The sequence below is a fragment of the Jeotgalibacillus aurantiacus genome (assembly GCF_020595125.1).
Classification (GTDB): Bacteria; Bacillota; Bacilli; order Bacillales; family Jeotgalibacillaceae; genus Jeotgalibacillus; species Jeotgalibacillus aurantiacus.
In genome coordinates this window covers 57,336-115,006 of sequence record NZ_JACNMS010000007.1, presented here as the reverse complement: position 1 = coordinate 115,006, position 57,671 = coordinate 57,336, and the positions used below count along the sequence as shown (strand labels likewise).

General features: G+C 44.9%; 53 protein-coding genes, 1 other RNA gene and 2 riboswitches (3 of these 56 running past the window's edge). Of the genes, 43 read left to right on the top strand and 11 right to left on the bottom strand.

Going from position 1 to position 57,671, the window contains the following annotated elements; genetic code table 11:
• On the top strand, position 1 holds a 1-nt sliver of the coding sequence (tpiA, locus tag H7968_RS16685) for a triose-phosphate isomerase (protein ID WP_227397201.1). It extends 761 nt beyond the left edge of the window; a 1-nt sliver of its 762-nt coding sequence is all that appears in the window; the start codon falls outside the window, past its left edge; the stop codon is cut by the window's left edge — 1 of its three bases falls inside, at position 1.
• Positions 1 to 1,526, top strand: partial view of a 2,3-bisphosphoglycerate-independent phosphoglycerate mutase gene (gene gpmI / locus H7968_RS16680; RefSeq protein WP_227397200.1) — the 3' portion only. The gene continues 7 nt to the left of window position 1, outside the view; only the last 1,526 of its 1,533 coding nucleotides appear in the window; its start codon lies beyond the left edge, outside the window; it ends in the stop codon at positions 1,524 to 1,526. Before tpiA ends, gpmI begins: the two co-directional genes overlap by 8 nt.
• Positions 1,527 to 1,671: 145 nt before the next feature.
• Positions 1,672 to 2,964 carry a phosphopyruvate hydratase gene (eno, locus tag H7968_RS16675; RefSeq protein WP_134375857.1) on the top strand — a complete coding sequence of 431 codons (1,293 nt, stop codon included), beginning with the start codon at positions 1,672 to 1,674 and terminating at the stop codon, positions 2,962 to 2,964.
• Between the two features lie 485 nt (positions 2,965 to 3,449).
• A complete protein-coding gene (locus tag H7968_RS16670) occupies positions 3,450 to 3,599 on the top strand; it encodes a DUF1540 domain-containing protein (RefSeq protein WP_134375858.1) in 150 nt (49 codons plus the stop codon).
• 243 nt (positions 3,600 to 3,842) lie between these two features.
• Here the strand turns inward: H7968_RS16670 and H7968_RS16665 are convergent, their stop codons facing one another.
• Together H7968_RS16665 and H7968_RS16660 are read right to left on the bottom strand one after the other, a co-directional pair.
• Positions 3,843 to 4,634, bottom strand: coding sequence for an ABC transporter permease (locus H7968_RS16665; protein WP_227397199.1), 792 nt, complete (start codon positions 4,632 to 4,634; stop codon positions 3,843 to 3,845).
• Positions 4,627 to 5,580, bottom strand: coding sequence for an ATP-binding cassette domain-containing protein (locus H7968_RS16660; RefSeq protein WP_227397198.1), 954 nt, complete (start codon positions 5,578 to 5,580; stop codon positions 4,627 to 4,629). The genes H7968_RS16665 and H7968_RS16660 overlap by 8 nt, the downstream gene beginning before the upstream one ends.
• 174 nt (positions 5,581 to 5,754) lie before the next feature.
• Between H7968_RS16660 and secG the strand changes: the two genes are divergently transcribed.
• From secG to ssrA, 5 genes are all read left to right on the top strand, one after another.
• Positions 5,755 to 5,988, top strand: a complete 234-nt coding sequence (gene secG / locus H7968_RS16655; protein ID WP_227397197.1) for a preprotein translocase subunit SecG — start codon at positions 5,755 to 5,757, stop codon at positions 5,986 to 5,988.
• A 314-nt stretch (positions 5,989 to 6,302) separates the two neighbouring features.
• Entirely contained in the window at positions 6,303 to 7,055 is a 753-nt protein-coding gene (locus tag H7968_RS16650; RefSeq protein WP_227397196.1) for an alpha/beta hydrolase, read from the top strand.
• 24 nt (positions 7,056 to 7,079) lie between these two features.
• On the top strand, positions 7,080 to 9,398 hold the full coding sequence (rnr, locus tag H7968_RS16645) for a ribonuclease R (protein ID WP_227397195.1): 2,319 nt from the start codon (positions 7,080 to 7,082) through the stop codon (positions 9,396 to 9,398).
• Positions 9,399 to 9,442: 44 nt separating this feature from the next.
• A complete protein-coding gene (smpB, locus tag H7968_RS16640) occupies positions 9,443 to 9,907 on the top strand; it encodes an SsrA-binding protein SmpB (protein WP_134375863.1) in 465 nt (154 codons plus the stop codon).
• 120 nt (positions 9,908 to 10,027) lie between these two features.
• Positions 10,028 to 10,385: a transfer-messenger RNA gene (gene ssrA / locus H7968_RS16635) on the top strand.
• A 318-nt stretch (positions 10,386 to 10,703) separates the two neighbouring features.
• On the opposite strand, the gene H7968_RS16630 is transcribed toward ssrA, so the two are convergent.
• From H7968_RS16630 to H7968_RS16620, 3 genes are all read right to left on the bottom strand, one after another.
• Positions 10,704 to 11,072 (bottom strand): PilZ domain-containing protein, encoded by a 369-nt coding sequence (locus tag H7968_RS16630; RefSeq protein ID WP_227397194.1) that lies wholly within the window; start codon positions 11,070 to 11,072, stop codon positions 10,704 to 10,706.
• A gap of 503 nt (positions 11,073 to 11,575) precedes the next feature.
• Positions 11,576 to 12,469, bottom strand: coding sequence for a DMT family transporter (locus H7968_RS16625; protein WP_227397193.1), 894 nt, complete (start codon positions 12,467 to 12,469; stop codon positions 11,576 to 11,578).
• A gap of 10 nt (positions 12,470 to 12,479) precedes the next feature.
• Positions 12,480 to 12,884, bottom strand: a complete 405-nt coding sequence (locus tag H7968_RS16620; RefSeq protein ID WP_227397192.1) for a secondary thiamine-phosphate synthase enzyme YjbQ — start codon at positions 12,882 to 12,884, stop codon at positions 12,480 to 12,482.
• A 243-nt stretch (positions 12,885 to 13,127) separates the two neighbouring features.
• Between H7968_RS16620 and ilvD the strand changes: the two genes are divergently transcribed.
• The 3 genes from ilvD to H7968_RS16605 all read left to right on the top strand — a co-directional run bounded on the left by ilvD (position 13,128) and on the right by H7968_RS16605 (position 17,033).
• Positions 13,128 to 14,822, top strand: coding sequence for a dihydroxy-acid dehydratase (ilvD, locus tag H7968_RS16615; RefSeq protein WP_227397191.1), 1,695 nt, complete (start codon positions 13,128 to 13,130; stop codon positions 14,820 to 14,822).
• A 339-nt stretch (positions 14,823 to 15,161) separates the two neighbouring features.
• The gene (locus tag H7968_RS16610) at positions 15,162 to 16,127 is read left to right on the top strand and encodes a S66 family peptidase (RefSeq protein ID WP_227397190.1); all 966 of its coding nucleotides are present in this window, start codon (positions 15,162 to 15,164) and stop codon (positions 16,125 to 16,127) included.
• A gap of 204 nt (positions 16,128 to 16,331) precedes the next feature.
• Positions 16,332 to 17,033, top strand: coding sequence for a DsbA family oxidoreductase (locus H7968_RS16605; protein WP_227397189.1), 702 nt, complete (start codon positions 16,332 to 16,334; stop codon positions 17,031 to 17,033).
• 214 nt (positions 17,034 to 17,247) lie between these two features.
• On the opposite strand, the gene H7968_RS16600 is transcribed toward H7968_RS16605, so the two are convergent.
• Complete coding sequence (locus tag H7968_RS16600) at positions 17,248 to 18,663, bottom strand: alanine/glycine:cation symporter family protein (RefSeq protein ID WP_227397188.1); 1,416 nt, start codon at positions 18,661 to 18,663, stop codon at positions 17,248 to 17,250.
• Positions 18,664 to 19,040: 377 nt separating this feature from the next.
• Here H7968_RS16600 and H7968_RS16595 point away from each other — a divergent pair, with 377 nt between their 5' ends.
• Positions 19,041 to 20,006, top strand: coding sequence for a class F sortase (locus tag H7968_RS16595; protein ID WP_227397187.1), 966 nt, complete (start codon positions 19,041 to 19,043; stop codon positions 20,004 to 20,006).
• A 330-nt stretch (positions 20,007 to 20,336) separates the two neighbouring features.
• Here H7968_RS16595 and H7968_RS16590 read toward each other — a convergent pair whose 3' ends face one another.
• From H7968_RS16590 to H7968_RS16580, 3 genes are all read right to left on the bottom strand, one after another.
• Positions 20,337 to 23,414, bottom strand: a complete 3,078-nt coding sequence (locus tag H7968_RS16590; protein WP_227397186.1) for an efflux RND transporter permease subunit — start codon at positions 23,412 to 23,414, stop codon at positions 20,337 to 20,339.
• Between the two features lie 282 nt (positions 23,415 to 23,696).
• Complete coding sequence (locus H7968_RS16585; RefSeq protein WP_227397185.1) at positions 23,697 to 24,461, bottom strand: HAD family hydrolase; 765 nt, start codon at positions 24,459 to 24,461, stop codon at positions 23,697 to 23,699.
• A 21-nt stretch (positions 24,462 to 24,482) separates the two neighbouring features.
• Positions 24,483 to 24,800, bottom strand: a complete 318-nt coding sequence (locus H7968_RS16580) for a thioredoxin family protein (RefSeq protein ID WP_227397184.1) — start codon at positions 24,798 to 24,800, stop codon at positions 24,483 to 24,485.
• Between the two features lie 189 nt (positions 24,801 to 24,989).
• Between H7968_RS16580 and H7968_RS16575 the strand changes: the two genes are divergently transcribed.
• Together H7968_RS16575 and H7968_RS16570 are read left to right on the top strand one after the other, a co-directional pair.
• Positions 24,990 to 25,808 (top strand): ABC transporter ATP-binding protein, encoded by an 819-nt coding sequence (locus tag H7968_RS16575; protein WP_227397183.1) that lies wholly within the window; start codon positions 24,990 to 24,992, stop codon positions 25,806 to 25,808.
• 116 nt (positions 25,809 to 25,924) lie between these two features.
• Entirely contained in the window at positions 25,925 to 26,170 is a 246-nt protein-coding gene (locus H7968_RS16570; RefSeq protein ID WP_227397182.1) for a DUF2573 family protein, read from the top strand.
• A gap of 404 nt (positions 26,171 to 26,574) precedes the next feature.
• Here H7968_RS16570 and H7968_RS16565 read toward each other — a convergent pair whose 3' ends face one another.
• The gene (locus H7968_RS16565; RefSeq protein WP_227397181.1) at positions 26,575 to 26,868 is read right to left on the bottom strand and encodes a spore coat protein; all 294 of its coding nucleotides are present in this window, start codon (positions 26,866 to 26,868) and stop codon (positions 26,575 to 26,577) included.
• A 12-nt stretch (positions 26,869 to 26,880) separates the two neighbouring features.
• The gene (locus H7968_RS16560; protein ID WP_227397180.1) at positions 26,881 to 27,108 is read right to left on the bottom strand and encodes a hypothetical protein; all 228 of its coding nucleotides are present in this window, start codon (positions 27,106 to 27,108) and stop codon (positions 26,881 to 26,883) included.
• Positions 27,109 to 27,287: 179 nt separating this feature from the next.
• Between H7968_RS16560 and H7968_RS16555 the strand changes: the two genes are divergently transcribed.
• From H7968_RS16555 to lipA, 28 genes are all read left to right on the top strand, one after another.
• The gene (locus H7968_RS16555) at positions 27,288 to 28,205 is read left to right on the top strand and encodes a proline dehydrogenase family protein (protein ID WP_227397179.1); all 918 of its coding nucleotides are present in this window, start codon (positions 27,288 to 27,290) and stop codon (positions 28,203 to 28,205) included.
• Between the two features lie 566 nt (positions 28,206 to 28,771).
• Positions 28,772 to 31,153, top strand: a complete 2,382-nt coding sequence (locus H7968_RS16550; RefSeq protein WP_227397178.1) for a 3-hydroxyacyl-CoA dehydrogenase/enoyl-CoA hydratase family protein — start codon at positions 28,772 to 28,774, stop codon at positions 31,151 to 31,153.
• 81 nt (positions 31,154 to 31,234) lie between these two features.
• Positions 31,235 to 32,413 (top strand): acetyl-CoA C-acetyltransferase, encoded by a 1,179-nt coding sequence (locus H7968_RS16545; RefSeq protein WP_227397177.1) that lies wholly within the window; start codon positions 31,235 to 31,237, stop codon positions 32,411 to 32,413.
• A 160-nt stretch (positions 32,414 to 32,573) separates the two neighbouring features.
• Positions 32,574 to 34,358 (top strand): acyl-CoA dehydrogenase family protein, encoded by a 1,785-nt coding sequence (locus H7968_RS16540; protein WP_227397176.1) that lies wholly within the window; start codon positions 32,574 to 32,576, stop codon positions 34,356 to 34,358.
• A gap of 153 nt (positions 34,359 to 34,511) precedes the next feature.
• Positions 34,512 to 35,282: an SDR family NAD(P)-dependent oxidoreductase gene (locus H7968_RS16535; protein WP_227397175.1), complete on the top strand. Its 771-nt coding sequence runs from the start codon at positions 34,512 to 34,514 to the stop codon at positions 35,280 to 35,282.
• A 25-nt stretch (positions 35,283 to 35,307) separates the two neighbouring features.
• On the top strand, positions 35,308 to 35,610 hold the full coding sequence (locus tag H7968_RS16530) for an ArsR/SmtB family transcription factor (protein ID WP_134375887.1): 303 nt from the start codon (positions 35,308 to 35,310) through the stop codon (positions 35,608 to 35,610).
• Between the two features lie 16 nt (positions 35,611 to 35,626).
• Positions 35,627 to 35,986 carry an arsenate reductase family protein gene (locus H7968_RS16525; RefSeq protein ID WP_227397174.1) on the top strand — a complete coding sequence of 120 codons (360 nt, stop codon included), beginning with the start codon at positions 35,627 to 35,629 and terminating at the stop codon, positions 35,984 to 35,986.
• Between the two features lie 84 nt (positions 35,987 to 36,070).
• Entirely contained in the window at positions 36,071 to 36,454 is a 384-nt protein-coding gene (gene gcvH, locus H7968_RS16520) for a glycine cleavage system protein GcvH (protein ID WP_134375889.1), read from the top strand.
• Between the two features lie 576 nt (positions 36,455 to 37,030).
• Positions 37,031 to 37,393 carry a toprim domain-containing protein gene (locus H7968_RS16515; RefSeq protein WP_134375890.1) on the top strand — a complete coding sequence of 121 codons (363 nt, stop codon included), beginning with the start codon at positions 37,031 to 37,033 and terminating at the stop codon, positions 37,391 to 37,393.
• Positions 37,394 to 37,717: a thioredoxin family protein gene (locus H7968_RS16510; protein WP_227397173.1), complete on the top strand. Its 324-nt coding sequence runs from the start codon at positions 37,394 to 37,396 to the stop codon at positions 37,715 to 37,717.
• A gap of 93 nt (positions 37,718 to 37,810) precedes the next feature.
• A riboswitch (SAM riboswitch) is annotated at positions 37,811 to 37,915 on the top strand.
• A gap of 142 nt (positions 37,916 to 38,057) precedes the next feature.
• Positions 38,058 to 39,083: a methionine ABC transporter ATP-binding protein gene (locus H7968_RS16505; RefSeq protein ID WP_227397172.1), complete on the top strand. Its 1,026-nt coding sequence runs from the start codon at positions 38,058 to 38,060 to the stop codon at positions 39,081 to 39,083.
• Complete coding sequence (locus H7968_RS16500) at positions 39,076 to 39,744, top strand: methionine ABC transporter permease (RefSeq protein ID WP_227397171.1); 669 nt, start codon at positions 39,076 to 39,078, stop codon at positions 39,742 to 39,744. The genes H7968_RS16505 and H7968_RS16500 overlap by 8 nt, the downstream gene beginning before the upstream one ends.
• Before the next feature lie 26 nt (positions 39,745 to 39,770).
• A complete protein-coding gene (locus tag H7968_RS16495) occupies positions 39,771 to 40,616 on the top strand; it encodes a MetQ/NlpA family ABC transporter substrate-binding protein (RefSeq protein WP_227397170.1) in 846 nt (281 codons plus the stop codon).
• A 942-nt stretch (positions 40,617 to 41,558) separates the two neighbouring features.
• Positions 41,559 to 41,717, top strand: coding sequence for a hypothetical protein (locus tag H7968_RS16490; protein WP_227397169.1), 159 nt, complete (start codon positions 41,559 to 41,561; stop codon positions 41,715 to 41,717).
• Positions 41,718 to 41,918: 201 nt separating this feature from the next.
• On the top strand, positions 41,919 to 42,701 hold the full coding sequence (sufC, locus tag H7968_RS16485) for a Fe-S cluster assembly ATPase SufC (protein WP_134375894.1): 783 nt from the start codon (positions 41,919 to 41,921) through the stop codon (positions 42,699 to 42,701).
• Positions 42,702 to 42,718: 17 nt separating this feature from the next.
• Complete coding sequence (gene sufD / locus H7968_RS16480; protein WP_227397168.1) at positions 42,719 to 44,026, top strand: Fe-S cluster assembly protein SufD; 1,308 nt, start codon at positions 42,719 to 42,721, stop codon at positions 44,024 to 44,026.
• Positions 44,026 to 45,255, top strand: coding sequence for a cysteine desulfurase (locus H7968_RS16475; protein WP_227397167.1), 1,230 nt, complete (start codon positions 44,026 to 44,028; stop codon positions 45,253 to 45,255). The genes sufD and H7968_RS16475 overlap by 1 nt, the downstream gene beginning before the upstream one ends.
• The gene (gene sufU / locus H7968_RS16470; protein WP_227397166.1) at positions 45,245 to 45,679 is read left to right on the top strand and encodes a Fe-S cluster assembly sulfur transfer protein SufU; all 435 of its coding nucleotides are present in this window, start codon (positions 45,245 to 45,247) and stop codon (positions 45,677 to 45,679) included. Before H7968_RS16475 ends, sufU begins: the two co-directional genes overlap by 11 nt.
• 33 nt (positions 45,680 to 45,712) lie before the next feature.
• Positions 45,713 to 47,110 (top strand): Fe-S cluster assembly protein SufB, encoded by a 1,398-nt coding sequence (sufB, locus tag H7968_RS16465; RefSeq protein WP_227397165.1) that lies wholly within the window; start codon positions 45,713 to 45,715, stop codon positions 47,108 to 47,110.
• Between the two features lie 485 nt (positions 47,111 to 47,595).
• Positions 47,596 to 48,444, top strand: a complete 849-nt coding sequence (locus tag H7968_RS16460) for a DUF72 domain-containing protein (RefSeq protein WP_227397214.1) — start codon at positions 47,596 to 47,598, stop codon at positions 48,442 to 48,444.
• Positions 48,445 to 48,466: 22 nt separating this feature from the next.
• Positions 48,467 to 49,294, top strand: a complete 828-nt coding sequence (locus H7968_RS16455; RefSeq protein ID WP_227397164.1) for a sulfite exporter TauE/SafE family protein — start codon at positions 48,467 to 48,469, stop codon at positions 49,292 to 49,294.
• Positions 49,295 to 49,312: 18 nt separating this feature from the next.
• Entirely contained in the window at positions 49,313 to 50,680 is a 1,368-nt protein-coding gene (locus tag H7968_RS16450) for a bifunctional metallophosphatase/5'-nucleotidase (RefSeq protein WP_227397163.1), read from the top strand.
• A gap of 57 nt (positions 50,681 to 50,737) precedes the next feature.
• Positions 50,738 to 51,844 carry an HD-GYP domain-containing protein gene (locus tag H7968_RS16445; RefSeq protein WP_227397162.1) on the top strand — a complete coding sequence of 369 codons (1,107 nt, stop codon included), beginning with the start codon at positions 50,738 to 50,740 and terminating at the stop codon, positions 51,842 to 51,844.
• A 49-nt stretch (positions 51,845 to 51,893) separates the two neighbouring features.
• Positions 51,894 to 52,634, top strand: coding sequence for a sporulation protein YunB (gene yunB / locus H7968_RS16440; protein ID WP_227397161.1), 741 nt, complete (start codon positions 51,894 to 51,896; stop codon positions 52,632 to 52,634).
• Positions 52,635 to 52,701: 67 nt separating this feature from the next.
• A riboswitch (Lysine riboswitch) is annotated at positions 52,702 to 52,894 on the top strand.
• A gap of 125 nt (positions 52,895 to 53,019) precedes the next feature.
• A complete protein-coding gene (locus tag H7968_RS16435; RefSeq protein WP_227397160.1) occupies positions 53,020 to 54,642 on the top strand; it encodes a Na+/H+ antiporter NhaC family protein in 1,623 nt (540 codons plus the stop codon).
• A 342-nt stretch (positions 54,643 to 54,984) separates the two neighbouring features.
• On the top strand, positions 54,985 to 56,508 hold the full coding sequence (locus tag H7968_RS16430; protein WP_227397159.1) for a sodium-dependent transporter: 1,524 nt from the start codon (positions 54,985 to 54,987) through the stop codon (positions 56,506 to 56,508).
• A 15-nt stretch (positions 56,509 to 56,523) separates the two neighbouring features.
• The gene (locus H7968_RS16425; RefSeq protein ID WP_134375905.1) at positions 56,524 to 56,631 is read left to right on the top strand and encodes a methionine/alanine import family NSS transporter small subunit; all 108 of its coding nucleotides are present in this window, start codon (positions 56,524 to 56,526) and stop codon (positions 56,629 to 56,631) included.
• Between the two features lie 210 nt (positions 56,632 to 56,841).
• On the top strand, positions 56,842 to 57,671 hold the 5' portion of the coding sequence (lipA, locus tag H7968_RS16420) for a lipoyl synthase (RefSeq protein ID WP_227397158.1). The gene runs 91 nt beyond the window's last position; the window shows 830 of its 921 coding nt (coding positions 1-830); it begins with the start codon at positions 56,842 to 56,844; the stop codon falls past the right edge of the window.

Genomic DNA, 57,671 nt, shown 5'->3' with positions numbered 1-57,671 from the left:
AAGCACCTGTTGCCCTCATTATCCTGGACGGTTTTGCCCTTCGTGATGAAACAAAGGGAAACGCTGTTGCACAGGCAAATAAGCCGAATTTTGACCGTTACTGGGAAACCTATCCTCATAACACGCTGACAGCAAGCGGTGAAGCTGTCGGACTTCCGGGAGGACAAATGGGTAACTCAGAGGTTGGTCATTTAAATATCGGTGCCGGCCGTACGGTTTATCAGAACCTGACGCGCATCAACATCTCCATTCGTGAAAAGGAATTTTTCTCTATCCCGGAATTCCTTCGCGCAGTAGATAATGCCAAGCGTCATAACAAGGCTCTTCACATTATGGGTCTGTTATCTGATGGCGGCGTGCACAGCCATTACAGCCACCTGTTTGCACTGCTTGAGCTTGCAAAACAGGAAGGGCTGACAAATGTTTATGTTCACGGCTTCCTTGACGGCCGCGACGTAGGACCTTCAACAGCGCTTCAGTATATTGCGGATACGGAAGCAAAAATGAAGGAAATCGGCGTCGGCGAATTTGCGTCAATCTCGGGACGCTATTATGCCATGGACCGTGACAATCGCTGGGAACGCGTTGAGAAATCCTACCGTGTGATGGTTGACGGTGTGGGTCCTTCCTACAGTTCTGCTGAAGAAGGTGTTCAGGCTTCCTACGATGAAAAAGTGTATGATGAATTCGTGATTCCATTTGTCATTGAAAAAGATGGAGCGCTTGTTGGGAGAATCGAGGACCAGGATTCTGTTGTCTTCTTCAACTTCCGGCCTGACCGTGCAATCCAGATTTCATCGGCTTTAACGAATCCGGACTTCGAAGGATTTGACCTTGGAGAAAACAAACCTGAAAAGCTGCAGTTCGTATCCTTTACGCACTACAGTGACAAAGTTCAGGCAGATGTTGCCTTCAAGAGTGAAGATTTGAAAAACACAATCGGAGAAGTGCTGTCCTCAAATGGATTAACGCAGCTCCGTATTGCTGAAACAGAAAAGTATCCTCACGTGACGTTCTTTATGAGCGGTGGACGTGAAAAAGTGTTCCCGGGTGAGGAACGTATTCTCATCGATTCGCCAAAGGTGGCAACGTACGATTTACAGCCTGAAATGAGCGCTTACGAAGTGACGGACGCGTTACTTGAAGCAATCAATCAGGACAAATTCGATGCCATCCTTTTAAACTTTGCCAACCCGGATATGGTTGGACACAGTGGTATGCTTGAGCCTACCATCAAAGCGATTGAAGCCGTTGACGAATGTCTTGGCAAAATCGTGGATCTGATCCATGAAAAAGGCGGCCATGCCATTATCACAGCAGATCATGGTAACTCAGACGAAGTCATTACGACAGATGACAAGCCAATGACTGCACACACAACAAACCCTGTCCCTGTGATCGTCACAAAAGAGGGTGTGGAGCTTCGCGACGGAGGAATCCTTGGCGACCTGGCCCCAACGATGCTTGATCTTCTGAAGGTTGAAAAGCCGGAGGAAATGACAGGTGATTCTTTAATTAAAAAGTAAAACAAAACGCGTCCGGCAGTGATTCCGGCCTGCCGAACGAATGGTTGACCCGGCAACATCAGGACGTGAATTTGCGGTGATCGTCCGACTGATTGTAAGTAAGCTGAATGAACAAAAATTATTCAAAACGAGGAGAGATTTAACAATGCCATTTATTGTAGATGTGTATGCACGCGAAGTATTAGACTCACGCGGCAACCCAACAGTAGAAGTGGAAGTTATTACAGAAAGCGGCGCATTTGGCCGTGCATTAGTACCATCTGGTGCATCAACTGGTGAATACGAAGCAGTTGAACTTCGTGACGGCGACAAAGGCCGTTACCTTGGAAAAGGCGTTCTGAAAGCAGTTGAGAACGTAAACAACATCATCGCACCTGAACTGATCGACAGCTACTCAGTACTTGATCAGGTTTCAATCGACAAAGCGATGATCGAGCTTGATGGAACTGAAAACAAGAGCAAGCTTGGCGCTAACGCAATCCTGGGTGTATCTATGGCCGTTGCACACGCTGCAGCTGACTACCTTGATATCCCACTTTATCAGTACCTTGGCGGCGTAAACGCGAAGCAGCTTCCGGTACCAATGATGAACATCGTAAACGGTGGAGAGCACGCTGACAACAACGTGGACATCCAGGAATTCATGGTTATGCCTGTAGGTGCTGAAACATTCCGTGAAGCACTTCGCATGGGCGCAGAAATCTTCCACGCACTTAAAGCAGTACTTCAGGCAAAAGGCTTGAACACAGCTGTAGGTGACGAAGGTGGATTTGCTCCAAACCTAAGCTCTAACGAAGAAGCACTTTCAACAATCATCGAAGCAATCGAAAAAGCTGGCTACAAGCCAGGCGAAGAAGTTGTTCTTGCGATGGACGTAGCAGCTTCTGAAATCTTCAACAAAGAAGACGGCAAATACCACCTGTCAGGCGAAGGCGTTGTGAAAACATCTGCTGAAATGGTTGACTGGTATGCTGAGCTTGCTGACAAGTACCCAATCGTATCAATCGAAGACGGTCTTGACGAAAATGACTGGGATGGCTTCAAGCTTCTAACTGAAAAAATCGGTGACCGCGTACAGCTTGTTGGTGACGATCTATTCGTTACAAACACAACGAAGCTTTCACAGGGAATCGAGCAGGGTATTGGTAACTCTATCCTGATCAAAGTGAACCAGATCGGTACACTGACTGAAACATTTGACGCAATCGAAATGGCAAAGCGCGCTGGTTACACAGCTGTTATCTCTCACCGTTCTGGTGAAACAGAAGATGCAACGATCGCTGACATCGCTGTTGCGACAAACGCTGGTCAAATCAAGACTGGTGCTCCATCACGTACAGACCGCGTTGCGAAGTACAATCAGCTTCTTCGTATCGAAGATCAGCTGGCTGCAACGGCTCAGTACCTTGGTGCAAAAACGTTTTATAACCTTCGCTAATTAGTGAATGGTATATGCAGGACTATCCTTTTGGGTAGTCCTGTTTTTTGTTTTTTAAAACCGGGCCGAGGGGCATCTTGTTTTCTGAACATAAAGAGGTGTAGGATAAGGAAACCGTGCCGGGTAATTCCTTCGCTTTCCACGGCCGCGCGGTGAGCCAGCTAGTGCTACGCACTACGCTGTCTCACCTGTCGCTCCTCTGCCGTAGGAGTCTACGGAATGACCCGGCACTCAGTAATTTTAATTACCAGCTGACTTTGTTGTTTGAAATTATTAGATCCATTAAGTTCTACGGCTCCTAAGACTAAATAACATATTTAAGTCAGGGCTGGAGAATAATAAGTGAGAACTGGCCAGTTCGAATTAATGTCAGAAAATACAGAAAATAATTCACGCTTTGTCTTTCATTGGCTATAATGAAGGTAGCAGAGATTTAATCCAGACGTATTCTGATTCAAAAGATCTTGAAAGAGGAGGCGTTTTTAATGGAGCAAATCATTATGTGCGAAGTGGATAGCTGTAAATTTAACCGGGAAGGCAGCAGGTGTGGGGCGGAAAAGATTTTTGTCGGTGCCCACAAAGGCCATGCCGACTCCAGTGACGAAACGGATTGCAAGACGTTTGAGCATGTATAAGAAAAGGCCGGCTCTTTGAGAGTCGGCCTTTTCATTGACTTTTTTTGAATTTTAACTTTCTTGAACTAAATAATGCTTACATTGATATCACTTAGATTGTATTTAATAAAAGTGCCGGGACATTCCGCAGACTCCTGCGGCAGAGGAGCGACAGGTGAGACAGCGTAATGCGAAGCATTAGCTGGCTCACCGCGCGGCCGCGGAAAGCGGAGGAATGTCCCGGCACGGCTTCAATATTCGATGTCAATCCGTACTAACAGCCTTTTTAGCAGAAACGGCTGAAAACGTAATGGTAATCGCACATAACCCGATGATGACTAAGAACCCAAGCACAATCGGCCATGTATCAGTAAAGCCGTCAATCAAAACAGCACGCATTGCTTCGAACAGATACGTGACAGGGTTAATTGATGCAGCCACCTTCAGCCACGCAGCATCAATCAGCTCATACGGCACAAACGTCGTGCTCAGGAAAATGAGCGGGAAGAAGATAAATGTTCCTGCCTGGGCAGACTGTGCATTTTTAGCGCGCAAGGCGACTCCGACGGAATAACCTGCAAAGGCAAGCCCCCAACCCAACGTGAGCAACAGCACAACGACGACACCTAGGGCGCCTCCAGCCACTTCAAGGCCGAGGAAAAAACCAACGCAGATAATAAGTCCGGCTTGGATCACGAGCTGCAGCATCCCGGCAATAATCGGTCCGAGCACGATCGCAAGTCGTGAGCTTGGTGTCAGCAGAAGCCGCGAGAAAAATCCGTTATCGAGGTCCTTTACAAGCGCCTGTCCCGCTCCACCGGCACCGCCAATCGCAGCAGAAACAATGGATACGGGTAAAATAAAGGCTAAATAATTCGCTCCTTCAAAGGCGGGAAGATTAGCAATCCCGCTTAAGCCCGCTTCGTAAACAAACAGGAAAAACATACTGATCGCAAGGTTTGGAATGAAGATCAGCGGATTCCGCAAAATCGTTATGATACTTCGTTTCGTAATCACCATCGTATCGCTGAAAAAGCTGCCCTGCTGATTATTCATGGACGGCACCTTCTTTCTTATCATTCGTCACCTGAATGAATACATCATCCAGAGAAGGCGGCTTCACATTCAGCTGAGCAGGGTGGAGGTTTTGTTCATCAAGCTTTCTGATGACATCCGCTAAAATGGATGTCCCGTTTTCCGCAAGGATTGTGACATCGTTTTTCAACCGTTCTGTCTGGTAATCAGGTGAGGAGACAGCTTCATATGCTTTAATCGCATCTGCTTCTTCTTCAAACTGAAGCACAACAGCATCGAGGCCAAGCGTCCGCTTCAGCTCCTCGGGTGTACCTGTCGCAACAATCTGTCCTTTATTGATGATTGAAATGCGGTCAGCCAGCTGATCGGCTTCTTCAAGGTACTGGGTGGTGAGAAAGATTGTTGTTCCTTCTTCTTTATTCAGACGCTTAATTTCCTTCCAGATCGCTTTGCGGTTTGTTGGATCGAGACCTGTTGTCGGCTCATCCAGAAATAAAATTTTCGGCTTATGCACGAGCGTCATCGCAAGGTCCAGACGTCTTCTCATCCCGCCAGAATATTTCCCGCTCATCCGGTCAGCATCCTCAGTAAGTCCAACAAGCTCAAGCAATTCAGCTGCCCGTTCTTTTGCCTGCTTTTTGCTGAAGCCGAACAGTCTTGCCTGGAACTCCAGTAATTCCCGACCTTTTAAGTCAGGATCTATTCCTGTTTCCTGGAGGGCGACGCCAATAGACAGCCGTACTTTTTCAGGGTCTTTATTGACATTATAGCCAGCGACCTCCATTGTTCCCGAGGTAGGCTTCAAAAGGGTGGTTAACAGCTGAACGGTTGTCGATTTACCGGCTCCGTTAGGTCCTAAAAACGCAAAAAATTCCCCTTCTGCCACATCAAAGGAAATCCCTCTGACTGCTTTTACATCACCTTTAAAGGTCTTTACAACATCTTTAACATGTATGGCACCATTCATCTATATAACCTCCCGACATTTGTGTCAGTTTTCATAGCTTTATTTTATGCTGTTCAAATGATTTTGACAATTTGCAGTGTTTTTATTCATCATGTGAAAACAAAGATTGTATGGTGTATGGGCGTATGATAAAATGAAAAAAGTGTAAGGTTCGGTTCAGGAGGTGGAACATTTATGGAAACGTTATTAACAGTATTACTTGTGATCACTTGTATCTCATTAATCATTGTGGTTCTTCTGCAATCAGGAAAAAGCGCAGGTCTTTCAGGCGCCATTTCCGGAGGAGCAGAACAGCTTTTTGGTAAACAGAAAGCGCGAGGAATTGACCTTGTTTTAAATCGTTTGACTATTGTTCTGTCGGTGCTGTTTTTCGTCTTGACGATTGCAGTTGCCTATTTCATTCAATAAATGCGAGAATCCCGATCATGACTGGTCGGGTTTTTTATTTGGATAAAGCCGGGCCGTGGCGCATCCTGCGCTTTTGGCATTTGATCATACAAGAGTGGTTAAATAACCCGGGAAAGTTGTCAAATAACCCTGAAGAGTTGTCAAATCACTTCAAAGAGTGGTTAAATACCCCGAAAGAGTGGTTAAATAACCGCAAAAAGTGGTCGAATCGCAATGTCCCCACCTAAGATACATTCTTAAACCGCCCGAATAGCATTCCGGCGGGATCTTTACTAAAATAGAGACAGATGAATATGCAACAGGAGTGACTTGAAATGAAATTGAATTTGCCAAAACCATTTACGTTTGAAGGTGGGAAGCGTGCGGTGCTTTTATTGCATGGGTTCACCGGAAATTCGTCGGACGTCCGGATGCTTGGGCGTTTTTTAGAGAAGAACGGTTATACGTCTCATGCGCCGCATTATAAGGGGCATGGTGTGCCACCGGAGGAGCTTGTGGAGACGGGCCCGAAAGACTGGTGGAAGGATGTTATGCGCGGGTATGATCATCTGAAGGCGCAGGGCTATGAGGAGATTGCGGTTGCCGGACTTTCTTTGGGAGGCGTATTTTCGCTTAAATTAGGTTACACTGTTCCTGTAAAGGGTATCGTGACCATGTGCGCGCCGATGTACATCAAAAGTGAAGAAGTGATGTATAAAGGAGTTTTGGATTACGCACGCGAATTTAAGAAGTATGAGAAGAAAGATGAAGATCAGATTGAAGCTGAAATGAAGGAATTTGAAAAGACCCCAATGAAGACGCTGAAGTCACTGCAGGAGTTAATTGGTGATGTCAGAGAGTCTGTTGATATGATTTATACACCGACATTTGTAGTGCAGGGACGACATGATCACATGATTAATACGGATTCTGCCAATATTATATACGACGGTGTAGAAACTGATCAGAAAAAGCTCAAGTGGTATGAGGAATCAGGACATGTGATTACGCTTGATAAAGAGAAAGAACAGCTGCATGAGGATGTGCTGGCATTTCTTGATTCGCTTGACTGGTCCGCCGATAAATAACGGCTGGAAATGGAGGAATCGCCGATGGAAGATTCGATTATGGAAATGAGAGACAGGCTTCTGACGTTTATGAGGGAGGAAGCCTACAAACCGCTGACGGTTCAGGAGCTCGAAGAAGAGTTCGGGATTACGGATTCAGTGGAATTTAAAGCGCTTGTGAAATCACTCGTGATTTTGGAGGAAAAAGGGGAGATTGTACGTACGCGGAGCAACCGCTACGGTGTCCCTGAGAAGATGAATCTCGTTCGTGGTACACTGAGCGGTCATGCGAAGGGATTTGCTTTTTTAATTCCTGAAGATAGTGAGCGTAAGGATATTTTTATCCCGCCAAATGAGTCTGCTAATGCGATGCACGGGGATAAGGTACTCGTACGCGTATCAAGCCAGTCCCGCGGTGACCGTGAAGAAGGAACCGTGGTGCGTATTCTGGAGCGAGGCACTAAGCAGGTCGTGGGTACGTATACGGAAAGCAAAAACTTCGGATTTGTCATTCCAGACGATAAGAAAATGGCAAGCGATATTTTCATCCCAAGAAACGCTAACAAAGGAGCAGTGGAAGGACACAAGGTGATTGTTGAAATTACTGCGTATCCGGACGGCCGCAACAGCGCTGAAGGGGAAGTCGTAAAAATCCTTGGTCATAAAAATGATCCTGGTGTCGACATTTTATCAATCATCCATAAACACGGGATCACGATTGAATTCCCGGATGACGTGATTAAGCAGGCGAATGAGGTACCGGATGAAATTGATCCGGCTGACTTAAAGGACCGCCGCGATCTGCGTGACGTGACAACCGTTACGATTGACGGAGCGGACGCGAAGGACCTCGATGATGCCATTTCGTTAACGAAGCTTGATAACGGGAATTATCTGCTTGGCGTTCATATTGCTGACGTCAGTCATTACGTGACAGAGGGCTCTCCAATCGATGAGGAAGCATACGAGCGCGGGACGAGTGTGTATTTAGTAGACCGGGTCATCCCGATGATTCCGCACCGTCTATCTAACGGGATCTGTTCACTGAATCCGAAGGTGGACCGCCTGACGCTTTCCTGTGAAATGGAGATCGATCAAAACGGCGGCGTGGTGAATCACGAGATTTTCCAGAGTGTGATCCGCACGAATGAACGTATGACCTATTCTGACGTGAATAAAATTCTCGTGGATCAGGATGAAGCGCTAATTGAGAAATATGAACCGCTAGTGCCAATGTTCCGTGAAATGGAACAGCTTGCGGCGATTTTACGCGGTAAACGATTTGGGCGTGGCGCGATCGACTTTGATTTTAAAGAAGCAAAAGTGATGGTGGACGAGGAAGGTCATCCGGTTGAGATCGGCATCCGCGAGCGTTCTGTTGGTGAAAAGCTGATTGAAGAATTTATGCTTGCAGCGAACGAAACGGTTGCTGAGCATTTCCACTGGCTGAATCTGCCGTTCATTTACCGTATTCACGAGGATCCGAAAGCTGAAAAGCTGGAGCGGTTCTTCGAGTTTATTACAAACTTCGGGATCACGGTAAAAGGTTCCGGTAACGAGATTCATCCGCGTGCGCTCCAGGAAATCATCGATGATATTCAGGGACGTCCGGAGGAAATGGTTGTGTCAACGATGATGCTTCGCTCTATGCAGCAGGCAAAATACAACGAAAACAGTCTCGGTCACTTTGGACTGGCAACTGATTTCTATACACATTTCACCTCACCAATCAGGCGTTATCCGGATTTGATCGTGCACCGTCTGATCCGCACGTATTTGATTAACAAAAAAGTGGATGACCGTACGCAGCAGAAATGGGATTCTATTTTACCGGAGCTTGCGGCGCATACGTCCGGTCGTGAAAGACGCGCTGTTGATGCAGAACGTGAAACGGACGAGCTGAAAAAAGCTGAATTTATGATGGATAAAATCGGTGAAGAATTTGACGGTGTGATTTCATCTGTCACAAACTTCGGGATGTTCGTGGAGCTGCCAAATACGATTGAAGGCCTTGTTCATGTCAGCTATATGACGGACGATTATTATCGCTTTGATGAGCGTCATATGGCCATGATCGGGGAGCGGACAGGTAATGTCTTCCGCATTGGTGATGAGATTACGATCCGCGTTGTTAATGTCAATAAAGAAGAGCGGGCGATCGATTTCGAAATCGTCGGAATGAAAGGCACACCACGCCAGCGCCGCGAAACCGCCAAGGTCATCCAGAGTAAAGAGCGCAGCAGCTCAGGCCGTGTCAGAAAGAAAAACGCCGGCAAGCAGGATGACGGTAAAAAAGGCAACAAAAAGAAGTTTTATAAAGGTGTACCGAAAAATAAAAAGAGTAAGAAAAAGAAACGTAAATAGGAGTCAGGGCTTCCCTGGCTCCCAAGCCACAGGGGGAGAAGAGCATGCCAAAAGGAGAAGGAAAAACAGTCGCGCAAAACAAAAAAGCGCGTCACGATTATTTTATTGAGGAAACGTATGAGGCCGGGATCGTGCTTCAGGGAACTGAAATCAAATCGATCCGCCAGGGCCGCGTGAATCTAAAGGATTCCTTTGCCCGGATCAGCAACGGCGAAGTGTTCCTGAACAACATGCATATCAGCCCGTATGAACAGGGAAACCGCTACAATCATGATCCTGAGCGTGAGCGCAAACTGCTTCTGCACAGACAGCAGATCAATAAGCTGATCGGTGAAACAAAGCAGCAGGGTTATTCACTCGTACCGCTAAAGCTGTATTTAAAAGACGGCTATGCCAAAGTACTGATCGGTCTTGCGAAGGGTAAGAAAAACTACGACAAGCGTGAAACACTGAAGAAAAAAGAGGCAAAACGCGATATCCAGCGTGCCTTCAAGGAAGCGCAGCGCTAGTTGCATCTTGAAAAAAAGACAGCATGTGTTATAATAATATCAGTCGCTTTTAGTGACTGCCCCGGTAATTCCGGGATCCCGTACTGAAATAAGCACGTCTTATTTCATCCTTTTACACATGGGGACGTTACGGATTCGACAGGAATGGTTCGAGCTTGAGTTGCGAGCCGGAGGGACCGTCTCCGTCATCAACGTCAACACAAATAGTTAACAACAAACAAGATTACGCTCTAGCTGCCTAATAAGCACTTGAGACCTCACCTGTCTATCGCCCATGTAGACTGTGCTGAGGTTCACTTATAGTGGGATACGCAAGTCGCTGCCACCTGAAGTAGCTTGAAGAGACCAATCAGGATAGCCGTTCGGACGCCTGTCAGTTGGCATATGTTACGGTGAATCGCAAATAGGCTGACTACGCTCGTAGAAGCTTAAGTATTGAAGTTTCTGGACGTGGGTTCGACTCCCACCGTCTCCACCAAATATATATTTGGTGGTTTTTTATTTGTCTAAAAAAGGTTTGTACATAAAACCGTGCCTGAATCTCCCTCCCTTTCCGCGGCCGTGTGGTGAGCCAGCTAGTGCTACGCACTACGCTGTCTCACCTGTCGCTTCTCTGCCGCAGGAGTGTCGGGAGCTTCAGGCACTCAATAATATTTCTAATCTTACAAGGCTATAAATAACATTCAACGTTCACAAATGATTTGCATATCATAAATCAATATGTTTTGAATCAAGAACAACAACTAATTTAAAAAGCATCAACCAGACTTTATCAAAAGTTCGGTTGATACTTTTCTTATACCTGCTTCACATACACTTTCAACTGCTGAATAATCTCTTCTTTGATATCATCACCTGCATAAAAATGTACGCCGTAGAAGTAATCGTCGAAGTAGATTTTTTTCCAGATGATTTCGGCTTTAATTTCGTAGACAGATTGGTTCAGCATAAATTGCAAATGGATTTTTACAGGGTAATCGCTATCCTTATCTACTGGGAGGTTGAGATTCGTGCTGATTTTGGTTCCGCTGGGACTGAGGTCATGCATGAGTGCTGTGCCTGCATGCGAATGAACTTCTTTTCCATTTAACTCATAAATAGAAAATGCAGCCTTGATCGGTGTTTTGAAGGTAAAGCGAAAACTGTCTTTTCGATTATATCGCAAATGACTCACCTCACGGAAAATAGGGTCACCGGAAAAGAGTTCCGGTTTCTTTAATTATCGGTCATATGTGAGAAATTTCTACTATATTTAAAAATCTTTAGCATATTAAATGCCTGAAGTGTGCTCACCCTTACAATCATTGCTGACGATAGGATCCATCATATTATTCATTCGTTATTTGTCGAAAAAATCCTCATAATATCATCCATAAATCGTCAATTTTTTTATCGGATTTATCTCATAATAAATTCATACGTTTATGAAGGAGCTGACAGACAACATGTATATTTTACACAGGAAAAACAACGGCACTCATGAAGTGTTAAAGGATTCACTCAGCAAAACGTTCAAGTTTTTTGTGAATCAGCATGAGGCCAGCCAACTTTCATCAAAACTGAACCGGTACACCCAACAGGAAAAGCAGTGGAGAGTAAAGAAAATCAACCTATAGATATTCAAAAAAAGAAACCTGGCATCGAGTCCGGGTTTCTTTTTTTAGGTGCTTAAGCTGCTTCAACAGCTGACCCTTTTCTGCTCTTTGCCTTTCTGTTGGCAATATAGATCCCGCTGAAGATGATCAGCATGCCTGCAATCAGTGATGGCGTAACGGCTTCATCCAGGAGGACACTTCCCCAGATCATGGCTGAAACCGGCGCTAAATAGGTGACGGTTGTGGCGAACTCGGGTGAGCTTTCTTTTACCAGATAATAATACAGCAGATAGGCAATCCCTGAGCCAAAGCAGCCGAGTCCGATTGCAGCGATCCAGAACGTCTGATCAAACGTAAAGGCTGCAGGTGAGGTTCCTGACACAAGCATGGCAGCTAGACTGATGATTGCCCCCGTAATAAGTGAGCTCGTTGACAGCAGCACGACCCCAGTATTTCTGGCAAAGCGCATGACATAATGGGAGCCAAACCCATAGCACATCGCTCCGAGGACCATCGTGCCAACCCCCACAAACTCAGATGAAAATAATCCGCCTATATTAAATTCAATCAGGACGAGGACGCCTAGAAATCCTGTAGCAATGCCTGTCCATTGTTTTGCATTAAGCTTCTTTTTAAATAGAAAGAAACCGATCAGTCCTGCACACACAGGGGTGAGCGCATTCAAAACGGAAGCCGTATTGGATGCAATCTGTGTCTCGCTTAAAGCGATCAGTGCCCAGGGAAAAGCGGCGTTAAACAGTCCGATTACCACCAGGTGACCCCATGGAACAGGTGTCGTCAACCTCTTTCGCTGAGTCCATAAAATCGGCAGTAAAATCAGCGCTCCCGCTGTACAGCGGATAAAAACGGTTCCCCAGACACCGGAGGATTCGGCAAGCAATTTAATAAAGACAAAAGACAGTCCCCAGATTAAACTGAGTCCTGCCAGTGCGAAATAAGGTCTCATAAGCTTCTCCTTACTGTCCGATCAGCGTAACGGTGTAGGAACGTGAGCGTCTCGGTCCGTCAAATTCACAAAAATAAATGCCCTGCCATGTGCCTAACACGAGCTGTCCGTTTTGAACAGGGATCGTCTGAGCATGTCCAACTGTACTTGTTTTCAGATGAGCGGCTGTGTTGCCCTCCATGTGAAGGTCCTGATCGTGATGCCATGGATACACTTCATCGAGGCGTCTCAGAAAATCGGTTTTAACATCCGGATCTGCATTTTCGTTTACCGTAATACCGGCCGTTGTATGTCTGGACGTCACAACGGCAATCCCTGAAGTGAAGCCCTGATTCGTGATCCAGTGCTGCACGTCATCTGTTATCTCAATCATTTCATCGCGTTTTGAGGTATGTAAAATAAAGGTTTCAAACATGTATAATCTCTCCTTTCTCTAACAGTGTAACGCCTGATAGAAGTTTAGGAAACTCCTAATTAAGTGTCACGTTTTTCCACTGTTCACAGCATGTTAAAATGAAAGCGTTTTAATTTACGGAAATATTGATAAATTCAGAATACTTGTTGATATACCTCACATAGCTGTGTATGATGGTCTTTATATAAAGCTCTGAGACAGGGCTTCAATTCAACTAACAGATACAGCGGGAGGATGAAAACGATGGATTCAACGAAAAAAGATTTGCGTATCAGAAGTAAGGTGATCAGTGAAGGAGTGAATCGTGTACCGAACCGTTCAATGCTTCGTGCTGTTGGATTTAAAGATGAGGATTTTAAAAAGCCGATGATCGGAATTGCGAGTACGTGGAGTGAGGTAACACCATGTAACGTACATATTGATAAGCTCGCAGCACAGGCAAAAGCCGGAGCTAGATCAGGCGGCGGTGCGCCAATGATCTTTAACACCATTACGGTATCAGATGGCATTGCGATGGGGCATGAAGGAATGTTCTATTCGCTTCCAAGCCGTGAAGTCATTGCGGATTCGATTGAAACGGTCACAAGTGCAGAACGTCTTGATGGCATTGTGGCAATCGGTGGGTGTGATAAAACAACACCGGCTTGCGTCATGGCCATTGCGCGTATGAACATTCCGTCCGTTTATGTGTATGGCGGCACGATTGCACCAGGGAAGCTCGATGGGAAGGATATTGACATCGTTTCTTCTTTTGAAGCGGTTGGTCAGTATCAGGAAGGTCTGATTGATGATGAGCAGCTATATAAGGTGGAATGTAATGCCTGTCCAGGCGCAGGCGCATGTGGCGGCATGTATACAGCCAACACGATGGCATCTGCGGTTGAAGCGTTAGGGATGAGTATTCCTGGATCTTCTTCTACACCGGCGGTCAACAATTATAAGGAAAAAGAATGTGAGCAGGCTGGTGAGCTTGTTGTACAGCTTCTTGAAAAAGACATTTACCCGCGCGATATCATGACAAAAGAAGCGTTTGAAAATGCGATTACGGTCGTGATGGCACTTGGCGGCTCAACGAATGCGTTCCTTCATTTACTGGCGATGGCTCATTCTGCAGAAGTCGATCTCACAATGGATGATTTCGAGCGCGTGCGCCAAAACGTACCGCACATTGCAGACCTGAAGCCGAGCGGTAAATATGTTATGCAGGATCTATACGAGGTTGGAGGCGTGCCGGCTGTGATGAAGGTTCTTTTAGAGGAAGGGCTGCTTCACGGGGACTGTATGACCGTAACGGGCAAGACGGTTGCTGAAAACCTGGCAGAGGCTGCGCCGTTAAAAGAAGGACAGGATGTCATCCGTCCGTTCAACAACCCGCTTAAGAAAACCGGTCCGCTTGTCGTGTTAAAAGGAAACCTTGCTCCTGAAGGCTCTGTTGCTAAAATGTCCGGACAAAAGATCAGCCGTTTTGAAGGACCGGCACGCGTCTTTGACAGTGAGGATGACTGTGCGAAAGCGATTGAAAACAACCAGATCAAAGAAGGCGATGTCGTCGTGATCCGTCACGTTGGTCCAAAAGGCGGACCGGGAATGCCGGAAATGCTGTCAATCACAGCGATGATTGTCGGCCGCGGACTGAACGGAAAAGTCGCGCTCATGACAGACGGCCGCTTCTCAGGCGGATCACACGGATTCGTGATCGGGCATATTGCACCTGAAGCATCGGTTGGCGGACCAATCGGATTGCTTCAGGAAGGTGATATCATCACGATCGACAGCGAAACGCAGGAGATTAATGTAAATCTTTCGGATGAAGAGTTTGAAGCACGTGCGAAGGCTTGGGTGAAACCGGCGCCGAAGCATACGCGAGGCATTCTGGCGAAGTATGCGAATGCCGTGTCTTCTTCATCGAAGGGTGCTGTGACGGACTGGTTTGAATAATGTTTTTGGAGCTGCTTCCTTTGGAGGCAGCTTTTTCTCTTTAGATACCCGGGCTGGACTCATCCTTCGCTTTCCATGGCCGGGCGGTGAGCCAGCTAGTGCTTCGCACTACGCTGTCTCACCTGTCGCTTCTCTGCCGTAGGAGTCTTCGGGGGAATCTGGCCCTTTGTTGTGTAAAGCTTCTACTCTTAATGTATATTGAAGATGAAAGACTGGACAGGGGGGCATTCTTCGCTCGCTGCCAAACTTTTTATCTTTAAGACTGATATGTAAATGTTTTAGCAACGAGAAAGCAACATATCAACGTAAATACAATCGGGGATTGGGGGACTTATTTATATGATTACACCAGAAAAACTCCAAGTTGGAGATGAAGTTCGAATTATTGCTCCGAGTAGAAGTGCAAGTATTTTGTCAGAGCAAGGAATACAAGTAGCAAAAAAAAGTCTAGAAGAATTAGGTTTAATTGTCACTTTCGGTAAGCATATTTTTGAAAGTGATTTACATAATTCATCAAGTATTCAACAAAGGTTAAATGACATTCATAATGCTTTTCTAGATCCAAATGTTAAAGGGATTTTAACGGCTATTGGCGGATTTAACAGTAATGAATTACTACCTTATTTGGATTATGAGTGTATTAGGCAAAACCCTAAAATACTTTGTGGCTATAGTGATATAACTGCCATTGCAACTGCTATTACAACGAAAACAGGGTTGGTCACATATTCGGGTCCACACTTTTCCAGTTTTCACATGGAGAAATTACAGGATTATCAAACAAAGTTTTTTAAAGCATGCTTAATGCAAACTAATTCATATGAAATTACACCATCTCTAGAATGGAGCGACGATCTTTGGTTTTTAGATCAAAAAAATCGAAAGCTTGAGAAAACAGCTTGGAAGGTATACAACGAAGGACAAGCAAGTGGTCAAGTTTATGGTGGTAATTTGTGCACGTTAAATTTACTTCAGGGAACTTCGTATATGCCGAATCTCGAAGATAGCATTTTATTTATTGAAGATGATGAAATGACGATTCCTGAAACTTTTTCACGTGATTTAGTGTCTTTGATTCAATCAGGAGGAAAAATAAATGGCTTAGTTATTGGGCGTTTTCAACGCGAATCTAAAATGACCGAGGAGCAGCTTTTATTTTTACTTGATAAATTACCAATCCTTAAATCGATTCCGGTTTTGTATGATGTGGATTTCGGCCATACACAGCCGATTTTCACATTTCCAATTGGCGGTAGGGTAGAGTTGAATAGCCAATCAAAACGAATTGTAGTTACTCAGTTTTAAAGCTCTTTCTCAACAGAATTTTTCACGAAAGTATCTAAACTGGGCAGTGATGTGACCAGGCTGAGTCAAAAAGTGTCCAAACTCAAGACGAAAGTGTCCAAGTACCACCACAGCCCCGACCATCCTCAGGCAGATTTTTCGATTCCCTTACAAAAAGAAGATATGATAATAGCATCAGGTATTTTTGAAGGAGGCAGGTTGTTGATGAAGATTGAGGTTTGGTCTGATTATGTATGTCCGTTTTGTTATATAGGGAAGAGGAAGCTTGAGAAGGCGCTTGAGTCATTTGAGCATCGTGATCAGGTGGAGGTAGTTTACCGCAGTTTTCAGCTGGATCCGAATGCGCCGCTGAATGCGTCTGAGGATATGTATACGACGCTTGCGAAGAAGTACGGCATGTCATATGAGCAGGCGGTTCAGATGACTGAGGGTGTTGTGCAGCAGGCGAAGGAAGTCGGTCTTGATTATGACTTCAGCAAAATGAAGCGTACGAATACGATGGACGCTCACCGCATTTCCCATTTTGCGATGGAGCAGGGGAAGGATAAAGAGCTGACGGAGCTGCTGCTGAAGGCTTACTTTATAGAAGGAAAGCATCTTGGTGAGCATGAGGAGTTGCTTGCAATTGCTGCTGAAGCCGGGCTTGATCGTGATGAGGTGAAGTCGGTGCTTGAGAGTGACCGTTATGCTGATGCTGTAAATGCAGACATCCAGACGGCGTCTCAGATTGGTGTGACGGGTGTTCCGTTTTTTGTACTTGAATCAAAATATGCGATTTCAGGTGCACAGCCGGATGAAGTGTTCGCCGGTGCATTAAAGCAGGTGTGGGATGAGACGAATAAGTCTCCGCTTGTCAATGTAGGTGGACAGGGAAATGCATGCACGGATGATTCATGTGATATTTAATAGATGAACCGGACAAACCTGAGTTTTTCAGGTTTGTCCGGTTTTTTGTGTGAAATTTTAAAGAGTGGTCAAATAACGCCAAAGAGTTGTTCAATCATCTAAAAGTTTGGTCGAATAACCACAAAAAGTGGTCAAATCCCCGCCGCAAGCAACCCAACAACCCCACAACACAAAAAAGCCGTGCACGAGGCACGGCTTTTAAGCTAAAACGCTATTAAGATGCATCCTTCTTCGCTTCGTAGCGGATTTCATCCCAGCAGTCTGTATTTTTAATACCGAGCGCTGTCGGTTTGAAGGTTGGGTCAAGTCCCTGACTACGCTGCTGCTCATAGTCCTTGAGAACCTTGATCGCAATACCGCTTAACAGGACGATTCCAATGATGTTGATGATCGTCATCAGGGCCATGAATACGTCAGCCATGCTCCATACAAGTCCAAGGCTTGCATATGAACCGAACATAACAAGTCCCATTGTCAGAACGCGATAAATGTTAAGCGCTGTTTTGCTCTTTTTGATAAATTCAATGTTTGTTTCACCATAGTAGTAGCTTCCGATGATAGAGCTGAATGCGAACATGAAGATCGCAGCGGCAATAAAGATGCCAGCCCAGTCACCAACCTGAGCACTCAGTGAGCTCTGAAGAAGTTCGATTCCTTCAAGTCCTGTTGACTGATAATCTGTGTTAACCAGGATAATGAATGCCGTTGCAGAACACACAAGAAGTGTATCTACGTAAACACCAAGTGTCTGGATAAAGCCCTGCTTTGCCGGGTGGCTTACGTTTGCAGTAGCTGCAGCGTTTGGTGCACTACCCATACCGGCTTCGTTCGAGAATAGTCCACGTCTTACACCCTGCATAATCGCTGCACCAATACCGCCTCCAAGCGCCTGTTCAAATCCGAACGCGCTGCTGACAATCGTTGCAAATACAGCAGGAATCTGAGAAAAGTTCATTACAACAACAATCAATGCAATGCCAATATAAAGCACGGCCATAACTGGTACGATGATACTTGAGAAGTTCGCAATACGGTGAACGCCACCGAAAATGATGATACCTGTAAGAACAGTTACAATACCACCTACAACCAGACGGTCAATACCGAATGCACTTTCAAATGCGAGTGAAATGGTATTACTTTGAACTGAGTTGAAAATTAATCCAAACGTGATGGCAATGAGTACGGCAAAAATGATGCCTAACCAACGTTTATTCAATCCTCTTTCAATATAGTAGGCAGGTCCGCCTCGATAAGCTTTACCGTCACGTACTTTGTATACTTGCGCCAATGTACTCTCGATGAAGCTCGTCGCACCTCCGAGAAGTGCCACGATCCACATCCAGAAGACAGCACCCGGTCCACCAATGACGATCGCGACTGCGACCCCTGCAAGATTTCCTGTACCGATACGCGTAGCGGCACCAATAGAAAACGATTTAAAAGAGCTAATGCTTTTCATTCCATCTACCACTACTGATTTGTCACCGAGCACACGTACCATTTCTTTTAAGTAACGGAACTGGACAAAGCGTGTTGCAATTGTGAAGTACAAACCGGCACCGAGTAATCCGGCAATCAGGATATACGTCCATAAAAAATTGTTTAAACCATCAATAATTCCTTGCATGTTCTCCACCTCATCTGATCGAATTGTCTGAATGTTGTATAATGTACATGAATATTCATCTCTTGTAAATAGGAGATCAAAGGAAAGAATGTTGATTTATTAAGGTTCCTTCGATTTTAATTCTCTTAAAATAGAAATTAGTATGCAAAATCATGCATACTAATTTCCAGTTAATATTCAGAAAAATCCCTTTCCTTTAGTAAACGGAAGCGTTACAGTAACAAAATCATTTCCATTAGAGAATCGAAATAAAATCTTCATGGAAAGGACAAATGTCTTTCTAGAAAAAATTTTTTTCTTTTCAAATTTAATGATCCATTTTCTACGATTCAACGTTATCTTCGTATGAATCGATCTTCAAAAGGAAGTGACGTGCTGTGGTTAGAAAAATCATGTTATCCGTTATGAGTGCGGCGGCGTTATTTCTCGTTGGGTATGGCGTGTTACTTGCCAGTGAGAAATATGAACCGCAGGAGCAACAGGAAACAGCTTCTGCTCAGGAAAGTGATGAAACACTTGGATCGCTTGATGAGGCGGTAGCTGAAAAAGAGGAAGAGGAATTTCCGATCCTGGAGCGGGATCTGGAAAAATATGAAGAGTTAATGGCAGCAAGAGAACCGGAAGTGACGCCTTTAAAACCGGCCAGCTTAACCATCCCATCACTGGAGATTGAGGCGCCGGTTATTCAAGTGGGAATGCTTGAGAATGGTGAAATGGAAGTGCCTGAAGATGTTAATGAAGTCGGGTGGTTTGAGCCGGGTGTGATGCCGGGTTCCAGAGGCAATTCAGTTCTGGCTGGTCACGTGGATAGTTACCGGGGACCTGCAGTGTTTTTTGAATTGAAGAACCTACAAAAGGGTGACGAAATCATTGTCACTGGAGAAAATGGAGAAACGCTCACTTTTGCGGTTACAGATATTCAGTCGTATCCAGCTGATGGCGCACCGATTGAGCGTATTTTCGGTCCTTCAGGCGAGCGGAATCTGAATCTGATCACCTGCACAGGTTCTTTTAACAGAGACTCCGGTCAATACCCGGATCGTCTCGTTGTCTATACTCAGCTTGTGGAAGAAGAACCTGTTGAAATTGATTACGAACCATCTGTCCCTGAAAATGTAGAACTCACAGGCAACCTGTTGAAATGGTATGCAGTACGGGATAAAGAAGTAGTCGGCTACCGCATTTATCAAAAGCAGGAAGACGGTACATTTGATTACATTGACAGCGTTTCTTATTTTGAACGTAAGAGTCTTGTGATCGAAGATGAACAGGGTATTTATGCCGTATCATCCGTTGCCATCGACGGCAAGGAATCCGCAAAAGCCATCCTGCCACCACAATAAGATAAAGCCTGCCGTACCGCGTTTGATAACCGGTACGGCAGGCTTTTGTCTGTCAGAGGATATTTGGAGTTGATGTCGATCGCACTCTTGATACTGTCGAAAGAGAGACAGTTTCTGTCGATCGGAACACCATTTCTGCTCTTAGCTGGGCTAGCGTGGATAAATTTGTCGATCTTGGCATTAAAGTTGTCGACCATGTCATTAGGATTGTCGCTAGAAAGTGTAGGATTGTAAATAGCACTACCATTTCTGTTGATTGAGCGACTAGAAGATGGACGTTAAGACAGATCAAAAAAAGGGATGAAGCACATAGCTCCATCCCTTTTTAAATCAATATTGTCCACTTGCCTTAAGTTCTTTTCCTTTACGTCTGAAACGGAGGAACACAAGATACAGCATCGGCACGATAATCAGTGTTAATAAAGTAGAGAATGAAATACCGGCAATGATCGTAATCGCAAGTGGGGTGAACAGTGCATCACCACTCACAGCAACCGGAATCAGTGCAACAATAGATGTCACAGCTGTCAGCACGATTGGTCGGATTCTGACGCGTCCTGATTCAATCACGGCTTCTTTTACACTCATTCCTTCTTTAATTCCCTGTTCGATAAAGTCAATCAGTACAACAGAGTTTCGTACGACGATCCCTGTCAGTGACACCATTCCCATAACAGCGAGGAAGCTGATCGGTGTCTGCGTGACAAACAGTCCGAGAATCGCTCCGGCAATGGCCAGATAAACGGCTACCAGCACAAGGAATGGAAGGGATAGTGAGTTAAACTGGAACGCAATTAACAGGTACACAAGGAAGATCACGATAATAAACAGTAAGATGATCTCTGAGAAGAAGTCATCCTGAGCTTCGTTTTCCCCGCCAAGTGTTAATGTATAATCGGCATCCAGGTCTGCTCTGACACTATCTACAATCTCGGTTACTTTTGCTTCAAGGTCTTCCACTTCTCCAGGGAATGCGCGAATCGTAATCGCACGTTCTCCATTTTCGTGTGGAATTCTTTGAAGCTGTGACGTTTCCTCAGCAGTCACCAAGTCACTTAACGGAACAAGAGTTGGTGGTCCCTGAGTGGAAGTGCCTGCTGGAATCTCAATGTCCTCTAAAGGAATGTCCTCTCCCTGTGGAACAGGGTCCACAAGGATTTTCAGATCACGCTGTGTGACACCATCATCAAACGCAGCCATTGGCACGCCTTCTGTCACGAGACGGATCTGTTGGCTGATTTGTTGAATCGAAATATTATTTTCTTCGAGTGCTTCACGATTTGGTGTGTAGGCGATCGAAGGTTCCTCTGCACCAATGTTATCCAGTACAAGATCAACACCTAGTGCATCAATTTCTGTCATCACTTCATCACGAAGACTGATCAGCTGATCAAGCTCAGGTCCAGCGACCGTAACGGTTACTGGCGCGCCAGTAGGCGGTCCCTGCTGAATCGTTTCCATAAAGATCGTTGCATCAGGATACTGGCTTCGAAGTTCATCCTGCCAGTCATCAATCAATCCCTGTGAAGTCTGATTTTCACGGTCTACACGCGCGACAATTTGTCCCGTATAATCACCGGTTGTATCAAGCGAGCTGTTAAACAGGTTAGGCAGTCCGGTTCCGGCGAAAATGGACGTTTCATAAACGCCTTCATCCTGCTGAAGTGTCTGCTCTATTTCCTGAAGGGTAGCAAGCGTCTCCTCAAGCGGCGTTCCAATAGGAAGCGTCACGTCCACCGTAACCTCTTCACGATCGGCAGCCGGGAAGAATTCAAATGGTGTTAAAACCACCAGCCCAAATAGTAACGTTGTCAGCACTAGGCCGATAAGAGATGTTAAAAATGGTTTTTTAATTGTTTTCTTCAATAACTTATCTGCATACACATCGGCAATCCAGTTCAGAGGCTTACCTAAAAGACCCGGCGAATCGGAAACCTTTTTCTTCGTTGTTTTATAGAAGCTGTAACGCATCATTGGTACAAGCACGAGCGCTACAATCGTTGATGCCAGAATCGTTGTAATCAGAACGGTTGGCAACGCACGGATAAAGGCACCGTTTCCTCCTGATAAAAACACAAGAGGGAGGAAGGTAAAAACAATGGCGAGAGATGAGGTCACAATGGATACCCACACTTCTTTTACGCCTGTGACGACACCCGGCAGTGCTTTATCACCGAGCTTGAAACGGCGCTGGATATTATCGTTCACCACAATGGAGTCATCAACCAGGATACCGAGGGCAATAATGACCCCGATGACGGAAATCTGATTCAGGTCAACACCTGCTGAAGGGAGCGGAATGATCCCCATTAAGACGGATACAGGTACGGCTACGGCTACAACAATCGCACCACCTGCAGTCAGACCGAGTGAGCTCGTCACGATAACTGCGATCACAGCGATCGCCAATGACAGGAACAATCCGTCGAAAATCGTGTTAACAAGGTCAGCCTGAGAGTAATAAGGCTCCAGTGTTAAGTCTTCAGGCAGCGTTTCTTCAAGCTCTGCTATCTTTTCTTCCACTGCTTCATTAACAGACGGAATATCCTGGCCTTCATCTAAAAATACGGTAAACGAAACAGCCGGACGATCCTCAATTGTAATTAGATCTTCTGTTTTCTTAGGTTGAATTTCAACAGTACCCACATCTGAGAGCTGTACCGCTTCACCCTGTGGATTTTGACCGATGACGACCTGTTCAATTTCGTCGACTGCCTGATAGGATTCAATAGATAGCTGATAAATCGTGCCATCACTTTCCTGTTTTCCTAGTGGAACAGGGTTGAATTCCTCGTTAATGGCTGTCATCACCTGCGGAAATGCGAGGCCATTTTCACCGAGACTGTCAGAATCAAGTGTAATGATAATTTCATCTTCCTGAACCCCTTTTACAGTCGTGCTGGAGACACCGGGGATCGCTGAAACTTCTTCATCCCACGTATCCATAATCGTGGAAAGACCATCGAAGCTTGTGCGGTTTTCCGCTGTGATCATGTAAGAAGCTACTGGAAAATTGGCAGCGGCCTCACTGACGGTAGTTTCGAGCACTTCTTCAGGGAAGCCGGCTGACGCATCAGATACTTCCTGACGAATGGAAGACAGTGTCTCCTGTTTATCTGCTCCCTCTGCGATCGTCACAATGATTTGAGAAAAACCTGCAGCGGAAGAGGAAGAGAATTCCTCAACACCGTCAATTCCCTCAATATTCCGTTCGATCGGATTGGTTACATTCTGCTCAACCGTTTCAGGTGTCGCTCCGGGATAAACGGTTGAAACCGTCGCAATGTTAATTTGCGTTTCCGGAATTTCACGCTGTGGAAGCTGAAGAAAAGTCAGCACTCCAACAATGACAAATAAAATAAATAAGATCATAAAAATCTTTGATCTTTTCAGCACCCACTCAAACATGTGTGCACCTCCTGCTTTCTCTTTGTAGTAGTAGAATAACCTTACTTTTTCACATTACCGACAGATGTGTCAAGAAAGAAGGTGCCGGGGTGTGTTTTCACATAACAAGTCTAAGAAAATGGTTATTTCAGGGGAATTATTGCGATTAAACATTTGATTTAGAAAACCTTTCTGTAATCATGATGACCCACTGGTAATGGATGCATTCCTGTTTCAAAAAAGAACACATTTTTTGGTATCTGACCACACAAAAAACCACAGTTGAATCAACTGTGGTTCGGTTTAATAAACTCTTTTTTCCCATATAACCTTCATACCGTTTAAGCCTTCGATTGCGTAATCTGCCAATGGGGCAAGCTGCTCCAGTATATCAGGCTTTTCATTCACGAGGACACTTTTACATCCGGCCGCTTTTGACATCATCAAATCCACAATGCTGTCGCCAACAACCAGCACTTCATGAGCAGGCACTGTAAAGTTACGAAGTACTTTTTCAAGCATGTCAGGTGCCGGTTTGCCATGTGCAACAGCAGCAGGGGTCACGATAAAATCGGCTTTCTTGTGGAAGTCCAGAAGCTTCAGACATTCAACGGTCCGGTCATGCTGATCAGACGTCACAATGCCGACCACGTAACCGGCTTCCTTTAATGAATAAAGGAGGTCTCTGGCACCGGGCGTCGGAATAAAGGCATCCTGTATTCTGAGAGAACGGTTGCTTTCTTCAAGCAGTTTTTCAGATAGAGCCAGCGATTCAATCCATGGCTTTTGCGTCTGCTGATAAATGAGGGCTGCAATGGCGATTTTCTCTTCACTTTCACCTGCAATGGCGAGCAGACCACTGTGATCCACAGCATTGCTGCTGACACCCATCATCCGGTCCCACAAATCACCGTTGTGAAGACCGGCGATCGAAACAAAACGTTTTTTTCTTTCTTTATTTAACGCAATCCAGAAAGGCTCAGCCTGGAATAACGTACCGTCTTTGTCAAACGCAATGACGGATGCTGAAATGGGTTGATCCCCAATCTGAATCGTCCTGATTGACATCGCTGACCCTCCGTTTAACTTTTATTTTTGGGCCTCTAAAAATTCTGTTACCTGTTCAGGTGATTTTGCATTGGCAGAATGCAAATGCGCCTTCTTTTCGCCGTTTTGGAAAATAAGAAGACTTGGAATGCCCATGACTTCCTGTTCATCTGCGATTTCCGGCAGCTCATCACGATTCAGATTGAACCATTTATAGCCGTTATATTCATCCATAATGTCATCAATGAACATGTCCATTCTGCGGCAATCCGGACACCAGTCAGCAGTAAATTTCACAATAACCGGATCGTTGCTGTTAATTGCCTCTTTAAATTGTTCAGTATTTTTAATTCCTTGCATCATTCATCCCTCCATAGTGAAATCATAAAAGGTTTAACCCTAAAACGCAAAAGAAAGTGATTAATGTGTGAAAAAACTGATAATGATTCTCAGGATCATTGACTTGAGAGTGATTCTCAGCTAGACTTAATAACAGATTAATTGTACGACTGCGACGATTGCGAAGGAAATTAAAGGAGACAAGAGCCGATGCTTAAAACTCAGTCACTTACACTTGGATATGGAGATTCCATTATTATAGAAGAACTGAATTTAACAATACCAAAAGGGGAGATCTCCGTTTTAATCGGAGGAAATGGATGCGGCAAATCAACCCTGCTGCGTTCTATGGCCCGCCTGTTAAAGCCGCATGACGGAGATGTTCTGTTAAATGGAAAAGAAATTAACCGCTACTCCTCACGCAAGGTTGCTCAGGAAATGGCGATCCTGCCACAGTCACCCGTTGCACCTGAAGGACTTACGGTACTTCAACTCGTTAAGCAGGGGCGCTACCCTTATCAGGGATTCCTTCAGCAATGGTCTGCCAAAGACGAAAAAGCCGTTCAAAATGCACTCGCGTCTACCGGAATGACTGAGCTTCAGGACCGCTTTGTGGACGAACTTTCCGGAGGACAGCGTCAGCGTGCCTGGATTGCCATGACACTGGCACAGGACACAGACATCATCCTGCTGGACGAACCAACCACGTATCTTGACATGACACACCAAATCGAAATTCTCGATCTGCTGTTCGAATTAAATGAACGTGAGAATCGGACCATCGTTATGGTTCTTCACGATTTAAACCTTGCCTGCCGCTATGCTCACAACCTGATTGCCGTAAAAGACCGTACCGTCTACAAACAGGGGAAACCGGAAGAAGTTATCAGCTGTGAAATGGTGCGCCACGTTTTCGAAATGAACTGCCAGGTCACAACGGATCCGCTGTTCGGTACGCCGTTGTGCATCCCTCACGGAAGAGGACGCTGCATCGTTCAGCAACCCGCTAATCCGGCAGTGGCCCAGTAAACTGACCAGATTCGATCATTTCGAGAGTCAGCTACTGTATAGATAAACACTGATTAAGAAAAATGATGAAACCGTCTATTTGGCGGTTTTTATCTTTTTAAAGGAGGAAGTCTGTCATGATAAACGAAAAAATAGATGCAATGGTAGAAAAATACGCAGAACTACTGACCGGAGATACTTCTGAAGAATCTATCGAAGAAATCAAACTGTATATTCTCTATAACCATATCGCCAAATCCATGCCGGCCTTAGCGAAGCATTGGAACGCTCTTTATCCGGAAGGGAAAGAGGACATGAAAAAAATTGTGGCTGATATTCAGCGGAAAAATAAAGTGCTGAGAGAAGAGAAGAAGCATACATAAGAAAACCGGGCTGGGGGACATCCTCCGCTTTCCATTGTCTAGCTACGACGGGCAGGGACTAGCAAACTTCCCGACCCCTCGTCCGATAAGTCAACATCAGCTCACTGCGTTCGCTGTGTTTCCTTTATCTCCGTCGTGGCCAGTCCAGTTTGTACGTCCCTAAACGCCCGTCTCCGCTTTTCTGTGGCCGGGCGGTGAACCCGCTGTGCTTCGCACATCGGTTTCACCTGTCCCTTTCCGCCATAGGAGTCTGCGGATGTCCCCCAGCCCTATTGTTTATAATCCGCTTATTTCAAATTGCCGCGTAGTAGCTAACGATATTAAGCAAGGCTGATCCGCGCGAAACATTGTATCGCGACAATTGAAAAAAATCACACACATTTAAGGCTGAAATTCTAACCTACTTAACTCAACGGCAGCTGGCTTTGGTCGGTTCTTGCCTGCTGGGCAGCGGTCTGGATTTTGTTCGGTGTTTCCTGCTCAGGTTTGTACCAGTTCTGCTGCTGCATTAAAGAATAAAGTGTGTGCTGCTGTCGTGCTGTTTCCTCTGAAATAGACTGGATAAATTGAAACAGCGGCTGATTACTGGCTTCATTGGCGGCTACACTGTAGCTGACTGCCAGATGTTTTTCGAGAATAAGAATATCCGTTGCCCAGTCACGATCGGTCATGACGGCGTTTGTCTGAATCTCCTGCATGCTGATTCCTCCTTATTGAATTTGTCCCGGCTGTGTCTGCTGTGACTGGCCTGCCAGGAAAGCTGTTGTTTTCTCATAGTGATTTCTGTGCATCGTGCAGCATGTTTCAAGCTGTGCTTTTAATTGAGGATTCGTACACTGAGCGGCAGCGTAATGCGCTTTCTTCGCCGCAAGCATGTTCCATTCAAGAACATCCTTCAGATAAAGAACATCCTTCGTAGAAAGTGACTGTTGATTCATCTCTTATCCCTCCTTTAAAATCAGACTTAATTTGTCCAAATAATTCAGGTTTTATGCACCTTTCCTTGTATTCAAATAAAAGGATTAATGATAGAATTAGACTGATTCATGTAACGATTTCCTATTTTCAAAAAATAGAAAGCGCTTGCAGGAAATATTTGATTCAGGGGGTTTACATCATGGAACGAGTGATGCGTGATTTCTTTTTGTTTTTATCTAAAAATAAGCCGATGACTAAGGCGGCAAAGCAGTACGGACTGCGTTTCGGAGCAGCGCGCTTTGTAGCTGGTGAAACAGTTGAGCAGGCGGTTGAAGCCATCAAAAAACTTAATGAAGAAGGGCTTTGCGTCACGCTTGATTATCTGGGTGAATTTATAGATAACGAACAGGAAGCTGCAGAGATGACTGATCAATGTGTGAAAGCCGTGCACGCGATCGGTGAACACAACCTTGATTCACAGCTGTCACTCAAGCTGACATCAATGGGCCTTGACCTTTCAGAAGAGATTGCACTTGAAAACATGCGCAGAATCCTTGATGCTGCGGTTCAACATAACGTATTTGTCACCATTGACATGGAAGACTACGAAAGATGCGGCAAGACACTCAACATTTTCAAACAGCTCAAATCTGAATACGACAACATTGGCACCGTGATTCAGGCATACCTGTACCGTACAGAAGAAGACATGGTCGCCCTGAATGAATTTTCACCAAACCTGAGACTCGTAAAAGGCGCTTACAAAGAATCACCTGAAGTCGCCTACACAGAAAAAAGCCAGGTCGATGAAAACTTCCGTAAAATTATCAAAATGCATCTGCTAAACGGCAACTACACAGCCGTTGCTACACATGACGATGCGATCATTGACTATACAATCAAGCTGGTCGAAGGGCATAATATTCCAGCTGATCAATTCGAATTCCAGATGCTTTTCGGCATCCGCGAAGAACTTCAGCGCGAGCTTCATAAAAAAGGCTACAAAATGCGCGTATACATGCCATTTGGGACAGACTGGTACGGCTACTTCATGCGCCGCCTAGCAGAACGCCCAGCCAACGTGGCATTTGTTGCTAAAGGGATTATCAGTAAATAAACATAACCGGGCCGTATTCCCCCTGCGCTTTCCGTGGCCGGGCGGTGAACCCGCTGTGCTTCGCACATCGGTTTCACCTGTCCCTTTCCGCCACAGGAGTCTCCGGGGGAATACGGCCCTTTTTTATTGAAATATGCATAGGTGGAATTTTAAGAGAGTTATTAAAGATTTTCATTTTGGCATCTGTTATATGTGGGTGTGAGGTTTTTGCATTAAATTCAATTTTATTAAAACAATAAAAGTACCGGGGGATTCCGCAGACTCCCTGCGGCAGAGGAGCGACAGGTGAGACAGCGTAATGCGAAGCATTAGCTGGCTCACCGCGCGGCCGCGGAAAGCGGAGGAATCCCCCGGTACGGTTTTTAATAAATACACTCAAATCAATAAATCACAGTCACACCACTCATTTTTTTACATAAAATAATGAAAGCGCTTTTTTAATGGTTGATTAATAGTGTGCCATCCATTAAAATGAAATTGTAAAGAATTTTCTTATATTTTTTTATCCAAAAAATGAATGATGATTCATTCAATAAACGGAAATGCACAATAAGGGGGATATTCAGTTGAGCAGACGTATTCAAAAAGCTGCCGTTATCGGATCAGGCGTCATGGGATCTGGCATTGCAGCACATTTAGCTAATATCGGTATTCCAGCGATGCTGTTAGACATCGTTCCGAATGAATTAACGGATGAGGAAAAAGCAAAAGGCCTTACACTAGAAGATCGCGCAGTGCGCAACCGCTTCAGTGAAGGAGCCATTAAAAAATTATTCAAACAAAAACCGGCACCGCTTGCGACGAAGTCAAATGCAGCACTGATTCAGGCTGGTAACCTTGAGGATCATCTTGAGCAGCTTGGTGAAGTGGACTGGATTATTGAAGTGGTTGTTGAAAATCTTGATGTGAAAAAGAAAGTGTTTGAGAAAGTGGAGCAGTACCGAAAGCAGGACAGTATTGTCAGCTCGAATACGTCAGGGATCTCCATTGAGGCGATGACTGAGGGACGTTCGAAGAATTTCAGAAAGAACTTCCTTGGAACTCACTTTTTTAACCCGCCACGTTATCTGAAGCTGCTGGAAGTCATTCCTACAGCGGATACGGACCCGGAAGTCGTTCAGTTTATGAAGGTATTCGGTGAGGATGTTCTGGGTAAAGGAGTCGTATTTGCGAAGGATACGCCGAACTTTATTGCCAATCGCATCGGTACATACGGTCTGCTCGTCACGGTAAAAGAGATGCTGAAAGGCGGATACAGTGTTGGGGAGGTTGACTCCGTAACGGGACCGCTGATCGGGCGTCCGAAGAGTGCGACATTCCGTACGCTGGATGTAGTAGGACTTGATACATTCATTCACGTAGCGAAAAACGTCTATGACAAAGTGGACGGTCAGGAAAAAGAAGTGTTTGAAGTTCCGGACTTTATGCTTCAAATGCGTGACAATGGCTGGCTTGGAAGTAAGTCAGGTCAGGGATTCTTTAAGAAGGAAGGCAAGGAAATCCTGCAGCTGAATCCTGAATCAATGGAGTATGAAGCACGCGGAAAATTGAAGGCTGCCTCTGTTGAGATGGCGAAGCAGGAGAAAGGCTTCTCCGGCAAGCTGAAGACGCTTGTTTACGGTAAAGACCGTGCATCTGAGCTGTTATGGTCAATTCTTGCACCGGTTCTTGTGTACTCGGCTGAACTGACAGGTGAGATTGCAGACGATATTACCGGTATTGATCAGGCGATGAAATGGGGCTTCGGCTGGGAAAAGGGTCCTTTTGAAACGTGGGATGCCATTGGTGTAGCAAAATCAGTTGAAAGAATGAAGGCTGAAGGCTTACACGTTCCTGCGTGGGTGGAAGAGATGATCGCAAACGGTCATGACTCCTTCTACAAAGAAGAAAATGGAGATCTTTTCTTCTATTATAACGGTGAATACCGTTTGATCGTTGGAAATGAAAAAGCGATCAACCTGAAGCAGCTGAAGAAAAAGCAGGGTGTCATTAAAAAGAACACGGGTGCAAGCCTGATTGATCTTGGAGATGGCGTTGCGCTTCTTGAATTCCACTCGCCGAATAATGCGATTGGTATGGACATTATCCAGATGATTAATTTCGCGGTTGAGGAAGTGTCTAAAAACTATAAAGGTCTTGTTATCGGGAACCAGGGCAAGAACTTCTGTGTTGGTGCGAACCTTGCGATGATCCTGATGGAAGCGCAGGATGATAACGTGTTTGAAATCGATATGGTCGTGAAGCATTTCCAGGAAGCGATGATGAAGCTGAAATACAGCTCGTTCCCTGTTGTGGCTGCACCATTCGGAATGACGCTCGGCGGTGGAACAGAGGTTTGTCTGCCGGCTGATCACATTCAGGCATCAGCTGAAACGTATATGGGACTTGTTGAAGTCGGTGTTGGCTTAATCCCTGGCGGTGGTGGAAATAAAGAGCTTTACCTGAATTACTACAACTCACTTCCAAAGGGTGTTGATTTCGACCTTCAGAAAGTTGCGAACAAAGTGTTTGAAACGATTGCGATGGCGAAGGTGTCAACATCAGCTGCTGAAGCGCGTGACAATCACTTCCTGACAGCGTCAGACGGCATCAGTGTCAATGGAGATCACCTCATTTATGACGCGAAGCAGGCGGTCATTCATTTAGCGGAGCACTATACAGCTCCTGTTAAAAAGAAAGTACCGGTTGTCGGTGAAACAGGTTACGCAACATTATTGCTTGGGGCACAGTCGATGCACCAGTCAGGCTTTATCTCAGAGCATGATCTGAAAATCGCCAAAAAGCTTGCATATGTGATTGCAGGTGGAAAAGTTCCGTTTGGTACAGAAGTTGATGAAGAATATCTGCTTCGCCTTGAGAGAGAAGCCTTCCTGAGCCTGATTCAGGAACAGAAATCTCAAATGAGAATGCAGCACATGCTCGTAAAAGGCAGACCGCTTCGTAACTAATTAAAGATGGCAGCAGGCTTAGTTTTTCAGCCGCTGCATTCATAGATTGAAAGAATCGATGAGACATAAAGGGGGAGCACCATGCGTGAAGCAGTGATTGTGGCTGGAGCAAGAACTCCGGTCGGAAAAGCAAAAAAAGGAACGCTGGCTCATGTGCGTCCGGATGATTTGGGAGCACTTGCAGTCCGCGAAACATTAAAGCGTGCAGGAAATTATGATGGGGAAATCGATGATCTGATTTTCGGTTGTGCGATGCCGGAAGCAGAACAGGGAATGAATATGGCGCGTAATATCGGCGCGCTTGCAGGATTATCTTATACGGTTCCGGCAATTACGATTAACCGCTACTGTTCATCAGGACTTCAGTCTATTGCATATGGTGCTGAGCGCATTATGCTTGGGCAGGCTGACACGGTCATTGCCGGTGGAGCAGAATCCATGAGTCTTGTGCCGATGATGGGTCACACTGTGCGACCGAATGTCAAAATTGCGGAAGAAATGCCTGAGTATTATATGAGTATGGGTCATACAGCAGAGCAGGTTGCTCAAAAGTATGGCATCTCACGTGAGGATCAGGATGCATTTGCCGTTCGCAGTCACCAGAAGGCAGCAAAGGCGCTTGCTGAAGGAAAGTTTGATGATGAAATCGTACCGGTAGATGTGACGTTCCGTTCTGTCGGAAGAGACAATCAGCTTCAGGAAAGAACAATCCAGTTCACACAGGATGAAGGTGTTCGTGCTGATTCAACCGTTGAATCACTGAGCAGACTCCGCCCGGCATTTTCCACAACGGGAAGTGTCACTGCAGGTAATGCTTCTCAGACGAGTGATGGAGCCGCTGCTGTCATGGTGATGGAACGTGAAAAGGCTGAAGCGTTAGGTTTAAAGCCGATTGCGAAGTTCCGTTCATTTGCAGTAGGAGGCGTACCACCAGAGATCATGGGTGTTGGTCCGGTTGAAGCGATTCCGAAAGCATTGAAACTCGCAGGCCTTTCACTTTCTGATATTGATCTCTTCGAACTGAATGAAGCCTTTGCTTCCCAGTCAATTCAGGTCATCAGACAGCTTGGACTGAATGAAGATATTATCAATGTAAATGGTGGCGCTATTGCCCTTGGTCATCCACTTGGCTGTACAGGTGCAAAGCTGACACTGTCACTGCTTCATGAACTGCAGCGCAGACAGCAGCAGTTTGGAGTTGTCACGATGTGTATCGGTGGCGGAATGGGTGCTGCCGGCGTATTTGAAATGATTAACTAATTCATTAATGGCTCATTCGTGCTTTTAAAGGTGCGCCGTTCCATCACGAACGGTCCCTTGCAACCGGGTCTTGCGTTGTCCCATTTCTGCTCAGTTTGCAGGATCCGGTTCCAAGGGAAATGAGTCTCAAACTAAACGAACAAACAGGGAGGAATTTTTCATGTCAAACGAAACAAAACAGCTTGTAAAAGGCGGAAGTTTTCTAATTGAGGATGTGGAAGCAGCAAGCGTATTCACACCGGAGGATTACACAGATGAACAGAAAATGATTGCCAAAACAACTGAGGATTACGTATTAAACGAAGTCGTTCCTGAAGTGGAGCACATCGAAAATCATGAGTTTGACCGTTCAGTCAAGCTGTTAAAATCAGCTGGTGAGCTTGGTCTTCTTGGAGCGGATGTTCCTGAAGAGTACGGCGGCCTTGGACTTGATAAGATCAGCTCAGCTTTAATTGCTGAAAAAATGTCACGTGCAGGCGGCTTCTCCATTACACACGGTGCACACGTTGGAATCGGATCTCTGCCAATCGTTCTTTTCGGAAACGAAGAACAGAAGCAAAAGTATCTGCCAGCCCTTGCAACAGGTGAAAAAATCGCTGCTTACGCATTAACAGAGCCGGGTTCGGGATCGGATGCACTTGGTGCTAAAACGACGGCTAAGCTGAACGAAGCAGGTACTCACTACGTGTTAAACGGTGAAAAGCAGTGGATCACCAATGCCGGTTTTGCTGACGTATTTGTTGTTTATGCAAAAATCGACGGAGAACACTTCTCTACATTTATCGTTGAACGTGAATTCCCAGGCGTGTCAGTAGGCGCTGAAGAAAAGAAAATGGGTATTAAGAGTTCCTCTACACGTACACTGATCCTTGAAGATGCTGAAGTACCGGTTGAGAATCTTCTTGGTGAGCACGGTAAAGGACATGTGATCGCGTTTAACATCCTGAACATTGGACGTTACAAGCTTGGAGTAGGTACGGTTGGTGCTTCTAAGCGTGCGCTTGAGCTTGCAGTTAAATATACAAACGAGCGTAAGCAGTTCAATACGCCGATCTCTTCTTTTAACCTGACAAAAGAAAAGCTTGCGACAATGGGTGCAAAGCTTTATGCAACAGAAAGCTCTGTGTACCGTACAGTTGGTCTGTTCGAAGACCGTATGAGCCAGCTTTCTGATGAGGAAATTAAGGATGGAAAAGAAGTAGCAAAATCAATCGCTGAATATGCGATTGAGTGCTCACTGAACAAAGTGTTTGGAACTGAAACACTTGACTATATCGCGGATGAGGCTGTTCAGCTTCACGGCGGTTACGGCTTCATGCAGGAATATGAGGTTGAGCGAATTTACCGTGACTCCCGTATCAACCGTATTTTCGAAGGAACAAACGAAATCAACCGTCTTCTCGTTCCAGGAACTTACCTGCGTAAAGCAATGAAAGGCGAGCTTCCACTTCTTCAAAAAGCACAGGCGCTTCAGGGTGAACTGATGACGATGATGCCTGAAGAAATCAGTGACGAGCCGCTGGCGCAGGAAGCATACCTTGTGAAAAATGCAAAGAAAATCGGTCTTTTAGCTGCCGGTCTTGCTGCTCAGAAATACGGAAAAGCACTTGAAGCAGAACAGGAAATCCTGGTAAACATTGCAGATATCGTATCACTTGCTTACGCGATGGAATCTGCTCTTCTCCGTACACAAAAAGCAGTTGAAAAGTCAGGCCTTGAAAAGAACCAGCAAAAAGTTCTTTACACACAAATCTTCTGTCAGGAAGCATTCAACGAAATCGAAGGACACGCGAAAGAAACACTGATCGCAGCTGAGAGCGGCGACACACTTCGCATGATGCTGTCTGCCCTTCGCAAATTCACTCGCTACACGCCAGTGAACCTGATTCCAAAGAAACGCGAAGCAGCTGCAACACTGATTACGGCTGAGAAATTTGTGGTTTGATCATTAAGCAAACTTGGAGCACTCTTTTATAGGGTGCTCTTTTTAATGTTTAAGAATTGATGATAAAAGGAAGAGTAAGTCATTGACATATAGGGGCTTTACTATTATTATATGTTTAAACTTTTAAACATATAAACAGAAGGAGTGGTTGAGATGAATGTGTTGATAACTGGTGCGTCTGGTGGAATCGGGATGGAGCTTGCCAAGCTGTATGCGGAGAAGGGTCATACATTACTTTTAGCGGCGAGAAGTGAGGAGAAGCTTAGGGAACTGGCTGAAGAATGGACGCGTAAATTTACGATTGAAACCCATATTTTCAAAAGCGACTTATCAAAAGCCGGAGCTGCTGAAAAACTTTATGCTGAAGTGAAAGCAAAAGGGTTATCGGTTGATATATTGATCAATAATGCCGGAGTCGGTCTCTTCGGCGAATTTCATAAAACAGATCTCGTAAAGGAGCAGGAGATGATTCAGTTGAACATTACCTCGCTGACTGAGCTCTCCAAGCTGTTTGGCCGTGAAATGGTCGAGGCGAAGCAAGGGAAAATTCTCAATGTCGCATCAACCGCTGCCTTTTTCCCTGGTCCGCTGATGGCGGTTTATTATGCGTCAAAGGCTTATGTGAAATCGCTGACAGAAGCGCTTGATAACGAATGGTCAGAGCATGGTGTGCAGGTATCAGGCCTTTATCCTGGTCCAACGAGTACGGGCTTTAAGGATGCAGCTGAACTGGATAACTCGAAGCTGTTTAAGAACGGAACGATGAAAGCGGAAGCGGTAGCTAAGATTACATTTATAGAATTTATGAATGGCAAAAGACAGATTATCCCAGGTGGTATGAACAAGATACAGTCCAAGGCCAGCCGTCTCATTTCCCGGAAAACGGCAGCAAATATTGTGAGAAAAACGCAGGACAGGGTATAATATTGGCAGGAACGGGGTGACAGCAATGGGGGAACAGGCAGTAAAAGCATTTCGCGACTGTATACCATTATTTCAGGCGCTGAGTGATCCGTATCGTCAGGATATTGTGTTGATTCTGGCTGATATAGATTCCATGACGGTCAATCAATTGACAGACAGACTTCCACTTTCCCGTCCCGCTGTTTCACACCATTTAAAAATCCTTCGTGAGCAGGGCATTTTGAAAATGGAACAGCAGGGCACACAGCGGTATTATTCACTCGCCCTCGAAGGTGCACTGGAGCAGCTGAAGCATTTAATTATTACGGTAGAAGACCGTTGTTATTAGATAAGGAGGAGTTACTATGGCAATTACTTTTTATACGTATCCGAAATGCGGCACGTGCCGTAAAGCAAAAAAATGGCTCGATGAAAATGAAGTGAATTATTCAGAGATTCATTTAGTGGAATCTCCGCCATCGAAAGAGACGTTAAAAGATCTTCATGAAAAAAGCGGCGTGGAGCTCAAAAAATTCTTTAATACGAGCGGGATGAAATACCGTGAGCTTGGATTAAAGGACAAGCTTCCTACAATGAGCGATGATGAAAAGCTTGAGCTTCTTGCTTCTGACGGAATGCTGATCAAGCGCCCTCTGACAACAGACGGCAAACACGTAACAGTCGGCTTCAAAGAGCCCGAATTCGAAGAGAACTGGAAGGCATAAACATAGAAAGTTTTCTTGTTTTCACGGGCTGATTGTGACAAGATGAAAGAGTGAAATGATCTTTTAACATATGGAGGGAAAAACATGAGTTCACCAAAAGAATTGCGTTATTCTGAAGAGCATGAGTGGGTAAAGGTTGAAGACGGAAAAGCAACAATCGGCATCACAAAGTTCGCACAGTCCGAGCTTGGCGATATCGTATTTGTTGAGCTTCCTGAAGTAGGCGATGAGCTGAAGGCAGATGAGCCATTCGGAAGTGTTGAGTCAGTTAAGACCGTTTCTGAGCTTTACGCACCAGTCAGCGGTAAAGTAGTTGAAGTCAACGAAGACCTTAACGACAGCCCTGAATACGTGAATGAATCTCCATACGAAAAGGCATGGATGGTTGTAGTGGAAATGTCCGACGAGTCAGAGCTTGATGAGCTGATGGACGCAGAAGCATACGACAACATGACAAACGAAGGGTAATACATAAAAAAACACCGCTGCGGCGGTGTTTTTTTCGATATGCGTACTTGAATAAACCGTGCCAGGTCATTCCTTCGCTTTCCGCGGCCGCGCGGTGAGCCAGCTAATGCTCCGCATTACGCTGTCTCACCTGTCGCTCCTCTGCCGCAGGGAGTCTACGGAATGACCCGGCACTCTTTGTAGTGATTTTATTAAAGCGGTATTTTATAAGTGACCAGGTTTTGTGTGAGTGTGATCAAGCTGAATAGGAAAGTGACCAAGTCGCCTCCGAATTTCAAATCATTTACCCAAGATCATGAAGAGCCCCCGGTCTGCGCCGGGATTTTTCGTGAGAGTGGTTAAATAACGGCTGAGAGTGGTTAAGTAACTAAGGAAAGTGGTCAAATAAAACAAAAGAGTGGTTGAATAAACCGAATAAGTTGTCAAATAACCTCAAAGAGTGGTCAAATAAACCTGCTGGACGAGTCGCCTCCGCCTTTCAAATAATTTGCATTTCCCACCCATACAGGCGAAAATAAAGGTAGTATCATATACTGGAATCAAGCCGTGACTAAGGATGATAGGGTGTGATCGGGTATGGATGATTTGTATGGGAAGGTCATTATTGTTGAGGGGACTTCTGATAAGAGGAAGGTGCAGCCGATTATCAGGGAGCCTGTTGAAATTATTTGCACGAATGGAACGATCAGTTTGACAAAGATGGATGAATTGATTGATCAGCTTTTTAATAGAGAAGTGTATATTCTGGTTGATGCTGATGAAGCGGGTGAGAAGCTTAGAAAGCTGTTTAAACGCGAGTTTCCTGAGGCAGGACATCTTTACATTGACCGCATGTACAAAGAAGTGGCGACTACACCGGAACAGCATCTGGCATCGGTTCTGGTTGGAGCGGATATTGATATTTACACGGAGTATTTGGAAAAAAGGATGAATTCTTAAATGATAAAGGAATGGAACATTGACCAACTGAATACACATATTCAAACAGGCGAAAGCACTGCGATGTATTTGTATACGCCGATGTGCGGAACGTGTAAGCTCGCCGGTAAAATGCTAGAGGTGACAGCTGCTGCAGTGAAGGAACCTGTGATCGGTAAAGCGGATCTGAATTATGTGGAGTCGCTGGCAGAGAAATATGAAATTGAAAGCGTACCTTGTTTATTGCTATTCAAAGACGGCCGGCTGCAGGAGAAGATTTATAAATTCGAATCGGTCCCGACTTTATTTGAAGCATTTCAACGCTTAACCTTACAGACAAAATAATTAAACTTTTTTGTTGACTTTAAAAAATCAGCATGATACGATTTGTCTCGTACTCAAATGAAACGACATTAATCGACATTTAAATATAGTTAACTCTTATCAAGAGTGGTGGAGGGACGTGCCCGATGAAACCCGGCAACCGACAGTCAGCTGACTGGAAAGGTGCCAAGTCACACAGGATAACCTGGCAGATGAGAGAAAGACGTCTATTACGTACGCCTTTCTGCTTATCTGCGGGAAGGCGTTTTTTTTGATCCCGGGAAGGTGCCGGGGGACAGGCACTATTAAACGTTGATCCTTTAACGGGATAATAAGTTAATTTATGAAAGTAGGTGATGGCATGATTACCATCTCAGATGTTAAAAAAATCTTTAAGACGAAAAGCGGTTTGTTAACTGCTGTTGATAACGTTAATCTTCAGATCCAGGAAGGCGAAATTTTTGGTGTCATTGGCTACAGTGGTGCCGGAAAAAGTACGCTGATCCGTATGTTAAACGGCCTGGAGCAGCCATCGGAAGGAAAAGTAGACATTAACGGTAAAGTGATTTCCTCTATAAAAGGCGGAGACCTCCGAAAAGCCCGACAAAAAATCAGCATGATCTTTCAGCACTTTAATCTGCTATGGTCAAGAACGGTTGCGGAAAACATTGCTTTTCCGCTTGAAATTGCCGGCGTACCAAAAAGTCAGCGCGAGAAGAAAGTGAACGAGCTGATTGAGCTGGTCGGACTTGAAGGAAGAGGGGATGCTTATCCTTCACAGCTTTCAGGCGGACAAAAGCAGCGCGTCGGTATTGCACGCGCACTGGCTAACGACCCTGAAGTACTGCTTTGTGATGAAGCAACCTCAGCACTCGATCCTCAGACAACGGACTCTATCCTCGAGCTTCTCGTTGACATCAATAAGCGTCTTGGTCTGACAATCGTCTTAATTACTCACGAGATGCATGTGATCCGCAAGATCTGTCACCGCGTTGCTGTGATGGAAAACGGAAAAGTAGTCGAACTTGGAAATGTGCTTGAAGTGTTCAAGCAGCCAAAACAGCCAATTACAAAGCGTTTCGTCCAGCAGGTAACAGAGCCGGAGGAAACGCGGGAAACAATTGAGCATCTGCTCAAGGATTATAAAGGTGGCATCGTTGTAAAGCTGTCTTTTGTAGGCGAATCTGCTGAGCAACCGCTCATTACAACCCTGATCCGTAAATTTGACCTTGATGTCAATATCGTTCAGGGTAAAATCTCTCAAACGCAAAATGGTTCATACGGTTCTCTCTTTATCCATCTTCGCGGAAATGATGATGAGGTTCAGAAAGCTGTAGCATTCATCGAAGAATCAAATGTCGGTGTGGAGGTGATCACACATGATTGAGCAGATTTTTCCGAATGTCGAATGGGAATCGATGTGGGAAGCCACATATGAAACGATTTACATGACGACATTATCAGTAGCCGCCACCTTCATTATTGGATTGGCTTTAGGCATTATTTTATTTTTAACGTCAAAAGGAAACCTGTGGGAAAACAAAGTCATTTATGCGATCACAAACGCACTGGTTAATATTTTCAGATCCATTCCGTTTATTATCCTGATTGTTTTGTTAATTCCATTTACCAGAGCTATGCTTGGAACGATTCGTGGTGCTGAGGCAGCACTGCCTGCGTTAATCATCGGAGCGGCTCCGTTTTATGCCCGTATGGTGGAGATTGCCCTTCGAGAAATTGATAAAGGTGTCATTGAAGCAGCCCGCTCTATGGGTGCAAAAGTCAGTACCATTATTTTTAAAGTCCTAATCCCGGAATCACTGCCTGCTTTAATATCAGGTATTACTGTAACCTCAATTGCGCTTGTCGGATACACAGCAATGGCTGGTGTAATCGGAGCAGGAGGACTTGGAAATCTTGCCTTCCTTGAAGGATTCCAGCGGAGCAGAGGTGATGTAACGCTTGCCGCAACAATTATCATTTTAATTATTGTATTTGTGATTCAGTTTGTTGGTGACTTATTCACACGCAGACTGGATAAAAGATAAAACCATTTTAAAGGAGAGACACACACATGAAAAAATTCGTAGCAGGAACATTCGCAGCAACAAGCATTTTGGTATTAGCCGCTTGCGGTTCAGATAATGCAGATGAGGGCATCGGTTCAGGTGAAGACGGCGAGCCGGTTGAACTGACTGTTGGAGCTTCCAACGTACCACACGCTGAAATTCTGGAGAAGGCACAGCCAATTCTTGAGGAAGAAGGCATTGAATTGAACATTGAAACTTACCAGGATTATATTCTTCCAAACCAGGATCTTGAAGCTGGTGAAATCGATGCAAACTACTTCCAGCACGTCCCTTACCTTGAGTCGCAAATGGCTGAATTAGGTTATGATTTTGCTAATGCAGGTGGAGTTCATATCGAACCAATCGGCGTTTATTCTCAAAAGCACGAATCACTTGAAGATCTTCCTGAAGGTGCAGAAATCCTGATGAGTAACTCAGTAGCTGACCATGGCCGTATTTTAACTATGCTTGAAAAAGAAGGGCTGATCACACTCGATCCTGAAGTGGACAAAACGAAAGCTGAAATCTCAGATATCGTAGAAAATCCAAAAAATCTTCAGTTTGAAGCAGACTATGAAGCAGCACTTCTTGTACAGCTTTATGAAAACAACGAAGGTGATGCTGTCCTGATCAACTCTAACTATGCAATTGATGCAGGTCTGAATCCACTTGAAGATTCCATCGCAGTGGAAGACTCAGATTCTCCATATGTTAACGTCATTGCTGTAAACAGCGGTGATGAAGAGAACGAAGCGATCCAGAAGCTTGTTGAAGTGTTGACTTCACAGGAAATTCAGGACTTCATTCTTGAAGAGTGGGAAGGATCAGTCGTACCGGTTGACGCTGAATAATTTGTTTTAGAAACGGATCTCTTGATGAGGTCCGTTTTTTTGATTCTTAAAAACCGGGCTCGACTCACCCTACGTTTTCCGTGGCCGGGCGGTGAACCCGCCTGCGCTTCGCACAGTCGGTTTCACCTGTCCCTTTCCGCCACAGGAGTCTACGGGTGAGTCGAGCCCTCTGAGTATAGAAATGCAACAAAGTTTGTGAGGTTAGAGATGAAGTTCGTGAGCTTGAGCTTCATGAATGTAAGGTTAGATGAAGAATTCGTGAGGTTAACCAGTCGGAATGTGAGTTCAGTGAGAAAAGGCCTGTATGCCGCGGGACTTAGTAGCATGACCGAACCCCCGACCTGCTTCCGCGTCAAACAATCCCGGGACCAATGTGAGTTTGTCATCAACTTTTGTGAGGTTAGAGATGAAGTTCGTGAGCTTGAGCTTCATGAATGTAAGGTTAGATGAAGAATTCGTGAGGTTAATCGGCCTGAATGTGAGTTCAGTGAGAAAAGGCCTGTATGCCGCGGAACTTAGTAGCATGACCGAACCCCGACTGCTTACGCGTCAAACAATCCCGGGGCCAATGTGAGTTTGTCATCAACTTTTGTGAGGATACAGGAAGAATTCGTGAGCTTGAGCTTCCTGAATGTGAGGTTAGATGAAGAATTCGTGAGGTTAACTACTCCGAATGTGAGTTCAGTGAGAAAAGACCTGTATGCCGCGGAACTTAGTAGCATGATCGAACCTACCCTAAACTGCTTCCGCGTCAAACAATCTCTTCCTCAGCCTCCAGTTCCTTAAAAATATATTTGCAAAATTAAAAAATCTTTTGTAAAATGTTTACCAATATTCCCGCGGGGTATTACCTTTAACAGATGAGTGAAACATAGCCACGGACAAAAACTTGAAAAGGAATGATTCATTATCCAATCGATTAAAGTGGATTACACGACCGACATGGAAAAGGCGATGCACAGTTCTCACGGAGTAGGCTACGAAACGTATATGAGAAAGCACGATGTTCGGATGGATGTGGAGATGAAGAGGGAAGCGGACTATAAAAAAAGTCAGGAGCTTCTCAGAGACCTTGAAGGAAAGCCGTCGAATCATATATAATAGGAGAGATTGAAAAGTCAGTGTTTATTACACTGACTTTTTTCTGGTTAATAGGGAAGGATAATTGTCAGATAAAACCTGTCAAATAGGCAGGTCTGCCATATTTGATTCTAGTTTTAATTTGTTATAAGATTAGAATGAGAATAAACTGAGAATGGTTCTTCCATATCAAATAAGTGTAAAAACGGAGGTAATTCGACAATGGCTTCAACATTAGTTATTAAAGATCTTCATGTTGAGATTGAAGGCAAAGAGATTTTAAAAGGTGTAAACCTTGAATTAGATAGCGGTAAAATCCATGTTATCATGGGACCAAATGGAACAGGTAAATCAACACTTGCTTCTGCAATCATGGGTCACCCGAAGTTTGAAGTAACAAAGGGCGAAGTGCTGTTAAACGGCGAAAACGTTCTTGAGATGGAAGTTGACGAGCGCGCTCTTGCGGGTCTTTTCCTTGCGATGCAGTATCCAAGTGAAATCACTGGTGTTACAAATGCTGACTTCCTTCGCTCTGCGATCAATGCCCGCCGTGAAGAAGGACAGGAAATTTCATTAATGAAGTTCATCAAAGAACTTGATAAAAACATGGAATTCCTTGAAATGGATCAGGATATGGCACAGCGTTACCTGAATGAAGGTTTCTCTGGCGGTGAGAAGAAGCGTAACGAAATTCTTCAACTAATGATGATTAAGCCAGAATTCGGTATTCTTGATGAAATCGACTCCGGTCTTGATATTGATGCACTTAAGGTTGTTTCTAAAGGAATCAACAAAATGCGCAGCGAAGATTTCGGCTGCCTGATCATCACTCACTATCAGCGTCTTCTTAACTACATTGAGCCTGATTATGTTCACGTTATGATGCAGGGCCGTGTTGTAAAATCAGGTGGACCTGAGCTTGCACAGCGCCTTGAAAACGAAGGATATGACTGGATTAAGCAGGAGCTTGGCATCGAAGACGAAACAGTAGGACAAGAAGCGTAACAGATAGGAGGATGAACATGACGACACAAACAAAATTGCCGGTTGATCAGCAAGCGGTGCAGGCTTTCTCAGAGAAGAACGGCGAGCCTGGCTGGCTGTCGTCCCTTCGATTGGACGCCCTTGCGAAAGCGGAAGAGCTGTCACTGCCGAAGCCGGATAAAACGAAAATCGACAAATGGAATTTCACACAGTTTGCCAAGCATGCGGAAGCAAGTGAAGTATATGCTTCACTTGAAGACCTGCCTGCAAGCGTGAAATCTTTAATTGACGTTGAAAAGCAGGAAAACCTGTACATTCAGCGTAATAATACGCCTGCTCATCTGAAGATCTCTGAAGACCTTAAGAGTAAAGGTGTTATTTTTACAGATATTTTAACAGCGGCGAAGGAGCACCCTGAGCTCGTTGAGAAATATTTCATGAAGGATGCCGTCCATGTTAATGAGCACAAGCTTACTGCTTTACATGCAGCATTGGTTAATGGAGGAGCTTTCCTTTATGTGCCGAAAAATGTAGAGCTTTCTGAACCGATCCAGGCTGTTTACATCCATGACAATGCAGACGTGGCATTATTCAACCACGTATTAGTTGTAGCGGAAGCAAACAGTGCGGTGACATACGTAGAATCGTATCTTGCTACAGAAGAAGTGCAGAATTCGATTGCCAATATCGTTTCTGAAGTCATTGCAGGCGATAATGCACGTGTCGTTTACGGTGCGGTTGATAACCTGGCTTCAGGCACAACAACGTATGTAAACCGTCGCGGTATTGCAGGGCGCGATGCGAAAATCGAATGGGCACTTGGCATGATGAATGATGGAGATACAATCTCTGAAAACATCACGCATTTAATTGGTGATAACTCATTTGGTGACACGAAAATGGTTGTCGTTGGACGTGGTAATCAAAAGCAGAACTTCACAACAAATATCAGACACTGGGGTAAAAACTCTGAAGGTTATATCCTGAAGCATGGTGTCATGAAGGATGCCGCTTCTTCAATCTTTAACGGTATCGGAAAAATCGAACACGGTGCAACGAAAGCAAATGCAGAGCAGGAATCACGCGTTCTGATGCTTTCTGAAAAAGCACGTGGAGATGCCAATCCGATTCTTCTGATTGATGAAGATGATGTTACAGCAGGTCACGCAGCATCTGTAGGGCGCGTGGATCCAATGCAGCTTTACTACCTGATGAGCCGTGGTATTTCACAGACAGAAGCAGAACGTCTGATCATTCACGGATTCCTTGCGCCGGTTGTGACAAATCTTCCAATTGAAGGGGTTAAGCGCCAGCTGACAGAGGTTATCGAAAGGAAAGTGAATTAATGAATATTCAGGAGATCCGCAGACAGTTTCCGATTTTGGACCAGGAAGTGAATGGGCATCCGCTCGTCTATTTGGATAGTGCAGCTACTTCTCAGAAACCGCTGTCTGTAATCCAGGCGCTTGAGGAGTACTATAAAGGCTACAACTCAAACGTACACCGCGGTGTACACACGCTTGGAACCCGCGCGACAGACGGGTACGAAGGAGCTCGTGAAAAAGTTCGTAAATTCATTAACGCGTCATCAACGGAAGAAGTCATCTTTATGCGTGGTACGACAACAGCGATCAACACGGTTGCACAAAGCTATGGCATGGCAAATGTTTCAGAGGGTGATGAGATCGTCATCACTCACATGGAGCATCACAGTAATATTATTCCGTGGCAGCAGCTCGCAAAAGCAACTGGCGCGACGCTGAAGTACGTTCCGCTTCAGGAGGATGGCACACTCTCCCTTAATGATGTAAGAGAAACCATTACGTCAAACACAAAAATTGTTTCGATTATGATGGTATCAAACGTGCTTGGCACGATGAATCCAATTAAGGAAATCACGAAAATCGCCCATGAAAATGGCGCGGTTATGGTGGTCGATGGTGCTCAGGCAGCGCCTCACATGAAAGTGGATGTTCAGGACCTTGATTGTGATTTCTTTGCTTTTTCCGGTCATAAAATGGGAGGTCCTACAGGGATCGGCGTTTTATATGGGAAGAAAAAGCTGCTGAATAACATGGAGCCAATCGAATTTGGCGGAGAAATGATCGATTTTGTCGGCCTTCAGGAATCCACATGGAAAGAGCTTCCGTGGAAATTTGAAGGAGGTACACCGATTATTGCCGGTGCGATTGGTCTTGGTGCAGCCATCGATTTTCTGAATGACATTGGATTGGATGAAATTGAAAAATATGAACATCATTTAGCGGCTTATGCAATGGACAAGCTGTCTGAGGTGGAGGGTCTGACGATTTACGGACCAAAGGATCCTCAGAAGCGTGCAGGACTTGTGACGTTTAACCTTGATGACGTGCACCCTCATGATTTAGCTACGGTGCTTGACTCTGAAGGGATTGCCATCCGTGCTGGTCATCACTGTGCACAGCCGCTGATGAAATGGCTTAACGTATCGTCTACGGCACGTGCAAGCTTTTACCTGTATAATACAGAAGAAGAGATTGACCGTTTAGCCAGTGGACTCGTTAAAACAAAGGAGTATTTCAGCGATGTCTTTTAATAACTTAGATACGCTTTATCGTCAGGTCATTATGGATCATTACAAGAATCCGCGTAATAAGGGTGAGCTCAGCGACAGTGTAACGGTTGATATGAACAACCCGACTTGCGGAGACCGCATTCATTTGACACTTGATGTACAGGACGGCATTGTACAGGACGCGAAGTTCGACGGAGAAGGCTGTTCGATTTCCATGGCATCTGCATCGATGATGACGCAGGTGATCAAGGGACAGCCTGTAGAAAAAGCAATGAAGCTGTCAGAAGTATTCTCTGATATGATGCTTGGAAAAGAATATGACGACTCAATTGATCTTGGTGATATCGAAGCATTGCAGGGTGTGGCAAAATTCCCTGCGCGTATCAAATGTGCAACGTTATCCTGGAAGGCAATGGAGAAAGGGATTGGCCATCAGTCTGAATAACTGAGAGCCACCAAACCAGAAGGAGGAATCACCATGGCAAAGAAAATGCCTGAAGTGGGCGATTATAAATATGGTTTCCACGACAAAGACGTGTCGATTTTCCGTTCAAAACGCGGACTTACTCGTGAAATCGTTGAAGAAATCTCACGTATGAAAGAAGAGCCGGAGTGGATGCTGAAGTACCGTCTGAAAGCACTGGAGCAGTTCTACAGCATGCCAATGCCTCAGTGGGGCGGAGATTTAAGCGGCCTTAACTTTGATGAGATTACGTATTACGTAAAACCATCTGAGAAAAGTGAGCGCAGCTGGGACGAGGTTCCGGAAGAAATCAAGCGTACGTTTGACAAGCTTGGTATTCCGGAAGCTGAGCAGAAGTACCTTGCTGGTGTATCTGCACAGTACGAGTCTGAGGTTGTTTACCACAACATGAAAGAAGATCTTGAAGAGATGGGAATCGTCTTTAAAGACACAGATTCTGCTCTTAAAGAAAATGAAGATATCTTCAAAGAGCACTGGGGAACCGTTATCCCTTCAAGCGATAACAAATTCTCAGCGCTGAACTCGGCAGTATGGTCAGGCGGATCGTTCATTTACGTACCAAAAGGTGTTAAAGTGGACACGCCGCTGCAGGCATACTTCCGTATTAACTCTGAAAACATGGGTCAGTTTGAGCGTACGCTGATTATTGCAGACGAAGGCTCAAGCGTACACTATGTTGAAGGTTGTACAGCACCTGTATACACAACAAATTCACTGCACAGTGCCGTTGTTGAAATCATCATTAAAAAGGATGCTTACTGCCGCTATACAACGATCCAGAACTGGGCGAACAATGTATTCAACCTTGTAACGAAGCGTGCCGTTTGTGATGCAAACGCAACGATGGAGTGGGTTGACGGTAACATCGGTTCGAAGCTGACAATGAAATACCCTGCAGTCATCCTTCGTGGTGAAGGCGCTCGTGGTATGACATTATCAATCGCTTTAGCCGGTAAAGGTCAGCACCAGGATGCAGGTGCGAAAATGCATCACCTTGCACCGAACACTTCATCTACGATCGTGTCTAAATCCATCTCTAAACAGGGTGGTAAAGTAACGTACCGTGGAATCGTACACTTCGGACGTAAAGCGCATGGCGCACGTTCTAACATCGAGTGTGACACGCTGATTATGGATAATGAGTCAACGTCTGACACCATTCCATACAATGAAATTCTGAACGATAATATTTCACTTGAGCACGAAGCGAAGGTTTCGAAGGTATCAGAAGAGCAGCTGTTCTATCTGATGAGCCGCGGAATTTCTGAAGAAGAAGCAACTGAAATGATCGTAATGGGCTTTATTGAGCCGTTCACGAAGGAGCTTCCGATGGAATATGCGGTTGAGATGAACCGTTTGATCAAGTTTGAGATGGAAGGTTCGATTGGTTAATCGGATTTTGAAAAACCTGTACTCTTTGAGTGCAGGTTTTTTGTTCTTAATAAAACCGGGCCGGGGAGCATCCTCCGCTTTCCGTTGTCTAGCTGCGGCGGGCAGTGACTAGCAAACTTCCCGTCCCCTCGTCCGATAAGTCAACATCAGCTCACTGCGTTCGCTGTGTTTCCTTTATCTCCGTCGGGGCCAGTCCAGTTTGTACGTCCCTAAACGCCCGCCTCCGCTTTTCTAAGGCCGGGCGGTGAACCCCTTGTGCTTCGCACAATGGTTTCACCTCTCCCTTTCCGCCATAGGAGTCTGCGGATGCCTCTCGCCCCTTTGAAGTGATATCCAGTCTTTTTCTTTTTGGGGAGGGAAAGAATAAAACTAGTTGGGGCGAGGGTGTGTTAAGGAATTTTGTTGCCCGCTATTCATGTGTAACGGATGTGAATCGGCTTATGTTACAATAGGTCCATATCTGAATGGTTGAGCAGGTGATGGTTGTGATTTATATTTGTTTGACCGGGTGGGGGGATCATCCGGATGTGTATGAGGAGCATTCTTCTAAGCAGGATAAGTTGAAGGATTATTCGGGGCATTTTCCGATTGTGGAGCTGGATGCTTCTTTTTATGCAGTTCAGCCTGAACGGAATATGCGGAAATGGGTGGATGAGACACCTGCGGCTTTTAAGTTTATCGTGAAGGCGTATCAGGGGATGACGGGGCATCAGAGAGGGGACATTCCTTTTGACTCGCGTGAGGAGATGTTTCAGGCTTTCCGGTTATCGCTGGCGCCTATGATTGAATCAAATAAGTTAGGTGCGGTCCTGCTGCAGTTTCCGCCGTGGTTTGATTGTAAAAAGCAGCATGTTGATTACATAAGATACTGTAAAAGTAAGCTTGATGGGCTTCCGCTTGCGATCGAGTTCAGACATCAGTCGTGGTATGCACCGGAGTTTAAGGAAAAGACGCTGGACTTCCTGAGGCAGCAGCAGTTTATTCACAGTGTGTGTGACGAGCCTCAGGCGGGTGATGGATCGATTCCGATGGTGCCGGTTGTAACGAATGCGGAGACGACTGTGTTCAGGCTTCATGGCCGTAATACAGCTGGTTGGACGCGTAAAGGGAATGAAAATAACTGGCGTGAAGTCCGGTATTTGTATGAATATCGTGAGCAGGAGCTGAATGATCTTGTTGCTGTACTGAAAAGGCTTGATCAGGGATCGAAGCATGTTTACGTACTTTTTAATAATAATTCCGGCGGACATGCGGCGAAAAATGCAAAACAGATGATTGAACTGCTTGGGCTGGATTATGGTGGTTTGGCTCCGAGACAGCTCGATTTATTTTAATAAAGATTGGATTGAATAGAGAATGGAATGGATGTTGCTGCTTTTCATCGGGCTGGCTGCCGGGGCAATCGGATCACTGATTGGCCTTGGAGGAGGCGTGATTGTCGTGCCCACCTTATTGTTTTTTGGCAGCTCATTAATGTGGATTGAAGGGATTACACCGCAAACAGCGGTAGGGATCTCTCTTGTTGTCATGATTTTTACCGGTCTTTCCTCAACACTTGCCTACCTTAAAACGAAAACGGTTGATGTGAAAAGTGGTCTCCTGTTTTTCGCTGGGAGTGGACCAGGGGCTGTGGCAGGTTCATGGGTGAACCAGTATTTGACGCTTGGGAACTTTCATTTGGCTTTTGGTCTGTTTATGATATTTTTATCGTTTATTTTACTGATCCGGAATCGAATTAAGCCGATTGAGAAGTTTAAAGAGGCGTCCTTTCAGCGGCATTTTACGGATAACCAGGGTCAGCGCTTTCAATATGGTTTTCCGCCTGCAGTCGGCATTGCCGCTGCTTTTGGCGTTGGATTTGCGTCAGGTTTATTTGGAATCGGTGGCGGTTCTGTCATGGTACCGATTATGATTATTGCTTTCTTGTTCCCTCCTCACGTTGCAGTGGGAACATCTATGCTGATGGTTTTCCTCTCAGCATTACTGGGATCGGCCTCTCATATAGCTTTTGGAAATGTGAATTGGCTGTATGTTGCCGCACTCGCTCCAGGTGCATGGTTTGGTGCTAAGCTTGGTGCATGGCTAAACCAGAAGCTTGACTCTAATGGACTCGTGCTTGCTTTACGTATTATTTTGGTGCTGATCGGGATAAGGTCCATTTTTGAAGGGCTGTATGGTGTCTGATTTGAAAGGAGTGGCAGGATGAAAGAACGGATTACTCTTTATCATACGAATGATCTTCATAGTCATTTTGAGCACTGGCCAAGAATCCGTCAGTTTTTAAAAACACAAAAACAGTATCACGAAGATAAAGGTGAAGAGGTTTTTTTATTTGATATTGGAGATCATGCTGATCGCTTTCATCCTTTAACGGAAGGGTCAGCCGGGAAAAGGAACGTTGATTTCCTGAATGAGGCCGGCTATGATGCGGTTACAATCGGTAACAATGAAGGAATTACGTTCTCCTACGAAGAATTAAACTCTTTATATCATCATGCAGATTTTCCGGTTATTGTGGCTAATTTGTTTACGGAGTCTGGAGAGCGGCCGGACTGGGTGATCCCTTATTTAATCAAAACGACAAAAAGCGGGATTAAAATCGGGATCACAGCAGTGACCGCAGAGTATCCTGCATTTTATAAGAAGCTCGGCTGGAATATTACATCCGCAAAAGATGAATTAAAAGCTCAGGTGCGTGTGTTAAAGGAAAAGGTTGATATCATTCTGTTTCTATCGCATCTTGGTATTCGCGAAGATGAGTGGGTAGCCGAGGAATGCAGAGATATTGATGTCATCATGGGTGGCCACACACATCATGTACTCGAAAATGGAAGGAGACATTATCAGACGTTACTTGCTGCAGCGGGGAAATATGGAATGTATACGGGAAAAGTGGAGATTGAATTTGATCATGTTTCCCGGGAAATAACTCAGTCATCTGCTGTCTTATATGAAACGGACGGCCTTCCAAAGCCGGAGGATGAGCAAAAACTAATCGAATTGTGGGAGATGGAAGGAAGGCAGCTTTTATCAAATGAAGTCGTGACACTTGAAAAAGACATTCTTCATAATCCGCTGGACCGGGAATCTCCATTATCGCAGTTGTTGGGAGATGCACTTCTTGATTGGTGTTCTGCTGATTTTTCCATCGTGACAGGTGGACTTCTGCTTGATTCCCTTCCTAAAGGTAAAATAACGGAATTTGACTTGCACCAGGTTCTGCCCCATCCGATCAATCCGTGTGTCGTAGAGCTGACCGGCAGTGAAGTAAAAGAAGTCATCAGGCAGTCAATGAACCATGCCTGGCCGACAACTGTGATCAGGGGACTTGGGTTCAGAGGTACCATTCTCGGTGCTTTTGTATACAGAGGTCTGGAAGAAAAAGGTCATCATTTTTTTGTTAACAATGAAGAAGTTCAGGCCGATAAATTATATAAAGTGGCTACGGTGGACATGTTTACATTTGGCTATTTTTTCCCTGAAATGCACCGGGCAAAAAAACAATATTTTATGCCGGAATTTTTAAGGGATATTTTAAAAGAGAAGCTGATGAATAAAGATCTGATTTAGAGATAACGTAACCGGTTATGCATCGAATCTTTCAGCAATCGGCAGAAGGGTGATGGCATGAGACTCATATCAACAAAAATACTTAGAGCCGGCATGACGCTTGGCAACACGATTTATAATGTCAACGAGCGTCCGCTTCTGCATGCTCATGTGACGTTGACAGAGCAAATGATAAAAAGGCTTCATCTGCTCAATGTGCAATACGTCTACATTGATGATGAAAGATCCAGGGGAATTGATATCGAAGAAACGGTACCCTCCAGTATCAGGCATCAGACGATCAAGGAAATGCAGATGGCATTTGAGCTCGTGAAATCTCCAAATAAAAACAATATATCTGCCATGCTGGAAAAAAAGACACAGGCGATTCAGTCAACCTTAAAGAATATTATGGCTGAAATGAATAGCAATAAGGACCTGCTGATGATTTTATCTGATGCTTATCTGTATGATTCGTATATTTTCCATCATTCATTTAATGTGACACTTTATACGCTTGCGATTGGGAAACAGTTAAAGCTTCCGAATATCCAGCTTGAATATCTTGGAATGGGTGCGATGCTGCATGATATTGGTAAGATTATGGTTGATGAGCAGATTTTGATGAAATCCACTCCTTTGACAGAGGAGGAGTTTCTCGAAATACAAAAACATGCTTCAAACGGTTTTGAAATTCTTCGAAACCTTCATAATGTTTCGCTGTTAAGTGCGCATTGTGCCTTTCAGCATCATGAACGAATAGATGGCTCTGGGTATCCCAGGGGTTTAAAGGGACCGGACATTCATCCTTACGCTAAAATTATCGCTGTTGCTGATGTATTCGATGCCTGTACTTCAAACAGGGTGTACCGTGAAAAAATGCTGCCATCCGATGCGCTAGATATCCTACAGGATGGCTCAGGAACGTTATTTGACCCGACTGTGATTAAAGCTTTTACTCAGTCTATTGCGATCTACCCGAATGGACTTTCTGTGGGCCTTAACGATGGAAGGAAGGGTATTGTGGCACGGCAAAATACAGGGATGTCTGCAAGGCCTGTAATCAGGGTGGTCGAGGAAAACGGTCGTCTTCTGACAGCTACATATGAGCTCGATCTGAGTTTGAATCCTGAATCTGCTATTTCTGCAACAGATATTGATTTCAGTACAGAAACTGTTCATTAGTTAATGAGCCCTTTTTTCTTGCATACAATGCAGGGAGGAGGGCTTTTTTATGCGCATAAAACCGTTATCTGTACGTGCAGTCTGGGTCATATCTTTTGTCCTGTTTGGCGTGATGACCATCACGGGACTTTTTCTCATCAATACAGGGATTAAACCGACACTGATGGTTTATGCAGAATCGCAGACACAAAAAATCGGTGCGCTGGTGATTAGTAAGGCTGTTAATAAAGAAATTGCCAACGTAATGGATATTAACGAAATTATCGAGAATGTCCCAACTGACTCATCTGAAATGATTACAACCAAATTTAATACAGAAATCATAAACCGTGTCATGTCTGAAACGACCGAGCTCGTTCAGGGGCAGCTGCGCGCAATAGAACGCGGAGATACAAGTGTCCTTAAATCCCTGACAGAGCTTGATATCGAAGTGGAGGATGCCGGGGATATGGAGGGAATTGTCTACACGGTTCCGCTTGGGCAGGCGACCGGAAATGCATTACTTGGAAACCTTGGTCCGAGAGTGCCAATCCGATTTCATGCAGTAGGCAGTGTGACCTCCAATATCAGATCTGATATTACGGAGTTTGGCATTAACAATGCATTTGTTGAAATTAATATTGACCTTAAGGTTCAGGTGCAAATTATTGTTCCTTTTGCCACAGAGGTTACGACCATTCAACAGGATATTCCTGTCGCAATGGGGCTGATTCAGGGGCAGGTTCCTGAAATATATAACATGGGTGATGGAATGTCACCTTCACTCGAAGTGCCAATTCCTTCACCATAAGTCTTGAAATCGAAATGAAATCCTGCTATAGTAGGCTAGTAAAATGAATAATCACCACATCATAATCCGATGGGGTAGAGGTGCAGTATTCAAGAGTAAGCTGTGTGAGGATGACAACGTTGATCACAGGTGAAAGGGGATGTCTGCCGAAATGGTAATAATCGGTCAAAGGTTTTATCATTGGGGTTATCTTTAATAGGGATAACACTCTCTTGCCGCAGAAACACAACGTTTTTGCGGGTTGAGGAGCTACAGATCGTGATGGAGCATAACATTACTGACACATACAAGGGTAATGGTAGAGTCCTCTATCATTGCCCTTTTTTGCGTTTTTTACGATTTTGCCTCATTACTTACCCTATCAAACAATAGAGGAGGGAATATTATGGAAGGTTCATGGTTATCACTTTTACCGCCGATTATTGCGATTTTAATGGTTGTACTGACTCGGCGAGTTTTATTATCACTCGGGGCAGGGATTGTTGCAGCGGCATTGCTGTTGACAAGCTTTTCTCCGGTTGGAACGCTTCAGGAATTATGGATGTCGTTCAGCGGCGTATTTTGGGAATATGGTTCTGATGGTGAACCGGGTGCGCTGAATCTTTGGAATATCTTTATCATGCTATTCTTACTTATACTTGGTGTGATTACAGCATTTATTAATATTTCAGGTGGAGCAAGAGCGTTCGGGGAGTGGGCAATGAAGCGCGTGAAAACGCGTGCAGGGGCCCAGCTTGTTACAGCTTGTCTTGGGGTAATCATCTTTATCGATGATTACTTTAACAGTCTTGCTGTAGGACAGGTGGCCCGTCCGATTACAGACCGCCACCGTGTATCACGGGCGAAGCTTGCTTATCTGATTGACTCAACTGCAGCTCCTGTCTGTGTTGTATCCCCTGTATCAAGCTGGGGCGCCTACATCATTGCCGTAATCGGAGGAATTTTAGCGACACACTCTATTACGGAATACACAGCGTTCTCAGCATTTATTCAGATGGTGCCGATGAATCTGTATGTCTGGGCAGCACTTGGCATCGTATTTATTGTGGCACTGCGTGGTGTTGATTTCGGACAGATGCGTGTGCATGAAAATCGTGCAATTGAAACAGGAGAAGTCTATGATAAAAATAAAGACATTCCTGGTGAATTAAAAAATGATCTGCCTACATCAAGTCATGGTACGGTTGGAGATTTAATCTGGCCAATTATTGCGCTTGTTGTGGGAACTGTTGCATCCATGATGTATACAGGTGCTCAGGCGTATCAGGATGAAACAGGACAAGCCGCCTCACTGTTACAGATGTTCGAATATACCGATGTAGCAAAATCACTTGTCTGGGGTGCACTGGTCGGACTGGCTGTTGCCATTATTCTGTTTATCCGTCAGGTGAACCGTTCCAGTAAGATTGGTGGATCTGAGTTTGTGTTAGGCTTAACAGAAGGTGTTAAATCAATGCTGCCAGCCATTTATATTCTTGTCTTTGCCTGGATGATTGTTGGTTTGATTGACAGCCTTGGCACGGGTGTTTACCTTGCAGGCTTGGTAGAGCAGTCCAATCTTCCAATCGGATGGCTGCCGGTACTGTTATTCCTTGTTGCCGGTATTATGGCATTTTCTACAGGAACATCATGGGGATCATTTGGTATTCTGCTACCGATCGCAGGTCAGATTGCAGCAACGACAGATGTATCGTTACTTCTTCCTGCACTTGCAGCGGTTCTGGCTGGAGCGGTGTTTGGTGACCACTGTTCACCGATTTCAGATACGACGATCCTGTCTTCTACGGGAGCGGGAAGCAATCATATTGATCACGTAACGACTCAGATTCCATATGCAGTGACAGGTGCTGCGATTGCAGCAGCAGGTTATATTCTGCTTGGCTTCTCTGGTAGTACGTGGCTTGCACTTGGGTTAGTGATCGTATTGCTGGTGCTGTTTGCTGTCATTATGGGTCGGAATCCGGAAAAAGCACGTGTGGTTTCAGCGGAAGAGAGCTTGGAAAAATAATTTTTTTGAAACTGTTCAGGGGATTCTCTGAACAGTTTTTTTATGGTTTTTCCAATTAAAAGCAGTTGTTGTGAGTGAAATATAACACGGGACTTTCTGACTGCGGTTCTTTTCATTTCCATTATTCAATTTTTGAATAAAATTGCATGGTATTTTATCTAAACGTTGTAAATACAAGGTTTTTAATCGGGAATAAATTTTTTTGCTATAATATCAGAATTTTAAAAATAGTGCTTTTACATTTAGGAAGCAAGTGCTATACTGTTTTTAGATTATGAGAAATAATCTGAATATATAAAAACTTCCAGCATAATATGGAAGAAACTAATTGGGGGGAAAAAGATGAATCGTCAACAGTGGGGAACTCGTGCCGGCTTTATTTTGGCCGCTGTAGGTTCTGCAGTCGGACTCGGAAACATCTGGCGTTTTCCGTATGTTGCTTATGAGAACGGTGGAGGAGCATTCTTTATTCCATATTTATTTGCACTCTTAACTGCCGGTATTCCTATTCTTGTTATGGAATTCACCATCGGTCATAAGTACAGAGGATCAGCGCCGCTGTCATTCTTCCGTATGAGCGGAAAAAAGGCGGAATGGTTAGGATGGTGGGGAGTATTTGTCGCCTTCGTGATATCCACCTATTACGCCGTCATTATTGCCTGGGCCATGCGTTATACAATCTTTTCGTTTAATCAGGCCTGGGGTGAGGACACAGAGGCATTTTTATTCGGAGAATTTCTACAGCTTGATGTAGCTCCAGGTGAAACAGGTGGTATCGTATGGGGGATTCTAATTCCGCTTATCCTCGTTTGGGTTATCACACTTGGTATTCTTGTAGCTGGTGTTAAAAAAGGAATTGAGTATGCGAACCGCATTTTTATTCCAACGCTTGTGATCTTATTCTTAATTATTGTAATTCGTGCAGTAACACTTGAAGGCGCTACTGAAGGCCTGAACGCTTTCTTCCAGCCGAATTTTGAAAACATACTTGATCCGGATGTCTGGGTAGCCGCATACGGTCATATTTTCTTCAGTTTATCGATTGCTTTTGCGATCATGATTACTTATTCAAGTTATCTGCCAAAAAAATCAGATATCACGAATAACGCCTTCATTACAGGTTTTGCGAACTCTGGCTTTGAGCTTCTAGCAGGAATCGGGGTATTCGCAGCACTTGGATATATGGCGTCTCAGCTAGACGTTCCTGTCTCAGAAGTTGCGACTGCAGGAGTTGGACTTGCATTTGTTGTATTCCCGCAGATCATTAATCAGCTTCCGGGCTTAAACGGGCTTTTCGGTGCTCTATTCTTTTTATCATTGACGTTAGCAGGACTAACTTCACTCATGTCTATTACAGAAACGTATGTAGCAGGTATCACAGAGAAGTTCGGTGTATCCCGTAACATGGCCATTTTATTTGGCGGTGGACTTGCAGCACTTATTTCTGTTCTGTTCGCCACTCAGGGTGGATTGTACTTCCTGGACGTAGCTGACTACTTTATCAACCAGTTTGGTGTAGCAGCAGTCGGCCTGGTAGAAGTCGTAATGGTTATATGGATTCTTCGAAAAGCAGATCTGCTTCGAGACCATGCAAACCTGACTTCTCAAATCCGTCTTGGCGGCTGGTGGAAAATCTGTCTTGGAATCGTTACGCCAATTGTACTTGGTTTTATGATGTTCCAGCTACTTGCTCAGAATATTCTTCAGCAGTTTGATAATGACACAGGAAACTACGAAGGATATGCGACAGACTTTATCTTAGCTGGTGGTGTATCTGTAGCTGTAGGAGCGCTTGTTGTAGGTCTCTTGTTCTCACTTGGAAAATGGAGCCGTTCAACACCTGTTGAGCTTCCGGACAAAGACTAAAGGAGGTAGTTGAATATGACAGGCAGTGCGATTTTTATGATGGTTGTTGGTATTGTCCTCCTTTGGGGCGGACTCGCAGCCAGTATTGTAAATGCAGTAAGTAAATCAAAAAAAGAAGTGTAATTCACTGATGAAAAGCCTGTAGCGATCTGCTGCAGGCTTTTTTCTTTTAGGGTTTCATGAGGCTGTCCTGATAACGCATACACTTTTTCTGACGACATCCTCTTGTGATGATCTTTTTAGTGTGATAAAGTGACTGTAAATAGGTTCTGTACTAGTGATTATTGAACTCCTGTTATATAGAAGTAAACCTTGAAATGGAGGAAAGTGGGAATGAGTACAACGACGAAGGACGGCCTCCTCAGAAAGCCGGAGTGGCTGAAAATTAAGCTGAACACGAATGAAAGTTATACAGGATTAAAGAAAATGATGCGTGAGAAAAATCTCCACACCGTATGTGAAGAGGCACGGTGCCCGAATATTCATGAGTGCTGGGGCGAGAGAAGAACCGCAACATTTATGATTCTTGGAGATGTTTGTACACGTGCATGCCGTTTTTGTGCAATCAAAACAGGCCTTCCGACAGAGCTTGATCTGGCTGAGCCGGAACGCGTAGCGGATTCAGTTAAGCTGATGAATTTAAAGCATGCCGTTATTACTGCTGTAGCCCGTGATGATTTGAAGGATGGCGGTGCAGCCGTATTTGCTGAAACGGTCCGTGCTATTAAGAGAAAAAATCCTTTTACGACGATTGAAGTCCTTCCATCTGACATGGGTGGCATTTACGAAAACATTCAAACGCTTATGGATGCACGTCCTGATATACTTAACCATAACATCGAAACGGTTGAACGTCTGACGCCTAGAGTGCGTGCGCGTGCAAAGTATCACCGTTCTCTTGAACTGCTGAAGCGCTCAAAAGAATTGCAGCCTGATATTCCAACGAAGTCGAGTTTAATGATTGGATTAGGTGAAACAGAGGAAGAAATCATTCAGACGATGGATGATTTACGTGCACATGATGTGGATATTATGACAATCGGTCAGTATCTGCAGCCAACACGTAAGCATCTTCCAGTTATTAAATACTATACACCGCTTGAATTCGGTAAATTGCGCAAAATTGCCATGGATAAAGGATTTAAGCATTGTGAAGCCGGGCC

Bases quoted from the DNA above. Each gene is read 5' to 3' on its own strand.
- eno (WP_134375857.1), top strand. From the start codon at position 1,672: ATGCCATTTATTGTAGATGTGTATGCACGCGAAGTATTAGACTCACGC.
- H7968_RS16670 (WP_134375858.1), top strand. From the start codon at position 3,450: ATGGAGCAAATCATTATGTGCGAAGTGGATAGCTGTAAATTTAACCGG.
- H7968_RS16665 (WP_227397199.1), bottom strand. From the start codon at position 4,634: ATGAATAATCAGCAGGGCAGCTTTTTCAGCGATACGATGGTGATTACG.
- H7968_RS16660 (WP_227397198.1), bottom strand. From the start codon at position 5,580: ATGAATGGTGCCATACATGTTAAAGATGTTGTAAAGACCTTTAAAGGT.
- secG (WP_227397197.1), top strand. From the start codon at position 5,755: ATGGAAACGTTATTAACAGTATTACTTGTGATCACTTGTATCTCATTA.
- H7968_RS16650 (WP_227397196.1), top strand. From the start codon at position 6,303: ATGAAATTGAATTTGCCAAAACCATTTACGTTTGAAGGTGGGAAGCGT.
- rnr (WP_227397195.1), top strand. From the start codon at position 7,080: ATGGAAGATTCGATTATGGAAATGAGAGACAGGCTTCTGACGTTTATG.
- smpB (WP_134375863.1), top strand. From the start codon at position 9,443: ATGCCAAAAGGAGAAGGAAAAACAGTCGCGCAAAACAAAAAAGCGCGT.
- H7968_RS16625 (WP_227397193.1), bottom strand. From the start codon at position 12,469: ATGAGACCTTATTTCGCACTGGCAGGACTCAGTTTAATCTGGGGACTG.
- H7968_RS16620 (WP_227397192.1), bottom strand. From the start codon at position 12,884: ATGTTTGAAACCTTTATTTTACATACCTCAAAACGCGATGAAATGATT.
- ilvD (WP_227397191.1), top strand. From the start codon at position 13,128: ATGGATTCAACGAAAAAAGATTTGCGTATCAGAAGTAAGGTGATCAGT.
- H7968_RS16610 (WP_227397190.1), top strand. From the start codon at position 15,162: ATGATTACACCAGAAAAACTCCAAGTTGGAGATGAAGTTCGAATTATT.
- H7968_RS16605 (WP_227397189.1), top strand. From the start codon at position 16,332: ATGAAGATTGAGGTTTGGTCTGATTATGTATGTCCGTTTTGTTATATA.
- H7968_RS16600 (WP_227397188.1), bottom strand. From the start codon at position 18,663: ATGCAAGGAATTATTGATGGTTTAAACAATTTTTTATGGACGTATATC.
- H7968_RS16590 (WP_227397186.1), bottom strand. From the start codon at position 23,414: ATGTTTGAGTGGGTGCTGAAAAGATCAAAGATTTTTATGATCTTATTT.
- H7968_RS16585 (WP_227397185.1), bottom strand. From the start codon at position 24,461: ATGTCAATCAGGACGATTCAGATTGGGGATCAACCCATTTCAGCATCC.
- H7968_RS16580 (WP_227397184.1), bottom strand. From the start codon at position 24,800: ATGCAAGGAATTAAAAATACTGAACAATTTAAAGAGGCAATTAACAGC.
- H7968_RS16575 (WP_227397183.1), top strand. From the start codon at position 24,990: ATGCTTAAAACTCAGTCACTTACACTTGGATATGGAGATTCCATTATT.
- H7968_RS16570 (WP_227397182.1), top strand. From the start codon at position 25,925: ATGATAAACGAAAAAATAGATGCAATGGTAGAAAAATACGCAGAACTA.
- H7968_RS16565 (WP_227397181.1), bottom strand. From the start codon at position 26,868: ATGCAGGAGATTCAGACAAACGCCGTCATGACCGATCGTGACTGGGCA.
- H7968_RS16560 (WP_227397180.1), bottom strand. From the start codon at position 27,108: ATGAATCAACAGTCACTTTCTACGAAGGATGTTCTTTATCTGAAGGAT.
- H7968_RS16555 (WP_227397179.1), top strand. From the start codon at position 27,288: ATGGAACGAGTGATGCGTGATTTCTTTTTGTTTTTATCTAAAAATAAG.
- H7968_RS16545 (WP_227397177.1), top strand. From the start codon at position 31,235: ATGCGTGAAGCAGTGATTGTGGCTGGAGCAAGAACTCCGGTCGGAAAA.
- H7968_RS16540 (WP_227397176.1), top strand. From the start codon at position 32,574: ATGTCAAACGAAACAAAACAGCTTGTAAAAGGCGGAAGTTTTCTAATT.
- H7968_RS16535 (WP_227397175.1), top strand. From the start codon at position 34,512: ATGAATGTGTTGATAACTGGTGCGTCTGGTGGAATCGGGATGGAGCTT.
- H7968_RS16530 (WP_134375887.1), top strand. From the start codon at position 35,308: ATGGGGGAACAGGCAGTAAAAGCATTTCGCGACTGTATACCATTATTT.
- H7968_RS16525 (WP_227397174.1), top strand. From the start codon at position 35,627: ATGGCAATTACTTTTTATACGTATCCGAAATGCGGCACGTGCCGTAAA.
- gcvH (WP_134375889.1), top strand. From the start codon at position 36,071: ATGAGTTCACCAAAAGAATTGCGTTATTCTGAAGAGCATGAGTGGGTA.
- H7968_RS16515 (WP_134375890.1), top strand. From the start codon at position 37,031: ATGGATGATTTGTATGGGAAGGTCATTATTGTTGAGGGGACTTCTGAT.
- H7968_RS16510 (WP_227397173.1), top strand. From the start codon at position 37,394: ATGATAAAGGAATGGAACATTGACCAACTGAATACACATATTCAAACA.
- H7968_RS16505 (WP_227397172.1), top strand. From the start codon at position 38,058: ATGATTACCATCTCAGATGTTAAAAAAATCTTTAAGACGAAAAGCGGT.
- H7968_RS16500 (WP_227397171.1), top strand. From the start codon at position 39,076: ATGATTGAGCAGATTTTTCCGAATGTCGAATGGGAATCGATGTGGGAA.
- H7968_RS16495 (WP_227397170.1), top strand. From the start codon at position 39,771: ATGAAAAAATTCGTAGCAGGAACATTCGCAGCAACAAGCATTTTGGTA.
- H7968_RS16490 (WP_227397169.1), top strand. From the start codon at position 41,559: ATGGAAAAGGCGATGCACAGTTCTCACGGAGTAGGCTACGAAACGTAT.
- sufC (WP_134375894.1), top strand. From the start codon at position 41,919: ATGGCTTCAACATTAGTTATTAAAGATCTTCATGTTGAGATTGAAGGC.
- sufD (WP_227397168.1), top strand. From the start codon at position 42,719: ATGACGACACAAACAAAATTGCCGGTTGATCAGCAAGCGGTGCAGGCT.
- H7968_RS16475 (WP_227397167.1), top strand. From the start codon at position 44,026: ATGAATATTCAGGAGATCCGCAGACAGTTTCCGATTTTGGACCAGGAA.
- sufU (WP_227397166.1), top strand. From the start codon at position 45,245: ATGTCTTTTAATAACTTAGATACGCTTTATCGTCAGGTCATTATGGAT.
- sufB (WP_227397165.1), top strand. From the start codon at position 45,713: ATGGCAAAGAAAATGCCTGAAGTGGGCGATTATAAATATGGTTTCCAC.
- H7968_RS16455 (WP_227397164.1), top strand. From the start codon at position 48,467: ATGGAATGGATGTTGCTGCTTTTCATCGGGCTGGCTGCCGGGGCAATC.
- H7968_RS16450 (WP_227397163.1), top strand. From the start codon at position 49,313: ATGAAAGAACGGATTACTCTTTATCATACGAATGATCTTCATAGTCAT.
- H7968_RS16445 (WP_227397162.1), top strand. From the start codon at position 50,738: ATGAGACTCATATCAACAAAAATACTTAGAGCCGGCATGACGCTTGGC.
- yunB (WP_227397161.1), top strand. From the start codon at position 51,894: ATGCGCATAAAACCGTTATCTGTACGTGCAGTCTGGGTCATATCTTTT.
- H7968_RS16435 (WP_227397160.1), top strand. From the start codon at position 53,020: ATGGAAGGTTCATGGTTATCACTTTTACCGCCGATTATTGCGATTTTA.
- H7968_RS16430 (WP_227397159.1), top strand. From the start codon at position 54,985: ATGAATCGTCAACAGTGGGGAACTCGTGCCGGCTTTATTTTGGCCGCT.
- H7968_RS16425 (WP_134375905.1), top strand. From the start codon at position 56,524: ATGACAGGCAGTGCGATTTTTATGATGGTTGTTGGTATTGTCCTCCTT.